The organism is Micromonospora sp. NPDC051006, from assembly GCF_044456245.1.
In the GTDB taxonomy this organism is placed as follows: Bacteria; Actinomycetota; Actinomycetes; order Mycobacteriales; family Micromonosporaceae; genus Micromonospora.
On sequence record NZ_JBITFP010000009.1, the window covers coordinates 172985 to 213369 of the forward strand.

The 40385-nt window shown below is 72.4% G+C and carries 39 protein-coding genes and 1 tRNA gene (1 of these 40 cut by a window edge); 18 read left to right on the forward strand and 22 right to left on the reverse strand.

The features are described from left to right. The 6 genes from ACIBBA_RS17100 to ACIBBA_RS17125 all read right to left on the reverse strand — a co-directional run. A protein-coding gene (locus ACIBBA_RS17100; protein WP_396698266.1) for an RNA polymerase sigma factor crosses the window boundary here: on the reverse strand, positions 1-1058 show its 5' portion. The gene continues 214 nt to the left of window position 1, outside the view; only the first 1058 of its 1272 coding nucleotides appear in the window; it begins with the start codon at positions 1056-1058; its stop codon lies off the left edge, out of view. A 3-nt stretch (positions 1059-1061) separates the two neighbouring features. Further along, the gene (locus ACIBBA_RS17105; protein ID WP_396698268.1) at positions 1062-1454 is read right to left on the reverse strand and encodes a YciI family protein; all 393 of its coding nucleotides are present in this window, start codon (positions 1452-1454) and stop codon (positions 1062-1064) included. A gap of 114 nt (positions 1455-1568) precedes the next feature. Then, complete coding sequence (locus tag ACIBBA_RS17110; RefSeq protein ID WP_396698189.1) at positions 1569-3725, reverse strand: alpha-galactosidase; 2157 nt, start codon at positions 3723-3725, stop codon at positions 1569-1571. Then, on the reverse strand, positions 3722-4633 hold the full coding sequence (locus tag ACIBBA_RS17115; RefSeq protein ID WP_396698191.1) for a carbohydrate ABC transporter permease: 912 nt from the start codon (positions 4631-4633) through the stop codon (positions 3722-3724). The genes ACIBBA_RS17110 and ACIBBA_RS17115 overlap by 4 nt, the downstream gene beginning before the upstream one ends. Then, a complete protein-coding gene (locus ACIBBA_RS17120) occupies positions 4630-5580 on the reverse strand; it encodes a carbohydrate ABC transporter permease (protein ID WP_396698193.1) in 951 nt (316 codons plus the stop codon). Before ACIBBA_RS17120 ends, ACIBBA_RS17115 begins: the two co-directional genes overlap by 4 nt. A gap of 21 nt (positions 5581-5601) precedes the next feature. Beyond that, complete coding sequence (locus tag ACIBBA_RS17125; RefSeq protein WP_396698195.1) at positions 5602-6927, reverse strand: ABC transporter substrate-binding protein; 1326 nt, start codon at positions 6925-6927, stop codon at positions 5602-5604. A gap of 279 nt (positions 6928-7206) precedes the next feature. On the opposite strand from ACIBBA_RS17125, the gene ACIBBA_RS17130 reads away from it, so the two are divergent. Together ACIBBA_RS17130 and ACIBBA_RS17135 are read left to right on the forward strand one after the other, a co-directional pair. Further along, on the forward strand, positions 7207-9219 hold the full coding sequence (locus ACIBBA_RS17130; RefSeq protein WP_396698197.1) for a beta-galactosidase: 2013 nt from the start codon (positions 7207-7209) through the stop codon (positions 9217-9219). Positions 9220-9246: 27 nt separating this feature from the next. Further along, positions 9247-10023 (forward strand): DeoR/GlpR family DNA-binding transcription regulator, encoded by a 777-nt coding sequence (locus ACIBBA_RS17135; RefSeq protein ID WP_396698199.1) that lies wholly within the window; start codon positions 9247-9249, stop codon positions 10021-10023. Positions 10024-10045: 22 nt separating this feature from the next. Here the strand turns inward: ACIBBA_RS17135 and ACIBBA_RS17140 are convergent, their stop codons facing one another. Together ACIBBA_RS17140 and ACIBBA_RS17145 are read right to left on the reverse strand one after the other, a co-directional pair. Next, positions 10046-10264 carry a hypothetical protein gene (locus ACIBBA_RS17140; RefSeq protein WP_350875367.1) on the reverse strand — a complete coding sequence of 73 codons (219 nt, stop codon included), beginning with the start codon at positions 10262-10264 and terminating at the stop codon, positions 10046-10048. A gap of 167 nt (positions 10265-10431) precedes the next feature. Next, positions 10432-11052, reverse strand: a complete 621-nt coding sequence (locus ACIBBA_RS17145) for a TetR/AcrR family transcriptional regulator (RefSeq protein WP_396698201.1) — start codon at positions 11050-11052, stop codon at positions 10432-10434. Between the two features lie 41 nt (positions 11053-11093). Between ACIBBA_RS17145 and ACIBBA_RS17150 the strand changes: the two genes are divergently transcribed. From ACIBBA_RS17150 to ACIBBA_RS17160, 3 genes are all read left to right on the forward strand, one after another. After that, the gene (locus tag ACIBBA_RS17150; protein ID WP_396698203.1) at positions 11094-12251 is read left to right on the forward strand and encodes a glycosyltransferase; all 1158 of its coding nucleotides are present in this window, start codon (positions 11094-11096) and stop codon (positions 12249-12251) included. Between the two features lie 324 nt (positions 12252-12575). Further along, a complete protein-coding gene (locus ACIBBA_RS17155; RefSeq protein WP_396698205.1) occupies positions 12576-13484 on the forward strand; it encodes an aldo/keto reductase in 909 nt (302 codons plus the stop codon). A gap of 179 nt (positions 13485-13663) precedes the next feature. Beyond that, on the forward strand, positions 13664-14620 hold the full coding sequence (locus ACIBBA_RS17160) for a sporulation protein (protein WP_396698207.1): 957 nt from the start codon (positions 13664-13666) through the stop codon (positions 14618-14620). A 51-nt stretch (positions 14621-14671) separates the two neighbouring features. Here ACIBBA_RS17160 and ACIBBA_RS17165 read toward each other — a convergent pair whose 3' ends face one another. Further along, on the reverse strand, positions 14672-15052 hold the full coding sequence (locus ACIBBA_RS17165) for a hypothetical protein (protein ID WP_357053611.1): 381 nt from the start codon (positions 15050-15052) through the stop codon (positions 14672-14674). Between the two features lie 207 nt (positions 15053-15259). Continuing rightward, entirely contained in the window at positions 15260-17302 is a 2043-nt protein-coding gene (locus ACIBBA_RS17170) for a glycerophosphodiester phosphodiesterase family protein (protein WP_396698209.1), read from the reverse strand. 199 nt (positions 17303-17501) lie between these two features. Between ACIBBA_RS17170 and ACIBBA_RS17175 the strand changes: the two genes are divergently transcribed. Continuing rightward, entirely contained in the window at positions 17502-17909 is a 408-nt protein-coding gene (locus ACIBBA_RS17175; protein ID WP_396698211.1) for a hypothetical protein, read from the forward strand. A gap of 121 nt (positions 17910-18030) precedes the next feature. On the opposite strand, the gene ACIBBA_RS17180 is transcribed toward ACIBBA_RS17175, so the two are convergent. Beyond that, positions 18031-20250: a HelD family protein gene (locus ACIBBA_RS17180; protein ID WP_396698270.1), complete on the reverse strand. Its 2220-nt coding sequence runs from the start codon at positions 20248-20250 to the stop codon at positions 18031-18033. A gap of 222 nt (positions 20251-20472) precedes the next feature. On the opposite strand from ACIBBA_RS17180, the gene ACIBBA_RS17185 reads away from it, so the two are divergent. After that, positions 20473-21156, forward strand: a complete 684-nt coding sequence (locus ACIBBA_RS17185; protein WP_396698213.1) for an SGNH/GDSL hydrolase family protein — start codon at positions 20473-20475, stop codon at positions 21154-21156. Between the two features lie 73 nt (positions 21157-21229). On the opposite strand, the gene ACIBBA_RS17190 is transcribed toward ACIBBA_RS17185, so the two are convergent. Beyond that, positions 21230-22111, reverse strand: coding sequence for an EamA family transporter (locus ACIBBA_RS17190; RefSeq protein WP_396698215.1), 882 nt, complete (start codon positions 22109-22111; stop codon positions 21230-21232). Positions 22112-22195: 84 nt separating this feature from the next. Between ACIBBA_RS17190 and ACIBBA_RS17195 the strand changes: the two genes are divergently transcribed. Beyond that, the gene (locus tag ACIBBA_RS17195; RefSeq protein ID WP_396698217.1) at positions 22196-23089 is read left to right on the forward strand and encodes a LysR family transcriptional regulator; all 894 of its coding nucleotides are present in this window, start codon (positions 22196-22198) and stop codon (positions 23087-23089) included. Between the two features lie 99 nt (positions 23090-23188). Here the strand turns inward: ACIBBA_RS17195 and ACIBBA_RS17200 are convergent, their stop codons facing one another. Further along, complete coding sequence (locus ACIBBA_RS17200) at positions 23189-24313, reverse strand: outer membrane lipoprotein carrier protein LolA (protein ID WP_396698219.1); 1125 nt, start codon at positions 24311-24313, stop codon at positions 23189-23191. A 94-nt stretch (positions 24314-24407) separates the two neighbouring features. On the opposite strand from ACIBBA_RS17200, the gene ACIBBA_RS17205 reads away from it, so the two are divergent. Together ACIBBA_RS17205 and ACIBBA_RS17210 are read left to right on the forward strand one after the other, a co-directional pair. After that, positions 24408-25064, forward strand: a complete 657-nt coding sequence (locus tag ACIBBA_RS17205) for a response regulator transcription factor (RefSeq protein ID WP_350875392.1) — start codon at positions 24408-24410, stop codon at positions 25062-25064. A 50-nt stretch (positions 25065-25114) separates the two neighbouring features. Further along, positions 25115-26464, forward strand: coding sequence for a sensor histidine kinase (locus tag ACIBBA_RS17210; protein ID WP_396698272.1), 1350 nt, complete (start codon positions 25115-25117; stop codon positions 26462-26464). A gap of 5 nt (positions 26465-26469) precedes the next feature. Here the strand turns inward: ACIBBA_RS17210 and ACIBBA_RS17215 are convergent, their stop codons facing one another. Together ACIBBA_RS17215 and ACIBBA_RS17220 are read right to left on the reverse strand one after the other, a co-directional pair. After that, entirely contained in the window at positions 26470-28017 is a 1548-nt protein-coding gene (locus ACIBBA_RS17215; RefSeq protein ID WP_396698221.1) for a tetratricopeptide repeat protein, read from the reverse strand. Between the two features lie 57 nt (positions 28018-28074). Next, complete coding sequence (locus ACIBBA_RS17220) at positions 28075-28536, reverse strand: MarR family winged helix-turn-helix transcriptional regulator (RefSeq protein WP_396698223.1); 462 nt, start codon at positions 28534-28536, stop codon at positions 28075-28077. 50 nt (positions 28537-28586) lie between these two features. On the opposite strand from ACIBBA_RS17220, the gene ACIBBA_RS17225 reads away from it, so the two are divergent. Next, entirely contained in the window at positions 28587-29108 is a 522-nt protein-coding gene (locus ACIBBA_RS17225; RefSeq protein ID WP_350875398.1) for a VOC family protein, read from the forward strand. Between the two features lie 24 nt (positions 29109-29132). After that, positions 29133-30065: a hypothetical protein gene (locus ACIBBA_RS17230; protein ID WP_396698225.1), complete on the forward strand. Its 933-nt coding sequence runs from the start codon at positions 29133-29135 to the stop codon at positions 30063-30065. A 57-nt stretch (positions 30066-30122) separates the two neighbouring features. On the opposite strand, the gene ACIBBA_RS17235 is transcribed toward ACIBBA_RS17230, so the two are convergent. Further along, the gene (locus ACIBBA_RS17235; RefSeq protein WP_281575888.1) at positions 30123-30302 is read right to left on the reverse strand and encodes a DUF4236 domain-containing protein; all 180 of its coding nucleotides are present in this window, start codon (positions 30300-30302) and stop codon (positions 30123-30125) included. A gap of 306 nt (positions 30303-30608) precedes the next feature. Here ACIBBA_RS17235 and ACIBBA_RS17240 point away from each other — a divergent pair, with 306 nt between their 5' ends. Next, entirely contained in the window at positions 30609-31199 is a 591-nt protein-coding gene (locus tag ACIBBA_RS17240) for a flavin reductase family protein (protein ID WP_396698227.1), read from the forward strand. Between the two features lie 67 nt (positions 31200-31266). On the opposite strand, the gene ACIBBA_RS17245 is transcribed toward ACIBBA_RS17240, so the two are convergent. Then, positions 31267-31722: an Rrf2 family transcriptional regulator gene (locus ACIBBA_RS17245; RefSeq protein ID WP_350875404.1), complete on the reverse strand. Its 456-nt coding sequence runs from the start codon at positions 31720-31722 to the stop codon at positions 31267-31269. A 45-nt stretch (positions 31723-31767) separates the two neighbouring features. Then, on the reverse strand, positions 31768-32673 hold the full coding sequence (locus ACIBBA_RS17250; protein WP_396698229.1) for a helix-turn-helix transcriptional regulator: 906 nt from the start codon (positions 32671-32673) through the stop codon (positions 31768-31770). Positions 32674-32915: 242 nt separating this feature from the next. On the opposite strand from ACIBBA_RS17250, the gene ACIBBA_RS17255 reads away from it, so the two are divergent. Next, positions 32916-33692, forward strand: coding sequence for a glucose 1-dehydrogenase (locus tag ACIBBA_RS17255; protein ID WP_396698231.1), 777 nt, complete (start codon positions 32916-32918; stop codon positions 33690-33692). Between the two features lie 131 nt (positions 33693-33823). Here the strand turns inward: ACIBBA_RS17255 and ACIBBA_RS17260 are convergent, their stop codons facing one another. Continuing rightward, on the reverse strand, positions 33824-34255 hold the full coding sequence (locus ACIBBA_RS17260) for an SsgA family sporulation/cell division regulator (RefSeq protein ID WP_007457244.1): 432 nt from the start codon (positions 34253-34255) through the stop codon (positions 33824-33826). A 294-nt stretch (positions 34256-34549) separates the two neighbouring features. On the opposite strand from ACIBBA_RS17260, the gene ACIBBA_RS17265 reads away from it, so the two are divergent. Both ACIBBA_RS17265 and ACIBBA_RS17270 read left to right on the forward strand, forming a co-directional pair. Then, on the forward strand, positions 34550-35113 hold the full coding sequence (locus tag ACIBBA_RS17265; RefSeq protein ID WP_396698233.1) for a TIGR02611 family protein: 564 nt from the start codon (positions 34550-34552) through the stop codon (positions 35111-35113). A gap of 50 nt (positions 35114-35163) precedes the next feature. After that, positions 35164-35235: transfer RNA gene (locus ACIBBA_RS17270), tRNA-Val, on the forward strand. A gap of 77 nt (positions 35236-35312) precedes the next feature. Here ACIBBA_RS17270 and ACIBBA_RS17275 read toward each other — a convergent pair. Genes ACIBBA_RS17275 through ACIBBA_RS17285 form a run of 3 tightly spaced genes read right to left on the reverse strand, consistent with a single transcriptional unit; the run spans position 35313 to position 38298 of the window. Continuing rightward, positions 35313-36533, reverse strand: coding sequence for a tyrosine-type recombinase/integrase (locus ACIBBA_RS17275; protein ID WP_396698235.1), 1221 nt, complete (start codon positions 36531-36533; stop codon positions 35313-35315). Then, positions 36533-36730, reverse strand: a complete 198-nt coding sequence (locus tag ACIBBA_RS17280) for an excisionase family DNA-binding protein (protein WP_396698237.1) — start codon at positions 36728-36730, stop codon at positions 36533-36535. The genes ACIBBA_RS17275 and ACIBBA_RS17280 overlap by 1 nt, the downstream gene beginning before the upstream one ends. After that, complete coding sequence (locus ACIBBA_RS17285) at positions 36727-38298, reverse strand: replication initiator (protein ID WP_396698239.1); 1572 nt, start codon at positions 38296-38298, stop codon at positions 36727-36729. The genes ACIBBA_RS17280 and ACIBBA_RS17285 overlap by 4 nt, the downstream gene beginning before the upstream one ends. Before the next feature lie 540 nt (positions 38299-38838). On the opposite strand from ACIBBA_RS17285, the gene ACIBBA_RS17290 reads away from it, so the two are divergent. After that, positions 38839-39237 (forward strand): cyclic-phosphate processing receiver domain-containing protein, encoded by a 399-nt coding sequence (locus ACIBBA_RS17290; protein ID WP_396698241.1) that lies wholly within the window; start codon positions 38839-38841, stop codon positions 39235-39237. Between the two features lie 146 nt (positions 39238-39383). After that, the gene (locus tag ACIBBA_RS17295; RefSeq protein ID WP_396698243.1) at positions 39384-40190 is read left to right on the forward strand and encodes a hypothetical protein; all 807 of its coding nucleotides are present in this window, start codon (positions 39384-39386) and stop codon (positions 40188-40190) included. Positions 40191-40385: the final 195 nt, after the last annotated feature.

Here is a 40385-nt window from a genome sequence, read left to right on the forward strand (position 1 = left end):
GCGGCCAGGCCGGCCGCCGGGCCCTGCACCATGGCGGTGGCCACCGCCCGGTTCAGCGCGACCACCGGGCTGCCCGACAGCCCCTCCAGGACCTCGTAGAGGGCGAGGATCTGCGGCCAGTCGGTCTGCTCGGCCGTCGGCGCCTCGTCGTGCAGCGCGGCGATGGCGGCCTGCACCTGGTATGGGCCGACCGGCCCGCGCGGCAGCGCGTGGGTGACCAGGGCGATGCCCTCGGCGATCTCCGCCGCGTCCCACCGGCCGCGGTCCTGGTCGGCCAGGGAGATCAGCTCCCCCGCCGGGCCGGTCCGCGCCGGACTGCGCGCCTCGGTGAGCAGCATCAGCGCCAGCAGCCCGGTCGTCTCGCTGTCGTCGGGCAGCAGCGTGTGCAGCGCGCGGGTCAGCCGGATCGCCTCCGCCGACAGGTCGACCCGGTGCAGCTGGGGACCGGCGCTGCTGGTGTGCCCCTCGGTGAAGATCAGGTAGAGCACCTGCCGGACGGCGGTCAGCCGGCTCGCCCTCTCCGGCTGGTCGGGCATCCGGAACGGCTCCCCGGAGGCGCGGATCCGCTGCTTGGCCCGGCTGATCCGCTGGGCCATCGTGGCCTCCGGCACCAGGAACGCGTGGGCGATCTCGGCCGTGCTCAGACCGCCGACCGCGCGCAGCGTCAGCGCGACGGCCGACGCGGAGGAGAGCGCCGGGTGGCAGCAGAGGAAGAGCAGCACCAACGTGTCGTCCCGCTCCGCGGTCAGCTGCTCGTCCGCCGCGGGGGCGGCCTGCCGATGCTCCGGCTCGCGTCGCGCCGCGAGGTCCTCCCGCCGCCGGCGCGCGGCCTCGGCGCGGACCAGTTCGATCATCCGCCGGTAGCCGACCTGGATCAGCCAGCCGCGCGGGTTCGCCGGCACACCCTCCGCCGGCCACTGCGTGACGGCGGCCAGCAGCGCCTCCTGGACGGCGTCCTCGGCGATGGCGAAGTCACCGAAGCGTCGAGCGAGCACGCCGAGGACCTGCGGCGCCAGCTCGCGCAGCAGGTCCTCGGTGCGTCGGTCGGTGGTGTCCAGGCGTCACAGCTCCTGCGGTGGTGCGGACATCACCGGGTGCACCTCGATCGGCATGTTCAGCGGCCGGCCGCCCGGGCCGGGCGCGGTGGAGATGTGCGCGGCGATCTGCACGGCCCGCTCCGGAGTCTCGCAGTCCACGATCCACCAGCCGGCGAGGAACTCCTTGGTCTCGGCGAACGGCCCCTCGGTCACCACCGGGGCGCCGCCCTCGCCGGCCCGGACGATCCTGGCCTGCTGCGGCCCGCCCAAGCCCTCGCCCTGGACCCACTCCCCGTCGGCGGTGAGCTTCGCGTTGACCTCACCCATGAACCCGATGTGCGCCCGGATCTCCTCCGGGGTCCACGTCTCGATCGACGGGAAGTCGGCCCCGGCGGCGCTGAACTGCATCAGCAACATGTACTTCACGGTTGGCTCCTCACGCCTGCGCACCTCATTCTCGGTGCCCTCACCCTGAGGTAGAAGCAGGCCCCGCTCTTCTCGACAGGTCCGGCCAAAAAATCTTGCCGAATCTCAGTCGACCGCGGTGACCTCGAACAACACCGCCTGCTCGGGGTGCAGCGCCGGCACCTGCAGGCCCACCGTGGCCAGTGCCGCCCCGGTCAGCGTCGCGCCGGACGGCAGCCAGGCCGGCTCGGTCCGTTGCAGGGTCGCCGGCGCCGGTACGCCCTCGGCCGGGCGGACCGCGTACCGGCGATGCCGGTCCAGGCCGGGCAGCCGGACCGCCCCCGGGACCTGGGTCACCGAGGTGGCCAGCCGGCTGACCGCGTACACCGCCGCGGAGCCGTCGTGGGCGACCACGCCGTGCGCCCAAACGGCCGGGTCGGGGTGGTCCACCCGCACCGTCCGGCCGGTGTGCAGCAACGGCCGGAGCCGCTTGTGCAGCGCCACCCAGGAGGCCAGCTCGACCCGCTCCGCCGGGCTGATCGAGGCGATGTCCCACTCGATGCCGTAGTGGCCGAAGAGCGCGGTGGTGGCCCGGAAGCCGAGATCGTGCACCCGGTGGGTGGTGTGCGAGCGCTCCGGGCCGATGTGGCTGCCGACCAGCTCGGGCGGGAGCAGCAACCCGGTCCAGCGCTGGATGGCCAGCCGCTCCAGGGCGTCGTTGCAGTCGCTGGCCCAGACCCGGTCGGTGCGGGCCAGGATGGCCAGGTCGACCCGGGCGCCCCCGGAGGCGCAGCTCTCGATCTCCACGCCCGGGTGCCGGCGGCGCAGCTCGTCCAGGAGCCGGTAGATCGCCTCGGTCTGCGCGTGCACCCCGGGCCGGCCGTGGTGGCCGGCCTCGGTGAGGTCCCGGTTGTGGTCCCACTTCAGGTAGCCGATTCCGGGATGCTCGGTGAGCAGCGCGTCCAGCCGGCCGAGCAGGTGCTCGTACGCCTCGGGGCGGGCCAGGTCGAGCACCTGCTGGTTGCGCCAGGGTGGCGGCAGCCGCCCCGGGGTGGCGAGCACCCACTCCGGGTGGGCGCGGAACAGGTCCGAGTCCGGGTTGACCATCTCCGGCTCGACCCAGAGCCCGAACTGCAGGCCGCGGCCGGTGACGTGGTCGATGAGCGGGTGCAGGCCGTCCGGCCAGACCTCGTCGTCGACGTACCAGTCGCCGAGCCCCGCGGTGTCCGCCCGCCGGCCCCGGAACCAGCCGTCGTCCAGCACGAACCGCTCGACCCCGACCTCGACCGCGTGGTCGGCGAGCGCCCGCAGCCGTTCCAGGTCGTGGTCGAAGTAGACCGCCTCCCAGACGTTGAGGGTGACCGGCCGGGGTGAGCGCGGATGCTGCGGGCGGGCCCGCAGCTGGGTGTGCAGGGCGTCGCTGAGCCCGTCCAATCCGGCGTCGGACCACACCGCGTAGAGCAGGGGGGTGGCGTACGACTCGCCGGGGGAGAGCACCACCTCGCCGGGGGTGAGCAGTTCGCCGCCGCCGAGGGTGGCCTCGCCGGTGGGGCGCCGCTCGGCGAAGGTGACGTGGTCGCCGCTCCAGGCGGTGTGCACCGCCCAGACCTCGCCGTGCCGGAAGCCGAACCCGGCGGTGCCGGCGACCAGCAGCAGGGTCGCGTCGTGACCGGTACGCCCGTGCCGGCCCTCGCGCACCCAGGCGCCCATCGGCCAGGGGTGCCGCTGCGGGCTGCGTTCCCGGCACCACCGGCCGGTGAGGTCGAGCAGTTCGGTGGCGACCGCCGGCACCGGCAGCACCGGGGTGAGCTCGCCCAGCTCGTACGGGGTGTCCCCGTCGTTGCGCAGCCGGTGCCGCAGCAGCAGCACGCCGGTCGGATCGAGGGTGAGTTCGACGGTGAGCGACAGCCCGGCGTCCGGGTCGACGGCCCGGACGGTGAGCCGCGCCGCGCCCGGGTCGGTCGGGTCGGCGATGGTCGCCGAATCGTCGACGTCGAGCGCGTCGAGCCGGAACGCGGTGGACCAGTCCGCCCGTCCGCGGTGCCCGGCCAGCGCTGGCCGGCCACTCCAGCCGGCGCTCGCCTCGGGCAGCAGGGAGAGCGCCGTTGGTGTGTCGAAGCTGCTCGGCACCACCGGCGGGACGGTCGCGTCGGTGAGCTGGCGCAGGCCGTCGTCGTCGAGGTCGCCGACGTCGCCGCCCCAGTGCGCGACCCGGGGCAGCCCCGGGCCGCGCGCGTCGAGCACCAGGCTGGTCCGCGCGCGGCGCAGGTGCAGGATCGTCATCCTTTGGAGGCTCCCAAGGTCAGGCCCCGAACGAAATGCCGCTGGAGCATAAAGAAGATCACCAGGGTGGGGATCGCGACGAGCACGCTGCCCGCCGAGACCAGGTTGTTGTCGGTGAAGAACTCGCCGCGCAGGTTGTTCAGCGAGCTGGTGACGGGAAACTTGTCCCCGGTGCGCATGAGCACGGTGGCCCAGAAGAACTCGTTGTAGATCCAGGTGACCTCGAGCGTGGCCAGCGCGGCCAGGGCCGGCCGGCACAGCGGCATGGTCACCTGCCAGTACTGCCGCCAGATGCTCGCCCCGTCGACCATGGCCGCCTCGTACAGGTCGCGCGGCAGCGCCTTCATGTAGTTGCTGAGCACGAAGACGCAGAAGCCGCACTGGAACGCGACGTTGACCAGGATGAGTCCCCAGTAGCTGTCGTAGAGCAGCTCCGAGTCGCTCATGAACTCCGGCAGCGGCACCTGGGTGAAGAGCCGGAACAGCGGGATGAGCAGGGCCTGTTGGGGCAGCAGGTTGGCCGCGGTGAAGAGGCCGAGCAGCACCAGGTTGAGCTTCCAGCTGAACCGGGCGATGACGAACGCCACGCAGGAGGCCAGGAAGAGGGTCAGCAGCACCGCCGGGACGGTGATGTAGACCGAGTTGAGGAAATGCTTGCCGAACTCGGCGGTCTGCCACGCGGTGACGTAGTTGTCGAGGGTCCAGCCGCCGAGCGAGACGTAGCCGTTGGTGGCGGTGTACTCGTAGGAGCGCAGCGAGGTGAGCACCGCCCAGAGGATCGGGAAGAGCCAACCGATCGCGACTGCGGCGAGGAAGACGTGCAGCAGCACCCGCTGCGGAGTTAGGCGGCGCCGGGGCGGCGGCGCCTCGTCGGCGACCGGCGGCCGGGTCAGGGTCGCGGTGCTCATCGGTCCTCCCGCATCACGGTGGCCAGGTAGATGGTGATGAAGACCAGCGACACGACGAGCATGATGGTCGCCAGCGCCGAGCCGAAACCGATCCGGCTCGCCTCGCCCACCACGTTCTGGGTGACCAGCGCGGAGAGCAGTTCCAGGCCGTTGCGCCCCTTGTTCACCACCCAGACCAGGTCGAAGGCGCGCAGTGACTCGATCACCGTCACCACCAGCACGATGATGTTGATCGGACGCATCACCGGGAAGACCACCCGGAAGAAGCTCTTCACCTCCGAGGCGCCGTCGACGGCGGCGGCCTCGCGCAGCGACGGGTCGACGCCCTTCAGCCCGGCCAGGTAGAGCAGCATGATGTAGCCGACGTGCCGCCAGCCCGAGGCGACCATGACCGCCCAGATGTTGACGCCCGGGTCGCCGTACCAGTCGACGTTGGTGCCGAGCACCGCGTTGACCAGGCCCTGGTCGCGCGAGTAGAGCAGCTGCCAGACGAAGCCGATCAGCGCCAGCGAGAGCACCACCGGCAGGTAGAGAGCGGTCTGGTAGAAGCGGCTGCCGCGTAGCTCCTTGTCCAGCAGCACGGCCAGGAACATGCCGAACGGGGTGGCCACCAGGAAGAGCACCGTGAGCCAGAGCAGGTTGTGCTGCACCGCGGGCACGAACGGCGGGTAGATGTTCACCACGTCGCTGTAGTTGCGGCCGCCGACGAAGTCGATGTCGGACAGTGGTCCGATGCCGTCCCAGTCGGTGGTGGAGAGCACCACGGTGGCCAGCGCCGGCAGCCACACCAGCGCGGTGACGAGCAGCAGCGGTACGAGCACCATCAGCGTGATCACCACGCGGTCGGTGCGGGACAGGAGCCGTAGCCGACGGCGGCGACCACCCGTGGTGGTCGCGGCCGGCGGCGGTACGGCGCGATCCGCTTGGATCAGGGGCAGGTCGGACACGGTGTCCTCCCCCTCTCGCCGTCAGCTGGTGAAGATCGACTTTTTCTGGTTCTCGATGCTGTTGGTGAGACCGTCGATGTCCTTCGGGTCCTTGATGAACTGCTGCAGCGCCGGGATGATCACCGTCGAGGCGAAGTCCGGGCGGGTGTCCCGGTCGAGGAACTGGGCGATCTCGGTGGCCGAGCCGACCAGTTCGGCCGCCTTCTTCTGCAGCGCGCTGTAGCCGCTGGTGTCCGCGCCGGTGTTGGCGACCAGGGTGCCGGGATCGGTCTTCACCGCGATGTTCCCCGCGTCGACGCCGCCGATGTACTCCAGCAGCTTCTTGGCGTTGTCCTCGGACTTCGGCTTGCGGGCCATCATGTAACCGTCGATCGGCGCGTCCAGGGCCTTGGCCCCGATCGACGGGTCGATCTCGGGGAACGTGAAGAAGTCGATGTCGTCCTGCTCGTCCGCGTTGAACTGTTGGGCGACGAAGAGGCCGAGCAGGTACATGCCGCTCTTCTTCTGCTGCAACGACTGGGCGGCCTCCTGCCAGGTCCGGCCGAGGCTGTCCGGCTGGTGCAGCGGCAGCAGCCCGGCCCAGGTGTCGAAGACCTTCTTCACCTTGTCGGAGGTCCACGCCTCCTTGCCGGCCATCAGGTCGACGTGGAACTGGTAGCCGTTGATCCGCAGGTTGAGGATGTCGAAGGTGCCCATCGCCGGCCAGCCGTCCTTGTCGGCGAAGGCGATCGGGTTGAGGCCGTCCTTCTTCATCTGGGCGCCGAGGGTGTTGAACTGGTCGAGGGTCGTCGGTACCTGGTAGCCATGCTGCTGCCAGACCGACTTGCGGTAGAAGACGGCCCACGGGTAGTAGGAGAACGGCACGAAGTACTGCTTGCCGTCGTCCCCGGTGGAGGCCTTCTTGAACGCGTCGGAGAAGCCGGTGAGCTTGCCCCAGACGTCGCTGACGTCACCCGCCAGGCCGCGTTCGGCGAAGAAACGCATCCGGTAGCCGGCGAACCAGGTGAAGACGTCGTCCGGCTTGCCCTGCAGGTAGTTGTTGATGTTCTCCTGGAACGTGTTGTGGTCGACGGTGTTGATCGCGACCTCGAGGCCCGAGGAGGTCTTGAAGGCCCCCGTCAGCTTGGCGAGGACGTCCTTCGGCGTCGGGTCGGACGCGTTCGAGCCCACCGACACCGTCTTCCCTCCGGACCCGGAGTCGGAGTCGCCGCAGCCGGCGAGCAGCCCCGTGCCGAGCAGGGCGCCCGTGCCGGCCGCGGCGGTGAGCAGCGTGCGTCGGTTGATGCCGGCGACGGAGGGCGGTACGAGTCTGGCCAGGTACTCGGCTTGGGTACGGGGACGGGACATGATTCCTCCTGCGGATGAAGAGGTGCGCTGCGCCCAAGGGCCAATCAGGGGTGGCGGTCCGGCTCTCGTGATCGCACATCGGGATCCACCGTGAATCCACATTGACAAACACGAACTGCCAGTGGCGCCTCAAGCTACTCGTCCGGGCGGCGCTGTCAAGAGGGTGGAGAAGCGCCGATAACCCAGTCGTGACGGGGCTGTTATGAGGTAAACGTTGTAAAGCAGATCGATGTTGGAAACTGTTGACTTGACCGATGGATCGGGGCACGCTCTGCTGCCATGCGGCGATGGCAGGGCGACCGGATCTACTTCGGCGGCGACTACAACCCCGAGCAGTGGCCGGAGCAGACCTGGGTCGAGGACGTCGAACTGATGCGCCGAGCCGGGGTCAACCTGGTGTCGGTCGGGATCTTCTCCTGGGCCCTGCTCGAACCCACTCCCGGCCGGTACGAGTTCGACTGGCTGGACCGGGTGCTGGACCTGCTGCACGACGGGGGCATCGCGGTCGACCTGGCCACCGCGACCGCCAGCCCGCCGCCGTGGCTGGCCCGGGCGCACCCGGAGACGCTGCCCCGCCGGGCCGACGGCACGGTGCTCTGGCCGGGCGGCCGGCAGGCGTACTGCCCCAGCTCGCCGGTCTTCCGGGAGCGGTCACTCGCGCTGGTCGAGGCGATCGCCGCTCGGTACGCCGAGCACCCGGCGGTGGTGATGTGGCACGTCTCGAACGAGCTCGGCTGCCACAACGTGCACTGCTACTGCGACGTCAGCGCCGAAGCGTTCCGGGGTTGGCTGCGTGAGCGCTACGGCGACCTGGACGGGTTGAACGACGCCTGGGGCACCGCCTTCTGGAGCCAGCGGTACGGCGACTGGGCCGAGATCAACCCGCCCCGCGCCGCGCCGACCTTCGCCAACCCCACCCAGCAGCTCGACTTCCTGCGCTTCTCCTCGGACGAACAGCGCGCCCAGCTGCGCGCCGAGCGCGACGTGCTGCGGGGGCTGGTCCGCCAGCCGGTCACCACGAACTTCATGATCGGCACGGGCATCAAGTACCTGGACTACCACTCCTGGGCCGCCGATGTGGACCTGGTCGCCAACGACCACTACCTGACCGCGGCCGACCCCCGGGCGCACGTCGGGCTGGCGCTCTCGGCCGACCACACCCGCGGCGTCGCCGGGGGCGAGCCCTGGCTGCTGATGGAGCACTCCACCAGCGCGGTCAACTGGCAGCCGCGCAACGTCGCCAAGACCCCCGGGCAGCTGCGCCGCAACAGCCTGGCGCACGTTGCCCGGGGCGCCGACGGGGTGCTCTTCTTCCAGTGGCGGGCCTCCCGCGCGGGAGCGGAGAAGTTCCACTCGGCGCTGGTGCCGCACGCCGGGCCGGAGACGAAGGTGTTCCGCGAGGTGTGCCGGCTCGGCGCCGACCTGGCCGCGTTGGCCGAGGTCCGGGGCAGCCGAGTGGACGCCGAGGTGGCCATCCTCTTCGACTACGAGGCGTGGTGGGGCGTCGAGCTGGACTCGCACCCCAGCACCGACGTCACCTACACCGACCGGCTGCGGGCGCTCTACGAATCGCTCTGGCGGGCCGGCATCACCGCCGACATCGTGCACCCCTCGACCGACCTCACCGGTTACCGGCTCGTCCTGGTGCCCACCCTCTACCTGGTCCGCGACGCCGACGCCGCGGCGCTGGGCCGGTTCGTCGAGGCCGGCGGCACCGCGTTGGTCAGCTACTTCAGCGGCATCGTCGACGAGCACGACCACATCCGGCTCGGCGGCTACCCGGGGGCGTTCCGCGAGCTGCTCGGCCTGCGCACCGAGGAGTTCTTCCCGCTGCGGGAAGGGGAGCAGGTCCGGCTCGACGACGGCGCCAGCGCCGACGTGTGGACCGAGTGGCTGTACCCGGAGGGCGCCGAGGTGCTCGCCGCGTACGCCGACGGGCCGCTGCCCGGGGTGGCAGCGGTGACCCGGCATCCGGTCGGCGCCGGCGCGGCCTGGTACGTCGGCACCCGGCTGGACCAGCCGGCGACCGACCGCCTGGTGGCCCGCCTGGTGGCCGAGGCCGGGGTCGAACCGGCCGCGGTGGCCCCGCCCGGCGTGGAGGTGGTCCGCCGCCGCGCCGGCGAGCGCGGCTGGCTGTTCGTCATCAACCACACGAGCGACGAGGCGCGGCTGCCCGCCGCCGGCACGGAGCTGCTCACCGGCGCGCGGTGCGACGGTGAGCTGGTGGTGCCGGCCGGCGAGGTGGCGGTGGTCCACGAGGACGCGCCGCCGCGCCGCCCCGGGCGCCGATGACCCGGCGGGTCTAAGGAGGTCGACCAGATGCTCGCCCAGCAGCGGCAGAGCGCCATCCTCGATCTGATCCGGCAGCGCGGTGGCGTGCGGGTGAGCCACCTGGTGAGCCGGTTCGGCGTGTCGGACATGACCATCCGGCGTGACCTGGAGGTGCTGGCCGAACGCGGCCTGGTGGACAAGGTCCACGGTGGCGCGACGCTGGCCGGCCCCGGTTCGGCCGAGGAGCCCGGGTTCGCGGCGAAGTCGATCCGCCAGCAGGCGGAGAAGCGGTCCATCGCCGAGCGGGCGGCGGCCATGGTCGAGCCGGGGATGGCCATCGCGCTCTCCGCCGGAACCACCACCGCCGCGCTGGCCACGCTGCTCTCCGACGTACGGGGGCTGACCGTGGTGACCAACTCGATCCCGGTGGCCGACGCGCTCTACCAGAACCCGCGCGCCGACCAGACCGTGGTGCTCACCGGCGGCATCCGGACCCCGTCGGACGCGCTCACCGGGCCGGTGGCCGAGGCGGCGATCAGCTCGCTCAACGTCGACCTGCTCTTCCTCGGCGTGCACGGGCTCAGCCCCCGGACCGGCTTCACCACGCCCAACCTGTTGGAGGCCGGGGTCAACCGGTGCCTGATCGGCGCCGCCCGCCGGCTGGTGGTGCTGGCCGACCACACCAAGTGGGAGACCATCGGGATCGCCACCATCGCCCCGCTGGAGGCGGCCGACGTGCTGATCACCGACGTCGGGCTGCCGGCGGAGGCGCGCACGGCGATCGGCGAGCAGGTCGGCGAGCTGGTGGTCGTCGAGGCCGGCTGACGGCCTGACCGCGAACGCAGCCTCAGTGCGGCCGCCCGGCTCCCCGCCGTTTGGCGGCGTACGGCAGCGCGAACAGGTACAGGCCGGTGAAGAGGAGCAGGGCAAGGGGGAGCAGCGGCACGTAGGACATCCAGACGATCGGCTCGTCCTGTGCCAGGGCGACGAAGGTGACGATGACGGTCACCGTGAAGGCGATGGCCAGCCAGCGGTGAATCTGCCGGACCCACTTGTTCGAGCTCACGGGGAACCTCCTCCTGGGACGAGCGTCCCCGGACCCCGGCGGCCTGCCGGCGGGACGTCGATGGCGGCCACGCTAGCTGCGGCTCGGCGACCGCGGCTTCTCGATTCCTGACCGGTCCGGTCACCTGACCGCCGGTCGTTCGGCGCGTCCGGTCAGCGGCGGGACGGTCAGCCCGGGGGCAGCAGTGCCTCGGTGGCCCGGTCGACCAGCCACCGCTCCGCCTCGTCGTAGGACCAGCCGCCCTCGTCCACGAGTTGCGGCCAGGAGTGCAGTCCGAAGTAGAACCAGAGCACCTGGGTGGCCTGCTCCACGGTGAGGCCCGGCCGCAGGGCGGACAGCTCGTCCAGCCGTGCCGCGCCCACCCGCAGCGCCTGCCGGTAGGCCGCCGCCCCGTCGCGGGCCGCCGCCGCCGCGCTCGCCGTCATGCCGGGCGCGGCCCGCATCAGCTGGATCGTGTGCGGACGGCTCTGGTGGCCGTACCGGGTGCCGGCGCCGATCAGACGCAGGACCTCGCGGGGCTCGGCGGCGACCGCGATCGCCGCCACGTTCCGGGCGGTCTCCGGGTCGTGCACCCCCGCGTCGATCAGCGCCCGCAGCACAGTCGGCTTGCCGCCGACGCTGGTGTACACGGTCGCCACGGCCACCCGGGCGCGGGCGGCGATGTCGTTGACCGTCGTGGTCGCGTACCCCTGGGTGATGAAGAGGTCCTGAGCCGCTTCCAAGATCAACCGTCGGGTCTGCTCGGCGCTCTCCTGGCGCCGGCTGGCGCGGGGCTGAGCGGCTGCCACCAGGGCACTATACGGCCGCGTCTCATCAGAAGGATATTCTGATGACCATGCGAGTCCTCTTCTCAACCACGCCCGCCTTCGGGCACCTCCTCCCGCTGCTGCCCCTGGCCCGGGCGTTCCGGCGCCAGGGCCACGACGTGGCCGTCGTCACCGCCGTGGGAATGACCCCGCTCATCGCGCCCGAAGGCTTCGAACTGCTGCCGGCCGGACCCATGCCGGACGTGCTCTTCGCCGAGGTGGGGCGCAAGCTGGGCACCAACCCCGCGACCTCACCCACGCCGGAGGCGGTCGCCGAGTTCTTCGCCGGCGTCCGGGTCGACCTCACCGCCGACGAGGCGACGGCGGCGGCGAGGCGCTGGCAGCCGGACCTGGTGGTCAACGAGATGGTCGACTTCGTGGGCCCGCTGGTCGCCGCCGTTCTCGGCGTGCCGCTGGCCACCCTCGCCTTCGGGCCGTCGGTGCCGGCCGAGTTCACCGACGCGCTGACCGCGGTGGTGCGCCCCCGCTACGAGCAGCGGGGACTGCCGGCGCCGGAGCGCACCCCGTCCGGCCGGTGGCTGCTGGACACCTGCCCGCCCGGATTCCAGTTCGAGGACTTCGCCGTCCCGCCGGCCGTGCAGCGGATCGCGCTGCGCCCGGAACCACACCAGGCGCCCGGTGCCCCGGCCGGCGCCGACACCGCCTCGACCGGCGGGCGTCCCCGGGTGCTGGTGAGCTTCGGTACGGTCTTCGCCGATCCGGCGGTGGTCGGCCCGCTGCTGGGCGCCCTGACCGCCCTCGACGTCGACGTGGTGGCCACGCTCGGCCTGGACGGCAAGCCGGAGGACTACCAGCTCGACTCGGACCGGGTGGAGTTCAGCCCGTTCGTGCCGCTGGCGCAGCTGCTCGGGAACGTCGCCGCGGTCATCACGCACGGCGGCGCCGGTACCACCCTCGGCACGCTGGCCCGCGGCATCCCACTGGTGGTCGTGCCGCAGGGCGCCGACCAGTTCATCCAGGCGGACCGGGTGGCCGCCTCCGGGGTGGGCCTCGCGCTGGCACCGGGACAGGCCGAGCCGGCGGCGATCGCGGCGGCCCTGCGCCGGCTGCTCGACAAGCCGGAGTTCACCGCCGCGGCGCGCCGGATCGCCGCCGAGGTCTCCGCGATGCCGTCTCCTGACGCGGTGGCCGAACAGCTCCGCGCCGAGGTGGCCGGATAACCGCCACCTACCCCACGTCCCCTGGTGGATCCCTTCGCTCTGCCGCACCGAGGCGGTGTTCACGCGCGCCGCGCCAGAGCGAAGGGCGCCAGGGGTACGGGCGACCCCGCGCTCGGCGCGGTCTGGCGTCGACGGCGAGGCTTCTGGCGCGATCACCCGCCTGGTCGGTTGGCCGTCTGATCCACTGGGACGGAGCGGGCATCGTCGGGATGGGGGCGCAGTCATGGGGACTCTGGCCTGGTCAACCTACGTCGCCGGGCCGAAGCAACACGCTTCAGCGGGCGGCGAGCCCTTTCTCGCTCCGAGCCCCGAATCGAGATGACCATGACACGCGAGTCCACGCCCTCCCTGCCCACGATCACCATCGGCGGTGATCTTCAAGTCGGCCGGGTCGGCTTCGGCGCGATGCAGCTCACCGGCGAGCAGGTGTGGGGTCCGTACCCGGACCACGACGGCGGCGTCGCGCTGCTGCGCGCCCTACTTGACGAGGGGGTGAACTTCATCGACACCGCCGACGTCTACGGGCCCCACACGAACGAACTCCTCATCCGCGAGGCGCTGCACCCGTACCCGCAGGGGCTGGCCATCGCGAGCAAGGGCGGCTTCGTCCGCGGCGGATACGACTACTCCACCCTCGGCTGGGTGGGCAACCCGAAGTACCTGCGGCAGTCAGCCATGCTGAGCCTGCGGCGCCTCGGCCTGGAGCGGTTCGACCTCTACTACCTGCACAGTGGCTACGCCACCGACGCGCCCTTCGAGGACCAGGTCGGCGAGTTGAAGAAGATGCAGGGTGAGGGGTACATCCGCCACATCGGCCTCTCCAACGTCACCGCCGCTCAGTACGAGGTCGCCCGGTCGATCGCCGACATCGCCGTGGTGACCGCGCTCTACAACATCGGCAACCGCACCGGCGCGGACCTGCTCGCCGCCGCCGGACAGTCCGGCGCGATCTTCTCCCCCTGGCACCCGGTCAGCCTCCGTGACGGCGGCGAGAACGCCGACGAGGTCGCCCGTACCCTGGCACCGCTCGCGGCCCGTTACGAGGCCACACCCCAGCAGATCGCGCTGGCCTGGCTGCTGCACCGGTCCCCGGCGATGCTGCCGATCCCGGGCACGACGAGCCTCGCCCACCTGCGGGAGAACATGGCCTCCGCGCGCATCCGGCTGACCGACGCCGAGGTCACCGAGCTGACCGCCCTGGCCCCCGAGCCCGCCGCGCGGACCGCCCACTGACGTGGTAGCGGTGTGCGGGGAGGCCCTGACATCCGCGAAATGGAGCGGATGACGCCCGACGGGCCCGACAGACGCGCCGAGGCGGCTTCACAGCGACCTCACAGGGCCAGCCGATAGTGTGCGGTCGAGTCAACCTCCGGCTCCATGGTGGAGCCCTCGGCGGTCGCACGGGAGTTCCGATGGTCTTCAAGAAGATGATGAGCGCGTTCGGTGTGGGTGGGCCCAGCGTCGACACGGTGCTCACCAACCCGAACACCCGACCCGGCCTCGCCCTCGACGGGCAGGTCAACCTGCTCGGCGGTGATGCACCGGCGAACATCGAGCAGGTGGTGCTCAGCCTCGTCACCCGGGTCGAGATCGAGGGGCACGACACCGAGTACGCCGGCATCATGGAGTTCCACCGGATGGTGGCCAGCGGCCCGTTGCAGCTGGCGCCGAAGCAGCAGCTCGCCATCCCGTTCCAGCTGCCGGTGCCGTGGGAGACCCCGATCACCGACGTCTACGGTCAGCGGCTGCGCGGCATGACGATGGGCCTGCGTACCGAGCTGGCGATCGCCCGGGCGGTGGACAAGAGCGACCTGGACCAGGTCGCGGTGCACCCGTTGCCGGTGCACGAGCGGATCCTGGACGCGTTCCAGCGCCTCGGTTTCCGGTTCAAGCACGCCGACCTGGAGCGTGGCCGGATCCACGGCGTGCAGCAGACGCTGCCGTTCTACCAGGAGATCGAGTTCTACGCCGCGCCGCAGTACGCGCAGGCCGTCCGTGAGGTCGAGCTGACCTTCGTGACCAGCCAGCGCGGGGTGGACGTGGTGCTGGAGTGCGACAAGCGCGGCGGCTTCCTCAGCTCCGGCCACGACGCCTTCGGCCGCTACCACGTGTCGCATGCCGACGCCGATCGCGTCGACTGGATGCAGGTGGTCGACGGCTGGCTGCGCGAGACGACCTCCCACTACGGTGGCCTGCGCGCCGCGGGCTTCGGCCAGGGCCACGGTCACGGGCGCGGTCGCGGCGCCGGCATGGGCGGCATGGTCGCCGGTGCGGCGCTCGGCGTGGCCGGCGGCATGATCGCCGGGGAAATGATCGAGGACGCCTTCGAGGGCGACTTCGGCGGGGACTTCGGCGGCTTCGAGGAGTGACGTGTCGGTGGCCTCCGGGGCGAGTCCCGGAGGCCACCGACCGTGGGCGCGTTAGCGCCGGCCCTGGCGCCGCTCGCTCAGCGAACGCTTCGGCGACCCGGCCTTCGACAGTCCTCGACTGACCAGGTAACCGGCGGTCAGAGCGGCGATGATCCACCACGACTGAACCGGGTTGTTGATGTTCAGCCCGTTGCCGGCCGGACCGCGCCAGAAGGCGGCGATCACCACGGCTGCGACCGCGACGGCGTAGACCCAGAACTCGGTCGTCAGGAACGCCTGCTTGGTCTCCGTACCGGTCTGCGGCATCGGCTCCCGGTGCCCGTCCTGCATCACCGGCATCTGACGGGTCGGGGTCTCCTGCATCGCCGCGCGATTCTGCATGTCGGCGGCGGGCCGGTTCATCGGCCTGGTGGATGCAGCCTGCGTGCTCATCTGGTCCTCCTCAGGATGCGATGAGTCGTACCTGCATTCCCTCGCCCCGCTACCGCGTTTCGGCCACGGCACGGTTCGCGTTCACGGCGGGGACGCCCACCGACTACCCGAGGCCGATGAGGAGGTAACACCGGCCGGCGGCCGGAAATCCGCCGCGCGGGGCCGCCGGTGACGCCCCGTGCGGGGGCGCCACCGGCGGGGTACGCGTCAGCGCAGGCCGTTGCGGACCGCGACGCCGACCAGCAGCTCCGGGTCGTCGGTGATCATGCCGTCCACCCCGAGGTCGATCACCCGCTGCATCACCGCGGCGTCGTCGACGGTGTACGGGATCACCTTCAGCCCGTCGCGCCCCTGCAGGGTCCGGACGTCCGGTCCGTGGAAGTACGCCGGGTTCTCCCGCAGGTACCAGTCGGCGGAGGCGACCGTGCCCTGCGCCGGGTCGTGCACCTGCCAGTTCGCCGACACCGTGCCGGCGCCCGCAGCCCGCGTCAGCTTGCCCAGGTCCCGGTACTTCCACCAGTCCAGCCCACCGGTCCACGGGCTCTTGACCGACCGGTCGCCGTAGACCGCCTGGAGCGAGCACTCGTCGGCGAGGCTGGCGCACTCGGCCGGGCCGTACTGCCAGACCAGCGCGACCGTGCCGATCCGCTTGTCGAGCTGGTGGGCGTAGGTGATGGTCCGCCAGTCGAAGGACTGGATGGTGGCCCGGCTGGTGAAGCCTGCCCGCTCGATCGCCGTGACCAGCTTGCGGGTGAAGCTGCGGTACGGCTCGGTGTCGTTCACCAGCGGGCTGAGCTTCGTCTCGATGTTCATCCGGACGTCGTCCCGGCCGCTGCCGCGCACCAGGGCGAAGACCTCGTCCAGGGTGGGGATCCGGGCGCCCGGGGCCGGCACCTGCGCCGGCAGCTCGGGCAGCGTCTTCGTCCCGCAGTCGATGGTCTTGATCTGCTTGAGGGTCAGCTCGTGCACCAGCTTGCCCACGTACGGGAACTCCGGGTCACCGGGGCGGGCCGGGGCGGTGTCGATGCAGTGCGAGCCGTTGATGGCCCGGTCGTGCAGGACGACCAGCTTGCCGTCCTCGGTGACGCCGGTGTCCAGCTCCAGGGTGGAGATCGCCGGGTTCGCCAGCGCGTTCGCGAAGGCGGGCAGGGTGTTCTCCGGCCGGGTCGCCCGACCACCGCGGTGCGCCTGGATGTCGAACGGCGAGGCGTACCCCTTGGGCAGCCGGTAGCCGCGCTGCTCGAGCAGGCCGCGCAGCCGGTCCGGGTAGTCGGTGATCATCCCGTCCACGCCGTCGTCGATCAGCTTGGCCATGGTCGGCACGTCGTCGACCGTCCACGGGATCACCTTGATGCCGTAGCGGTGCGCGTGCGTCACCATCTCCCGCGTCACGTACGGCTTGTAGCCCGGGTCGGTGACGGCGCCGTTCTGCGGGTTGCCGTGCACGGGGGAGAAGGCGGTGGCGCCGAACGTGCGGATGGCCCGGATCGGGTCGCCACCGAAGTCGTCGATGTCCAGCCCACCCAGCCACGGCGACGCGCCGGCCTGCCCGGTCTGCAGGAAGTCGTAGTTGGTCAGGGCGACCAGCGGCAGCCGGGGCTCGACCTGGCGCATCCGCATCAGCGCGCCCCAGTCGAAGCTCTGGATGCTGACCTGCTTCAGCATGCCGGCGGCCCGGATCTCGGCCGCGGTCACCTGCACGAACTGCTCGCGGGGCGCGGTCTCGGTCGGCGCGCCGGCCTCCACCTTGGTCTCCACGTTGAGCTTCACGTCGTCCGCCCGGTAGCGCTTGACCAGCGCGAAGACCTCGCGCAGCAGCGGCATCCGGGCACCCGGCACGGCGAGCTGGCCGGGCTTGTCCGACAGCGTCTTCGATCCGCAGTCGAGGGTGCGCACCTGGGCCAGGGTGAGCGTGTTGACGTACTTGCCGACGTACGGGAACTCCGGGTCGCCGGCGGTCACCGGGGCGGTGTCGACGCACTTCGAGCCGGTGATCTTCCGGTCGTGGGTCACCACGGCCTGCCCGTCCTCGGTGATCTGCACATCCAGTTCGAGGGTGCTCACCCCGAGCTGGAGGGCGTTGCCGAACGAGGCGAGGGTGTTCTCCACCCGCAGGCCGAGACCACCGCGGTGGGCCTGAAGGTCGAATGTCCGGTCCGGTCGTGGCTTCGCCTGGGCGGGCGCGGCGAGCCCGGTCGTCACGGTAGCGACGGCCAGGGCCGCGACCGCGATACGGCGTACTGTGCGCACGCTGTCACTCCTCCTCCGGCGGGCCTCTCCCGCCAGTCCGCCGCACAGCATGGGCAGCGGGAACGGCGCGAAGGAGGCCAACGGGAGACGTACGGGTGAACCGGCGCGGACGGTGTCTGCCCGGCCGCTGGTCGGCGGGTGTTTGGCCGGTCCGGTGGCGGGCACGCAGTCAGACCGACGTATCTGCGAGGTGGTTGACGTGCGTGAGGACGACATGCGACAGGACGCCGCCCGGCGGGCCGAGGACCGGATCGCCGGCGGTGTCTACGGCAAGGGCGCGCTGGACGAGGTGACGTTGCCTCCCACCGACATTGAGCGGGTGCTCCAGGACGAGGACCCGGACGACCCGGCGCACGTGCGGGTCGACCCGAACGTGCTGCGCGACGGCGGCCCCACCGGTGGCCAGGGGGCGGTCACCACCACCGGCGGCACCGCCGGGCCGGCCAGCGTGCGCCGGGTGGCCCGGCAGCCGGAGCGGCATCGGGGCAAGGTCGCCCCGACCACCACCGGGGACGCCACCACGGGCGGCATGAGCACCCCGGCCGGCGGCTCCACCAGCGACCAGTCCACCACCGCCACCGGCCCCGCCAAGTCCATCAACGACTGACCCCGCCCCACCCGCCCCCGAGCCCGGGGAACCGGCGCCCGGGGGGCTCCGCGTCGATCATGAAGTTGTTGCCCCGACACGCCGTGTCGGTGGACAACAACTTCATGATCGACGCTTTTGGTCAGGGGGTGGGCCGGAGGATGCCCAGGCGTTGGGTGGCGCGGGTGAGGGCGACGTAGAGGTCGCTGCGTCCGCGCGGGGACTCGGCCACGATCCGGTCCGGGTCGATCACCAGCACCGAGTCGAACTCCAGCCCCTTGGCCTGGGCCACGGTGAGCACCACCACCCGGCTCTCCAGCTCCGGGTGCTCACCGACGGCCGCCTCGGGCAGCGCCGCGGTGAGCGCCGCGCCGAGGTCGTCCACCAGTCCGGCCGGGACGATCACCCCGAGGCGGCCGTCGTCGAGCCCGGCGGCCTCCCGGCTCGCGACGTCGACCAGCTCCGCCGCCAGCCGGCCCGCGTCCACCGCGCGGTCCCACGGCGGTACGCCGCTCTCCCGCACCGCACGCGGCGGGCGCAGCGTCGGGTCGATCTCGGTGAGCAGGTCGGCGGCGACCGCCATGATCTCGGCCGGCGTGCGGTAGCTGACCGTCAGCTCGGTCAGCCGCCACCGGTCCGCCACGTACGGCGCCAGCGCCTCCCGCCAGGACGGCGTGCCCGCCAGCGCGCCGGTCTGCGCCACGTCCCCGACGATGGTCATCGACCGGCTCGGGCAGCGGCGCATCAGCAGCCGCCAGGCCATCGGCGACAGCTCCTGCGCCTCGTCCACGATGACGTGCCCGAAGGCCCACGTCCGGTCGGCCGCCGCCCGCTGGGCGGTGGTCAGCCGGTCCGCCTCCTCCTGCCGCTCCAGCAGCCGGTCGGCGTCGATCAGGTCGGTCACGCCGAGGATCTCGCCGCCGTCGGCCTCGTCCTCCACGTCGATCGACCGGGAACCCCGGGCGATCTCCAGCACGCCCTCGGCGTACTCGCGTTGCAGGGACCGGATCCGTTCCCGGCGGGCGGCGGCGGCGCGCTCGTCCTCGCCGAGCAGTTCGGCGGCCTCGTCCAGCAGCGGCACGTCGGCGGGCGTCCAGCCGCCCGGTTCGCGGTGCAGCAGCGCCCGCTCGTGCGCGCTCAGCGTGGCCGCGGCGACGGCGATCCGGTCGGGGTCGGCGTAGAGGTCGGCGAGCAGGCGCTGCGGGGTGAGCACCGGCCAGAGCTGATCCAGGGCGGCCCGTACCGCCGGCTCCTCGCGCAGCTCGCGGCGGATCTCGGCGCGGTCGGCCTCGTCGAGCAGGTTCTCCCCGCCGAGCGGGTCCGCGCCGATCCGATCGGCCACCTGCTCGGCCAGCGCGTGCACCACCTCGACGTCGAAGAGCGCCCGCGCCAGGTTGTGCGGCCGGCCGGTGCGCCGGGCCTGGTCCCGGGCCACCCGGACGGTCTCCGGGTCGAGGATCAGCACCTCGCGCTCCACCTCGATCTCCAGCGGCGCGTCGGGGACCCGCTGCCGGTCCCGGACCGCGGCGGCCAGCACGTCGACCATCGCCGTGCGGCCCTTGAGCGCGGCGGCCTCAGCGGACTCGACCCGCCGGGCCTGCACCCCGGGGAAGAGGTCGGCCTGGGTACGCAGCAGCACGCCGGTCTCGGCCAGTGCGGGGAGCACCTGGCCGATGTAGCGCAGGAACGTCGCGTTCGGCCCGACCAGCAGCACGCCGCGGCTGCCCAGCTCGCGCCGGTGGGTGTAGAGCAGGTACGCGGCCCGGTGCAGGGCGACCGCCGTCTTGCCGGTGCCCGGGCCACCCTGGACGACCAGCGTGCCGGGCAGGTCGGCGCGGATGATCTGGTCCTGCTCGGCCTGGATGGTCTCGACGATGTCGCGCATCCGGCCGGTCCGCCCGGCGTTGAGCGCGGCGAGCAGCGACGCCTCGCCGGTCAGCTCCTCGTGGGCGGTGGGCGACGCGGTCGCCAGGTCGAGCACCTCGTCGTTGAGGCCGGTCACCTTGCGCTGCCGGGTCCGCAGGTGCCGGCGGCGCCGTACGCCCTGCGGGTTGGCGGCGGTGGCGAGGTAGAAGGCGCGGGCCGCCGGCGCGCGCCAGTCCATCAGCAGCGGGTCGTAGTCACCGCTGGTGTCGAAGATGCCGATCCGGCCGATGTAGTGGCGCGCGCCGTCCTCGTCGTCCAGCCGACCGAAGCAAAGCCCGTTCTCCACCGCGGAGAACTGCTCGACCTGCTCGGCGTACATCCGGACGGAACTGTCGCGCTGGGAGCGGGCCTGCAGGGTGCCGCCGGTCGCCCGCAGCTCGTTGGTGAGACGCTGGGCGGCCTGCTCACGCAGCCCGTCGAGCCGCTCGTAGAGCATCGAGACGTACTCCTGCTCGCGGCCGATCTCGTCGTCGTGCGGCAATTCGCCGGTACCGCCGGAGTGCCTTGACAACCCGTCTCCCTAAAGATTAGAATCTGTTGCAGGAACGGCTTTTAGAGCCGTTCTTTTTTGTGCCTGAACAGTGAAAGATAGCGCGTCGACGCGGGCCCGACCAAGCCTGCCGAGCGATTCGCACGGGCTGCGGCGAGGTGCCACACGATGATCCTCCGTACCGGCCAGCGGATCGTGTTCATCGGCGACAGCATCACCGACTGCGGCCGGCGGGTCGCGGCCACGCCCTACGGCGACGGCTACGTGAGCCTGGTCCGCGCCTTCGTCAGCGCCCGCCACCCTGAGCTGGACCTGCACTGGGTCAACCGGGGCGTGAGCGGCGACACCGTCCGCGACCTGGCCACCCGCTGGGAACGCGACGCGGTGGGGGAGCGCCCCGACTGGCTCTGCGTCATGATCGGCATCAATGACATCTGGCGCCGCTACCGGGGACGCGCTGCCGACGCGGTGCCGATCGACGAGTATGAGCGGACCCTGCGCGCGCTGCTCGGCCGCGCGGTCGACGCGACCGGCTGCCGGCTGGTCCTCGCCGACCCGTACCTCATCGAGCCGGATCGGGCCGAGCCGCAGCGCGCCGACACCGACCGTTACGCGGCGGTGGTCGCCGCGCTCGCCGCGGAGTTCGGCGCGGTGCACGTGCCGACCCAGGCGGCCTTCGACCGGGCGCTCGCGGTCAGCCGGCCGGAGCGCTGGGCCGACGACCGGGTGCACCCGAACCAGCCGGGGCACGCCCTGCTCGCCGACGCCTTCCTCACGGCCCTCGGCGCCGGCCCGGCCGCGCCGCTGCCCGCCAGCAGGGCCGGCGAGCGAGGTCTCACCGCGCCCCGCTGAACGGCGCCGCCACGCCGGCGCCGGCGGCGTCGCTCCCGGCAGGGCCGGTGCCCGTCGCGGGGCCGGCTGGTCCTCAGGTCGTTCCGGCCGGCGCCGGCTCCGCCCGCGCCGGCACGGGCGGTTCCTCCCGCCCGCCGGTGCGCTCCGCCCCGATGCCGGCGGCCACCACGAACGCGACGCCCAGCAAGGGGGCGACGCCCGGCAGTTGGCCCAGTGCGACCAGGCCCACGAGGAGGGCGATCGCCGGTTCCAGGCTCATCAGCGTGCCGAAGGCGGCGGTGGTGAGCCGGCGCAGGGCGAGTAGTTCCAGGGCGAACGGGATCACCGGCAGCAGCACCGCCAGGCCCAGACCGGCGAGCAGGATGCCCCAGGTCAGGTCGGCGAAGACCGACGGACCGACGGTCACGGTGGCGACCAGGGCGGCCACCGGCATCGAGATGGCCAGCCCGCGCAGGCCGGAGACCTCGTCGCCGACCCGCTGGGTGAGCAGGATGTACGCCGCCCAGCAGGCGCCTGCAGCCAGCGCGTATCCGACGCCCACGAGGTCGGCTCCGCCCCGCCAGGGCTCGGTGAGCAGGAGCACCCCGACACCGGCGAGCAGTGGCCACAGCTTCGTGCCGCCCCGGCCGCGTGCCACCGCGACCCCCAGCGGGCCGAGGAACTCCAGGGCGCTGGCGGTACCCAGCGGCAGTCGGGCCACCGCGGCCATGAACAGGATGGTGACCCCGGCCGTCACCACGCCCAGTGCGACGCAGGTGGCCAGCGCGGAGCGGGTGAGCGTGGACGGGCGTGGGCGGACCAGCACCGCCAGCAGGACCCCGGCCCAGGCCAGGCGGAGCCAGGCGGCGCCCTCCGGGCCGATGCGGTCGAAGAGGCCGACCGAGGCGGCCAGCCCGAGCTGGACGAGCATCATCGAGGCGAGGGCCATCGCCGAACCGGCGCGGGTGGGCGTCATGCCTCCAGTAGATCGGCTTCCCACTGTTCGTGTCCACGTGTCATTGCTGGACAGACTGTTCGCTGATGCTGAACAATCGCCGGCGTGGACCTGCGACGGCTGCGGTTGCTGCGCGAGCTGGCCCGGCTGGGCTCGATGCGGGAGGTCGCCGACGAGCTCGGGGTGACGACCTCGACGGTCTCCCAACAGCTCGCCGTGCTGGCCCGCGAGGTCGGTGCCGACCTGATCGAGCCCGCCGGGCGGCGGGTCCGGCTCACCCCCGCCGGCCGGCGGTTGGCCGGGCACGCGGTGACGATCCTCGCCGCCGTCGAGGCGGCCCGGCTGGACCTCGACCCGCAGGCCCAGCCGGCCGGCACCGTCCGGGTCGCCGGCTTCGCCACCGCCGTACGCCGCTCACTGCTGCCGGTCGCCGCCGACCTCGCGGTCCGCCACCCGGCGGTCCGGCTCCGCATCCACGAGCACGAGCCGACCGAGGCGTACGCGCTGCTGGCGGCCGACGGGATCGACCTGGCACTGACCTACGACTACCACCTCGCCCCGGCACCCGTCGATCACACCGTCGAGGCCATTGCGCTCTGGTCCACGACCTGGAGCCTCGGTGTGCCGGCCGACGCCCCGCCGGCCCCCGGCGGCTCGCCCGAGGTCTTCCGCGGGTTCGCGGGCCACGACTGGATCGTCAACTCCCGCAACACCGCCGACGAGGTGGTGGTGCGCGCCCTCGCGTCGATGGCGGACTTCGAGCCCCGGGTCGAGCACCGGGCGGACAGTCTGGAACTCGTCCAGGACATGATCGTCGCCGGGCTGGGCGTCGGACTGCTGCCCGCTGACCAGCCGACCCTGCCCGGCGTACGCCTGCTCCCGCTCGTCGGCCCCGAGGTGCGGATGCGCTCGTACGCGGTCACCCGCCGGGGCCGGACCGGCTGGCCGCCGCTGGCCCTCGTGCTGGGCCTGCTCACCGCCGACGCCGCCACCGCCTAGGACCGCGCCGGCCGCCGGCGCGGGTCCAACGGCGAGCGGCGCCGCCGGCGAGGTACGCCGGCAGCGCCGCATGCTCCCGTCCGGTCGGGACGCCCCGGGTCAGCCCCGGGCGACCTGGTAGAGCCGCTCCGGGGTCACCGCGCCGGCGAGCACCCGACCGTCGTCGGTGAGCAGCACGCTGAAGAGCTTCCCGGTCAGCAGCCGGCCGCTGCCCCAGTCGCCGCTGACCGCCGGCAGCGAGTTCAGCACGCCGCCGAGCTGGGCACCGGCCGGGCCGGCCGGCTTACCGGCAGCCGGCGCACCGGATTCCGCCTTGCCGGCGGCGTCGATCTTGGCAACCAGCACCGTCGTCCAGCCGGTGCCCACCGCGCGCACCTGCGGCTGCTCGGCCGCCGCCGGCTTGCGGGTCGGCCCGTCCGGCCGGTCAGCCGACTCCTCGCTGACCCGCACCCCCGGCGGCGGGTTGAAGACGAACTGGTCGGCGTCCGGGCGCTGGTAGTCGACCTGGGTGAAGGCCATCTCGAAGGCCGGCTGGTCACTGCCCGTGGCGAAGACCTCGAACCGGAGCGGCACGTGCTCGCGGGCGTCGATGGCGATCCGGAACTGGTGCACCAGGGAGGCGTCGTCGCGCGGCTCCAGCACCAGCTCGTACGCGTCCCGCCCGGCCACCGTGGCCGACCGGCCCACGCTGACCGCGGTGCTCGGGTCGATGGCGGCGAGCGCCTGGTCGGCGGCCTCCTGGGGGGTGCCGGGCAACGCCGGCGCGTGCTCGTCGACCGCCGGCTCGCCGGGGACGTCGGTGCCGCCCAGGGTGCGGTGGGTGGCCGCGTTGGCGCGGCTGTCCCAGGTCCACACGTCGCGGCCGTTGCGGATCACATCGCGCTCGCCGAGGGTGTCGAGCAGCGCCAACCGCTGCTTGTCCGGCCCGGAGTACCAGACCCGCAGGGTGTGCGTACCGGTCAGCAGGGTGGTCAGCTCGTTGCCGCCGACCAGGCCGGCGACCGGCGGGAGCCCCAGGTCGGCGCGCTGCACGACGGTGCCGGAGAGCCCTTCGAGCCGGGAGGTCTGCAGGTCGACCAGGAGCTGGGCGGCGGTGCGGGGCGGCAGGCTCGGCTCCGCCTCGGCGGCGAACGTGCCGATCGCGGCACCACCGCCGATCACGGTGGCGACGGCGGCCACCGGGACCAACCAGCGCAGGACGGGACGGCTCTTCAACACGGACATGACGGCACCTCCTGGGAACATCCTGCCTTGTGCCTGCTGTGAGGGCGCTGAGGATGCAGATGTCGGGGTGTACCGGGGTGGCACCCTTGACCCCGTGCGGCTGCTGGTGGTGGAGGACGAGGCGCGGTTGGCCGCCGCGCTGCAACGGGGCCTGCAGGCCGAGGGTTTCGTGGTGGACGTGGCGTCGACCGGCCCGGCCGGGCTGGACGCCGCGCGGCACGGCGGCTACGACGCGATGATCCTCGACGTGATGCTGCCCGGCCTCTCCGGCTACGAGCTGGTGCGCCGGCTGCGCGCCGAGGAGCACTGGCTCCCGGTGCTGATGCTCTCCGCCAAGGACGGCGAGTACGACCAGGCCGACGGGCTGGACTGCGGCGCCGACGACTACCTCACCAAGCCCTTCTCGTACGTGGTGCTGCTGGCCCGGCTGCGCGCGCTGCTGCGCCGGGGAGCGCCGGAGCGCCCGGCGGTGCTGGCGGTGGGTGACCTGCGGCTCGACCCGGCGCGGCGGCGGGTGACCCGGGCCGAGAACGAGATCGCGCTGACCGCCCGCGAGTTCGCGCTGCTGAACTACCTGATGCGCCGCCCAGGCGAGGTGGTTTCCAAGACCGAGCTGCTGGACCACGTCTGGGAAGCCAGCGTGGAGACCGCGCCGAACGCCGTCGAGGTGTACGTCGGCTACCTGCGTCGCAAGATCGGTCGGGAGCGCCTGGAGACGGTCCGCGGCGCCGGCTACCGGCTCGCCACGTGAGGGCGCTGCCGCTACCGCGCCCGCCCACGCTCGGGTTGCGGGGCCGGCTGATGGCGATCGGCGTGCTCGGCCTCTCGGTCGGGCTGGCCCTCGGTGGGCTGATGCTGCTCGGTGTCCTCGGCTACGTGTTGCAGCGCAGCGTCGACAGCGAGGCGTTCCGCACCGCGGACGCGGTCGCGCTGCTCGCCGCCGAGGACGCCCTGCCCGACCCGCTGCCGGTGGCCGGCGGCCAGCTCCGGGTCCAGGTGGTCGACGCCCAGGGCCGGGTGCGGGCCGCCTCGATCGACGCCGACCGGCTGGTGCCGATGGTCCGTCCGGAAAGCCTCGACCCGGACCTGCGGCAGCGGCTGCTGGTGTCGGGGGAGCGGGTCGGCCTGGCCGGTCCGGTCCGGGTGGTGACGGTGCCCGCCGGCAGCGCCGCCGACCCGCTCACCGTGCTGGTCGGCAAGTCGATGACGGACGTCCAGCACAGCACGCACGTGGTCCGGACCATCCTGTTGATCAGCTTCCCGTTGCTGGTGGCGGGGCTCGCCGGCGTCGCCTGGCGGGTGGTCGGCGCGACCCTGCGGCCGGTGGAGGCGCTGCGCCGGGGCGCCGAGGAGATCACCGGGCGGGCCGGCCCGGGCCGGCTCCCGGTGCCCGCGTCCGGGGACGAGGTGCACCGGCTGGCGGTCACCCTGAACGGGATGCTGGACCGGCTGGAGTCCGCCCGGGACCGGCAGCGGGCCTTCGTCGCCGACGCCGCGCACGAGCTGCGCAGCCCGGTCACCAACATCCGTACCGAGCTGGAGGTGGCCCGGCGGCTCGGTGACCGGACCGACTGGACGGCGGTGACCTCGAACCTGCTCGCCGACACCGAGCGGCTGAGCCGGCTCGTGGACGACCTGCTGCTGCTGGCCCGGCTGGAGGAGTCCGAGGCCGGCTCCGGAGGTGGTCCGGGCCGGGGCGGGATCGGCCCGGTCGAGCTGGGCGAACTGCTCACCGCCGTCGCCGCCCGCTACCCGGCGCCGCCGGTGCGGGTCGCCCTGCCGCACCAGCCGCTGTGGACCGTCGCGCAGCCGGACGAGCTGCGCCGGATCCTGACCAACCTGGTCGACAACGCGGTCCGGCACGCCCGCGACGAGGTGGTGCTCGCCGCCGCGTCCGAGGGCGCGTACCACCTGGTGACGGTGACCGACGACGGGCCGGGCATCCCGGCCGCGGACCGGGACCGGGTCTTCGACCGGTTCACCCGGCTGGACGACGCCCGGGCCCGCGACGCCGGTGGCGCCGGCCTGGGCCTGGCGATCGTGCGGGAACTGGTCCGCCGCGCCGGCGGCGCCGTCACCCTCGCCGACGCCGACGGTGGAGGGCTCCGGGTGTCGCTGCGCCTACCGGTGCTGCCCACGAGCGAGGGCTGACGGCGTCAGCCGCGGCGGGTGCAGACCTCGTCGGCGGTGGCGACGGTGTCGGTGGACCAGACCACCGCCACCGTGAAGCAGTAGTCGATGCTGCGGTTGAGCCCGTAGATGACGAAGCTGGTGGTGCCGGCGGGCAGGTCGGTGAGGGCGCTCTTGCCCTGGCCGGCCCGGCCGCCGGAGATGACCACCGGTCCCTCCCCGCCGGTCGGGTACGTCCAACGCAGCGTGACGTTGTCCCGGTTGTCGCGCAGGCTGACCGCGCCGGGCGGGGTGCCGGGCGTGGCGGGGGCCGCCGGGCTCGTGGTGGCGGCGGGAGTGGTCGCGGCGGCGGGACTCGTCGGGGCGGCGGGGCCGCTGCTAGCCGGCGGCGCGGGCGGGTCGTCGTCGCCGTCGACCCGGGCCACGCCGGCGATCACCGCCGCCGCGCCGAGCAGCACCACGACCACCCCGCCGACCACCAGCGGGACCAGCCGGCTGCGCGCGGGCGGCGGCGCCCGGTGCACCGGCACCGGCAGCAGTCGGGACGGCTGGTAGGGCTCGTCCGGCTCGATGCCGCGGTGGACCCGGTGCACCCCGTCGGCCTCCTCGCCGGGGCCGGCCAGCGCGACCACCGCCGGCGGCACCGCGCCGCCGGGCGGTGGCGTGCCGCCGGTCGGCGGTTCGGCGGTACGGTCCGGCGGCCACCACGCCTGGCCGGCCTCGGTCGGGTCGTCGGCCGGTTGCCGCGGGTTGGGCACCGCCGGTCCGTCCGGCTCCGGCTCCGGGGGCTGGTACGGCTGGTAGGTCGACCCGTCGTCGTGCGGCGGAGTACGGGCGGCCGGCACCACGGGGGCGTCCCGGGCGGCCGGTGGGTTCTCCGCGCAGACGTGGTCCGGGTTCGCGGCGGCCCGGGCCAGCGCCGCCACCTGGGCGGCCAGCGGGTCGTCGGCGGCCAGGTGCTGCCGGCACAACTCCCTCGCCAGGGCCAGGTTGTCGTGCGCCTCGGCGAACTGCCCGCAGTCGCGCTGCATCGCACCGAGCCGGGCCAGCATCTTGATGCCGCTGGGGTGCCCGTCGCCGTAGACCTCGCGGTGCAGCTCCCAGGCGTCCTGGAGGCGGTCCCGGGCGACCTGGCACTGGCCGCGGGCGTACTCGACGGTGGCCAGGTCTGCGTGGGCGGCGAGCACCCGTAGCGACTCCGGCCCGTCCTGCGCGGTCAGCTCGATGATCACGTCCTGGTAGAGCCGGGCGGCCCGGGAGTGGCTGCCCACCCGGTGCAGCACCGCGGCCAGCGTGGCAGCGGCGGCGACGCTGCGCGGATCCGAGCGGCCGTGCAGCCGGGTGCTTGCCGCGTACGCGAACGCGGCCCAGCCCCGGGCGGAGTGCGGCTCACCGAGCGCGACCAGCACCCGCGCCTGCAGGCTCGCCGCCTCGGCCAACTCGGCGGTGGCGTTGGCCGGGCGCGGGTCGGCGTCGGTCAGCGCGTCGGAGAGCAGCCGTTGCGCGCCGGCGAGGTCGCCGGTGGACACCAGGTGGTGCGCCTGATCAGTCAGTTCGCCGAAGCCGGGAGGCACGCCCCATCGTGCTCATCCGACGACGGTAAGTACAAGACCCGCGCCGGTGCGGATTGGTCAAGAACCGGTCAGGTGCTCGACCAGGCTCTCGCTGATCCGGCGCAGCTGGTCGACCTGGGCCGGTGTCAGCGCGTCGAACAGGTGCCGGCGTACCCCCTCGACGTGGCCGGGCGCCGCGGCGGCGAGCGTCGCGAACCCGGCGTCGGTGAGGCGGGCGACCTGGCCGCGCCGGTCGGTCGGGCACTCCTCGCGGCGGACCCAGCCGGCGGACTCCAGCCGGGCCACCGCGTGCGAGAGCCGGCTGCGGGAGGAACCGGTCGCGTCGGCCAGCTCGCTCATCCGCAGCGCTCGCTCGGGCGCCTCGGAGAGCCGGGCCAGGATCTCGTAGTAGGCGTGCGGCATTCCCGCGTCGCGTTGCAGCTCGCGGTCGAGGGCGTCCATCAGCCCCCGGGAGGCGGCCAGGAACGCCCGCCAGGTGCGCTGCTCGTCCTGGTCCAGCCACCGTGTCATGACAGCCATCATAGTCGAGTTGGTTGAGAGTTCAACTAAACCGGGCTACCGTTGGCCGCATGGGAATCCACCGGCTCAACCACGCGGTCCTCTACGTCAGTGACCTCGCCCGCAGCGTCGCCTTCTACCGCGACGTGCTGGGCTTCCGTCCGGTCGAGATGACCCCGGACGGCTTCCGCGGCGCGGCCTTCCTCCAGGCGCCCGACTCCACCAACGACCACGACCTCGGCCTGTTCGAGATCGGCGCCGGCGCCGGGCGGTCGACCGCCGGCCGGGCCACCGTCGGGCTCTACCACCTGGCCTGGGAGGTGGACACCCTCGACGAGCTGGCCGCCACCGCCGAGCGGCTGGCCGCGGCCGGCGCGCTGGTCGGCAGCTCCGACCACGGCACCACCAAGAGCCTCTACGGGCAGGACCCGGACGGCCTGGAGTTCGAGGTGGTCTGGCTGATCCCCGCCGACCTGCTCGACGACGCCGCGCTGGCGGCCCGCAAGCAGATCGGCCGGCTCGACCTCGACCGCGAGCGGCAGCGCTACGGCGGGCAGACCCGCGGCGGGGTGGGCATCTCCGTACCGGCCTGACCGGCCGTGCGGTAGAACCACAGGATGCCGAGCCACCCGACCGACGCCGTCACCCGCGAACTGCTCGTCCGCCAACTGGAGACCTGGCTGCCGGGGGCGCTGAACCGCTCCCGGCGGGCCACCGTCGCCCTGGCGTACGCCGGTGGCGACGCCGACTCCGCCGACGAGGCCCTGCGGGTGGTCGCCGAGTACGCCGACCGGCTGCGCGGTCGCCGGCTTACCGTGCTGGTGCTCGCCACGGCCGCGGATCTGCCGGCCCGGCTCGGCCCGATCGAGGCCGACCTGCCGGCCGAGGTCGCCCTGCACGTGGTGCCGGGGGAGGCGGACCGGCTGCCGGTCGGGGTCAAGGCGGCCGGCGCTGCCGGCGCACCGGTCTTCTCCTTCGTGGACGCCGCCGGTGCCGATCCGGCACTTCCCGGCGCGGGCGTCGACCCGGCGGTGCTGGCCGCCGCGGCGGTCGGCCGCCCGGCCGAGGTGCTGCTGCGCCTGGGCGCCGGCGGCAGCGCGCGGGCGGCGCTGGGGGAGGCGGGCTTCCCACTGGTGACCGAGGTGGAGCTGGTGCCGGTCGACGGAGGGCCGGCCGCCACGGTCGCCTTCGGCACCGGCTCGGACCGCAGCCTGGAGGCGTTCAAGGAGGCGCTCTGGGCGGTCGACGAGTTCGCCGGCGCACGCTACCGCGACCCGGCCGACCCGGCCGGCAGGCCGCTGGACATCGCGCTCGACCCGGAGCCCGGCCCGCTGCGCCGGGAACTGCTGGCCGAGCTGACCCGCTCCGGCCCCCGTACGGTCACCGAGCTGCGCCGATACGCCCTCACCTCGACCGTCTACCGCTCGTCGGACGCGGTCCGGGCGCTGACCGGGCTGCTCGAAACGGGGTCGGTCACCCGCGAGCCGGCGGACGGCCGGCTCGGCGGCGACGTGGTGATCACCGCCGCGAGCCCTCAACCACCTGCCTGACCAGCACGAAAGCGGGGCGCCGGTCGTCGTCACCGGCACCCCGCTCGCGTCGAGAGGTCAGCTCCGGGACTTGTCCTGCTTCCAGGACAGCGGGCCCGGCAGGTCGACCCGGTGCGCCCGGGCCCGAGAGTTCCACGACCATCGGCCGATCTTGATGCTCCACGACGAGAAGCCGTTCTCGGTGAAGTTGAGGATCAGCGGGCCAATCTTCTTGCGCTTGCGGAACATCAGGCCCATCGCGGGGCTCCCTTCATCACCATTCCCTGCCGTGTCGAGTTCGAACATTCCCGAAACGCCGATTCGCGAAACGCCGTCCCGTTCCAGCGTGGACGGCGCGGTCCGTCACCGGCCGAGGCCCGGCGGCAGCGGTCGCAAACGCCTATCAAACCGGTAGGTGTTGCGGCGAGGTAAACCCCGGTAGGCGAAGGTGCCTCAGGTGGCCTGACAGGTAAATCTCATCTTCTGGAAGGCCGTTGACCGCCTCCGCCGCCCTCGGCAGCATGGGGGCATGTCGCAGCGGGACGAAACAGCGCCGGGGTCGGGATGACCACCGTGGAGGGTTTCCCGGCGGCGGTCGATGAGCCCGCCCCGACCGACGGGGAGCTGCGCCCGGTCGACCGGAACCTGTTCCGTGCCCTGCTGCGCCGGCAGGCGACCACGGTCACCGTGGTCACCACCGCCGCCCGGGGCACCGACCCGGCCTGCCTCGGCGGCATCGGCGCGCCGATCCGGGCCGGCTTCACCGCCACCTCGTTCACCTCGGTCTCGCTGGACCCGCCGCTGGTCTCGTTCTGCCTCGACGTCGCATCGTCCAGCTGGCCGGTGCTCGACCGGGCCGAACACGTCGCGGTGCACCTGCTCGGCGCCGGGCAACGGCAGGCCGCGCGGATCTTCGCCACCCGCGGCATCGACCGGTTCGCCAGCTACCCGCACTGGGTCACCGGCCCGTTCGGAGTTCCGCTGCTGGAGGGCGTGCTGGCCCGGCTCTTCTGCCGGGTGGTGCACCGGGTGCCGGCCGGCGACCACACCGTGGTGATCGCCGAGCCGCTCGCGCTCGGCGACGGCGGCGAGGGCGACCCGCTCGTCTACCACCAGGGCGGCTACACCACTACCGAGCCGGTCGCCCCCCGCTGAGAGCGGGCGTGCCCACCCTCGACCGGACGGCGTGCAGCCAGCCGGGATGATCCGTGCCGCGTGCGGCTCAGCGCGGCTCCCAAGCGTCCGGCAGCGCGGTGAGCTTGCGGACGTGGGCGGGGAGGCGACCGCTGACGAGCTCGGCAAGGCTCACCTCGTCCACCACCCGGCGGAGCGCGGCCCGCACGGCCACCCAGAGCCCGGGCAGATTTTCCGCCGCCCCCTCGTACCGGGTCTCCTCGGGCCGTAGGCCACGGACCCCGGCCAGCGGGCCGTCGACCGCGCGCAGCACCGCGCCGACGCTCACCTCGCGGGGCGGCCGGGCCAGCGTGTAACCGCCCTCGGCGCCGCGTTGCGCTCGGACGATCCCGGCGCGGCGCAGGTCGGCCAGGACCGCCTCGAGGAACTTGCGGGGCATGTCCTGCTCGGCGGCGATGGCCTGGGTGGAGAGCAGCGAGGGGTACACGGTGGCGAGACTCAGTGCCGCCCGGACCGCGTAGTCGCCGCGCGCGGAGATCTGCACCCTGCCATCATGCCCGGCCGGGGCGGACGACCGGCGCCGTGGGCGTCAGGCGGGCGAGTGGTGGGCGGTGCGGGTCGACTGAGCCGGTTGGCGGGGTCGGACCACGCGGCCGGGCAGCGGCTCCTCGCGGCTGGCGCGGAACGCCCCCGGACTCATCCCCACCTCCCGGGTGAAGAACCGGCCGAAGTTGGTCGGCTCCGAGAAGCCGAGCCGCCGGCCGATCCGGGCGATCGGGTCGTCGGTGGCGGCGAGCAACCGGCTGGCCTGCAACGCCACCCGCTCGTCGATCACCTGTTTGGCGCTGCGGCCGGTGACGGCCAGGCAGGCCCGGGTCAGCGTCCGTACCGAGCAGCCGAGCCGGGCGGCGTAGTCCTCGACCCGGCGGGTGCGCTGGTAGCCCCGCTCGACCTCGCGGCAGAGCCGGTGGAACGTCGCCTCCTCCGGCCGGTGCGCCGGGTGGGCCTCGTCGGCGAGGGTCAGCCGGAGCAGCAGCACGGCGAGCTGATGACGGAGCAGGGCGTCCGCGGCCGGCACCCCGCGGTGCCGGACACAGTCCACCGTCAGCTGGGTCACCTCGTTGATGACCGCGTCCTCGTCCTCGCCGGCGAGCTGCCGCCAGGTCGGCACGGCCTCGGGGTCGACGTCCAGGCCGCGCAGCGCATCGGCTGCCCAGCGCACCACCGTCGCGTCCAACTGGGGGCAGGGGCAGCGCAGCACCTGCCCGGCCCGCACCCGCAGCAGCGTGCCGGGACGGCAGGGCAGCGGTTGGAAGTCCACTTCGGCGTCGCCGTGCCCGCCGGTGGTCAGCACCAGCAGGTCCCGCTCCGCGAGCACCGGGCGACGCCAGGCCGGGTCGCCGGCCAGGTCGGCCAGCGGGAGCGTGTCTATCTCGACGGGGAAGGGCGGCGCCGTGTTGACCGTTGCCGGGGGGAGCTGACCGGAAGAGACCATCGCAGCTGACGTTAGCCCGCGCCGCAGGTCACCGCATCCCGACCGGTCCCGCCCACCCGTTCGCCGCCGTCGCCGCCCGCGCTTCCGCCCGCGTCGCCCGACCGTGGCCCGGTCTTGTCCCGATCCGGGCCGCCGGGCTACGTTACCCGGCGGTAGGGCCGTCCTGTCCGGCGCGACCGGCGCTGCGTCGGCCGGGTCGACCGGCGGCGGCCGGTGCACCGCCGACGCGCGATGGGATGGGCATGACGGATCTGTTCTCGGTCGAAGGCAAGACTGTCCTGGTCACCGGCGGTTCTCGGGGGATCGGCCTGATGATCGCCCAGGGCTTCGTCCGGGCCGGCGCACACGTGATCATCTCGTCCCGGAAGGCGGAGGTGTGCGCGGCGGTGGCCGAGAAGCTGTCGGCCGAGGGGCGCTGCGAGGCGATCCCGGCCGACCTGGGCGACGACGCCGGCGCCGAGGGGCTCGCCGCCGCGGTCCGGGAGCGCTTCGACCGGCTGGACGTGCTGGTCAACAACGCGGGTGCGACCTGGGGTGCGCCGCTGGAGGCGTACCCGGAGAGCGCGTTCGACAAGCTCTGGGCGGTCAACGTGAAGGCGGTGTTCCGGCTCACCACCGCGCTGCTGCCGGCGCTGCGCACCGCCGCCAGCGCCGACGACCCGGCCCGCGTGATCAACATCGGCTCGATCGACGGCATCCGGGTGCCGTGGATGGAGGTGTACGCCTACTCGGCGACCAAGGCCGCGGTGCACATGCTCACCCGCAGCCTGGCCCACCAGCTGGCTGGCGAGCGGATCACCGTCAACGCGATCGCCCCCGGCCCGTTCGAGAGCAAGATGATGGCGTTCGCGCTGGACGACCCGGAGTCCCGGTCGGCCATCGAGGGTCAGGTGCCGCTGGGTCGGATCGGCCGGCCGGAGGACATGGCCGGCACCGCGATCTACCTCTCCTCGCGGGCCGGGGCGTACCTCACCGGCGCCGTCATCCCGGTCGACGGCGGCATCACCACGCACGGCTGAGCGCCCGACCGCCCCAGGCGGCCGGGCGCGCGTACGCCCGGTGTGCGGGAGCCGCGCGGACTCGGCAGATCCGCGCGGCCCCGTGTGGCCGGATGGCCGGTATTACCCGGTCTGACGGTTGGTGACGGTGTTCAGCGGCCGGCGAGCAGCCGGTTCACCGCGGTGTCGACGTCCAGGTGCTCGGCCTCGCGGCCGCGCGGGACGACGACGTAGGTCCGCCGCAGGAAGCGCACGAGCACGCTCCGCGGCACCTCGAAGAGAGCGTTGCCGTCGGGTGACGACAGCGCGAGCGCGACGAAGTCGCCGCGCGGAGTGGCCCAGGGCCACACCCGAACGTCGCCGATGCCGGCCGGTTCGTCGAGGCCGGTGACCAGCAGTTCGCGGGCGAAGGACCAGCTAACTGCCTCGCCCCCGGCCGATTCGGCATGGAACAGGACATGGACCGCATACGGGTCAGCAGGGTCGTAACGCAGGCTGGCACGCACCGGCAAGGCGGTGGCGTCAGGCGCGACGAGCCTTAGCGACGTCTCGACCTCTACGGTCGTCGGTCGGATGACACTCATGGACGTTCTCCCCCCGGCACCGCTGCGGAACGCGCGTGTCCCGCTTTTCCCATACTCAGGTGCTACTCCTGGCTACGCTCCGCCATACGCTGACTTCACCCAGTGGTGGGAAGGGGGGCGGAAAAGCCACATGAATGTGAAACTTCATCTAGAATTTCCGGTTCTGCCCAGTGCGTTGTCCCGCCCGGTATCGGGTGGCTCAGTCGTCGACTTACTCCGGTAACGTCCAGTCGTCGGAAGGGGTGACGGTCCCGAGCGACACTGGGGGGTGAAATGGTCACGAAACGATCCTCAGTGGATCCGATGGTGGCGCCCGGAACGCCGAACGTCGCGGGCCGAGCAACCGAAAAGCGGGGGTACGCAGTGCCGATGGATCAGCACGACCGGCCGGGCCGGCCGGCGGCCGACCGGGGGCCCGACAGTGGCGCCGGCGGCGTCGCCGTGGCCGACCGGCAGCAGCGGCGACGGTGGCGCCGACGCGTCTCCGACACCCTCGACCTGATCCGGGCCAACCCCACCGGCCGGATCACCCTCAAGATCTTCATTGCCATCGCCGGTGCGATCGTCGTCACTGTCGGTGTCGCCCTGATCCCGCTGCCCGGCCCCGGCTGGCTACTGGTCATCGCCGGCCTGGGCATCTGGGCGGTCGAGTTCCACTGGGCCCGCCGGCTGCTCACCTTCACCCGCCGACACGTGCACAACTGGACCGAGTGGGCGAAAAGTCGATCACTCCCGGTACGCCTCGTCCTCGGCTCGGTCGGCCTGGTCTTCGTCGCCGTGGTGGTCTGGCTCTCGCTCAAGTACAGCCTCGGCATCGACGTCGTCGCCCGGGTCATGCACTACCTCGCGACGCACTGACCCCGGATTCGCGGTCGGGGGAGCGGATCAGGTACAGTCATGCGCGCTGAGGGCGATTAGCTCAGCGGGAGAGCGCTTCGTTCACACCGAAGAGGTCACTGGTTCGATCCCAGTATCGCCCACGCAGGTCAAAGGCCACTTCCCGGCTCTGGGAGGTGGCCTTTTTGCTTCGGTACAGCAGTTAAGTACAGCAGTTCCGTCAGTTGCCGAGTGAGTCGCCGAGGCGTTTGAGGGCGTCTCTCGTCGCCTTGGTCGATACCTGTGTGTAGATCTCCATCGTCACGGAGAAGCGGGCGTGCCTCAGCACCTGCATGGCGACTCTGGGGTGGACGTCGAGGTCGGCCAGGAGCGTGGCGCAGGTTCTTCGTGCGTCGTGAACGGTGATCGGCTTGATGCCTGCCTTCTCGCACCTCGTCTGCCAGGAGCGCTGGAAGTTGCGCGGCTCGATGGGCGTGCCATAGCGGGTGGTGAATACGAGGTCGGTTTCCTGCCAGGCGTTGCCCGCGGTTGCTCGGGCCTCGTCGCGTTGTCCCTGTCTGAGCTTGAGGGCGGTCAGGCAGATGTCGGGCAGGGGGAGAGTGGCGTCCGACGCCTGGGTCTTGGTGTCGCGGTGCAGGAGTTGGCCACGTACGCGTTGGAGTTGGCGGCCGATGGTCAGCTCTCCCGCGTCGAGGTCTACGTCCTCCCATGTCAGTCCGAGGGCCTCGCCCTTACGGAGGCCGGTGACGAGGACCAGGGCGTAGGCGGCGTAGAGCGGGTCGTCGTCTGCTTTGGCGGACTCCAGGAACTTCCGAGCCTCGTCGCTCGACCAGGATTTTCCTCGCCGCCTACGGACGGTGGCGAGGGTGACCGCGACGGCGGGGTTCTTGGTGATGAGGTCTTCGGCCTGGGCGTGGGTGAGGGCAGCTCGTAGGGCGGCCCGGATGTCGCTGACCGTGCGCGTCGACGGGACGGCCTGGCAGCAGCGGCCGACCGCGCAGCAGCGCCGCTTGTCCTTCGGCCGGCCGGCGTCCTTGTCTTGGGCGCAGCACTGGCAGGTGCGGGCTACCTGGTTGATCCAGGTCTGCACGTCCCGGGACTGGAGCCGGTCGAGCCGCTTGGGCCCGAGGCCGGGGGAGATGTAGCGGCGGACGAACGTCTCGTAGGTGGCATAGGTCAGTGGTGCCCGGTTCGGCTGGATGATCTCGGCCAGCCAGTAGGTGAGGAAGCTGCCGACAGTTGGGACGCTGGTCGCCACCGGCCCCTGCTTCGCCTGCTGGTGCAACTTGATCCACTTGTCGTGGACGGCCTCTCGGGTCTTGCCGTAGACGTACTTCCGGTCACGCCGGCCGTCGGGCTTGGTGACCCAGACGTACGCGGCGAAGCCGTTGCGGTAGGGGAAGATGGAGCCTTCGCCGTTGGCTCGTGTGCGTGCGGGCATCAGGCGGCCTCCTGGCGTTCGACCTGTTCGCGGATGTAGTCGTCGACCCATTCGGGGAGGATGCGGCGGCACTTGCCGTCCTTGATGGAGCGCAGTTCGCCGGTGGCGATCTTCATCTTGACCTTGGAGATGCCGAAGCCGAGCAGGACGGCGACTTCTGCCGGCGAGTACCAGCGGGGGGAGAGGTGTTGGTTCATGCGGCGGCTCCGGTGAGCCAGGCTTCGTGGGCGAGTTCTTCGCGGCCGATGCGTCTGCTTTCGCGTCGCTGTCTTGCGGCGGTGTTGGCGAGCAGGGCGTCGCCTTCGGTGAGCCAGCCGGAGCCGATGTAGGTGAGGGTGCCGATGGTCAGGGTGTCAGCGGGTTCGTCGTCCTCTTCGCGGCGGTAGGTGGCTCGGGTGTCGCGGAGCAGGCGGAAGGTGACCGAGTAGCGGCGGGCTTTGGTGAGGAAGTGACCGCCGAAGCCGAGCATGTGCGCCCAGCGGCGTAGCCCGGCGTAGATGTTGGGTTTGGCGTCAAGGCCGCCTTGACGGTCGTCGGCGGGTGCGGCGCCGCTGGCCATGTCAGTGTGGGTGGCGCGGCCGAGATGCCAGCAGGCGTCGATGAGGCGGGCGACGTGGTCGCCTTCGGGATCGGCGTAGTCGTCAATCGTGGCCGGGTTGAGCCGGGCGGACGAGTGGCCGGTGGCTTCGGTGGCCTTGGTGGCGTACTTCGCCAGGTAGGCGGCAACCTTGCCGTCAGTCAGCTCACCGCCAGCGGCGTTGATGCGCCGCACGTCGATCTGCTCGCCCCAGGCGACCAGCCAGCCCTGCGGCCGGTCGGGGTGCGCGGGCGTCGTGACGGTGATCCGCGAGGCGGCGTCGCGGACCGCGTCTTCCAGGTCGTCGGCGGTGATGCCGGCCGGCGGCGGCACGAGGGCGTCCGGGTCCTCGGGGTCGACGCCGTCGAGGCGCAGTAGGACGTGGAAGTGCACGGCGGCGCGGCGTTGCATCTCGGCGACCTTGCCGTGAGACACCCGCACGGGCGGCACCCAGCGGACCTTGCCGGAGGCGGTGACGATGCCGACCTTGGGGATGCCACGTCGACGGCACGTTGCGGCGAGGTGGCGATCGGCGGCCTGCTTGGTGCGCCGCCACAGCTCGCCGGAGAAGTAGTTCCAGACGACCTGGTGGGCGTGGTCGTAGCAGCCCAGGCACAACGGCTGTCCGAGCCGCGGGTCGTCGGCGTCGTGGCGGGCGAAGCACGCTGCGGGCTGCCCGTGCGGGCAGGTGCCGGCGTTGCTGCGGGCGCGGCAGGGGGCGGGGCGGCAGTCGCAGCGTTGCCGGTTGCGGCAGGTGTGGCGGGGGACGTGGCGGTGGTGGACCGGGCCGAAGGAGGGGGCGGTGAAGGTGGCGAAGACGACCGGGTGGCGGCCGACCGAGGTGGGGACGCCCTTGCCGCCGGTCAGGCCGCGACAGACGACTTGGTAGGCGTCGCCCTGGTAGACCCAGGCGCAGTCCGGGCACACCGATTCGCGGCGGTTGCCGCACGCCTTGTAGAGCATGCGGTCGGGCAGCTCGTCGGTGTGCAGTTGGCCGGTGATGCGGCCGGTGTTCCGGTCGACGGCGGCGATGGTGCCGGTGAGGCGGATCGGGCGAGCACAGCCGCCGGCGGGGCGGGTGTGCTCCAGCCAGTCGGAGAACTTCGCCGAGGCTGCGCGGTGCAGGACCTGGGCGTCGCGGCCGACGGCGAGGTCAGGGCGGTACGGGATGAGCGGGGCGGTGGACACGACTGTCTCCTCTTCAGGGGGTGGCAGGGACGGGAGACGAAGCACCACCAGCCGTGGACGTCTGTCCGCTGGTGGTGTTCGTCGTGTCTCCTGGCACCGCCGAGAGGGCGGCTGACGCCGGAGGGCGGAAGCGTGGTCGTGCCACTTCCCGCCGATGGGTCATGTCCTTTCACGCTCGTAGACCTGGTGAATGTGAGCCGGCACGGGTGGGGAGCCTGGGATATCGGCATCCGGCGGGTTGCCGCAGACTGCCCCCACCCGTGGAGGTGTGAGAATCCGGGCCATCGTGGACGGCAGGAAGGCCGCGGTGAGCAACTCAGCGGATTCGGCGATCAGGCATCGTGGCCGGTGCGATCGAGAGCCGGCGGGACGTGTCCCGCATCAGCGGCAGGCAGGCCGCTCGGCATCTCCGAAGTCGAGTTCAGCGATCCGGCAGGAAGGCCGCGCTGGCGTGCTCGACGAGCGTCAGGGTAGCACCGGGTACCGACACGTCAACCCGTCGTAGCCTGGTGCCAAGTGCAGGCCTTTATAGCGGTGGCGATGGCGGCGTGCTGGTCCAAGGATGGTGCCGTGGTTACCGAGAAGCTGCCGGGCGTCGTGCTGGTTGACGACCTGCGCTCGTTCGTTGATGGCCGGGTGGCACAAGTTGCGCGCACCAGCAGGGCCGGCATCGAGGCGCTGGAGCGACGCCGCGGACAGCGATTGGACGAGCTGTGGCTGGATCACGACCTCGGCGAGGACGACACGATCTGGCCGGTCATCGAGGTGTTGGAGCGGGCTGCGTTCGAGGAGCGCCCGTTCGATGTCGGTGTGGTGTACGTCCACTCGGCGAACCCGGCCGGCGCTGAGAAGATCATGCAGGCGTTGCGGCGCTGGGGGTACGACGTCCGCTCGGCGGCTGGATCACCGCAGGTCGGCTACCTGTCCGAGACCGATTAGCGGCCGGCCACCCCGACACCGCAGCGTCGACGGCCGATGAAGCGGACCACCGGCCGCCACCGGCACACCGCCGGTTCGCCGCGCACCGTCGCTACCGTGCGAATGGGGGCTGGCGACAGGCCATCACACCCGAAAGGAGCTGACTGGTGACCGACTGGCGCTCTCTGTGGGATGCGGTTGTCGCCAGCGATGTGAGCGCCCGAGACGGCCTTGGCTGGGAGTTCACCAGCCGGACCGGTGAACCGGCCTGGGCCGTCTTCCGCGAGGACGGTGGCCCGTTTCCGGTCTTCTCCGCAGCGCGCGGGCACATCATGCCTTCGGCGGACGACCTGGCCGCCATGACGCGCGAGGCTGTGGCGGACCTCTTGGCTGCCGCTGGACTGGCTGACCGACACGGCTGGATCACTGAGAACATCTCGGCCGCACTTCTGCTGGCCTCCATGAGTGTCGAGTCGTGGGAGGGAGTGGAATGGGCCCTTGGGTCTGGTCCTAACGATGTCGCGATTGCGTGGGCCGAACCCGACGCCGCGCGAACGCCCTACGCCTGGCTGCGCGCCATCGGCGCCGACGCATCGCCAGAGGTCACCGTCTACCAGGATGACGCGCTCTTCGGCCTCTGCTTCATTCCGACCGTGGAACTCCGACTGCCGGAGTTCGACTCGGGCTCACTGCGGTCCCGCCGAGGGATTTCACTCGTACGCGGCCCAATCAACCAGGTGGAAGTCGTCTACAACACCGTTGTCGAGGGCCGTCGCGATGCTGGGCTCGTGAGCGAGGTCTTGCTGCACGGCGACCACGCGTCGACGTTGCTCATCGCCGCCGAAGCGTATTCCCGGCACGAGTGGCAGCTCTTTGACGAGTCCGTAGTCGCTCTGACGGAGCCGACCACTGCCGACGCCCTAGCCTGGATCCCCGAGCGGCACCGTTGGCGGCCGACCGAAGGTGGCCGCTGACACTCATTCATGCAGTGATCCGCGCCGTCGAACTGTCGCAGATCACTTGGCGGACGAGTGTCGCACATCAGTCGACGGAGGACACACCGGCTGCCAGCCGTGTGCGACCGACGGTGATCGTTTACGCCTGGGTCGTGGTCTTCTGCTTGAGGCGTTCGTAGGGGGTCTGCCCGCCGAGGCCGCCGTGCGGGCGAT

Excerpts from the sequence above, each read along its gene's own strand:
- ACIBBA_RS17210 (WP_396698272.1), top strand. The coding sequence starts at position 25,115 with ATGGCGATCGGCGTGCTCGGCCTCTCGGTCGGGCTGGCCCTCGGTGGG.
- ACIBBA_RS17105 (WP_396698268.1), bottom strand. The coding sequence starts at position 1,454 with ATGTTGCTGATGCAGTTCAGCGCCGCCGGGGCCGACTTCCCGTCGATC.
- ACIBBA_RS17235 (WP_281575888.1), bottom strand. The coding sequence starts at position 30,302 with ATGGGCCTGATGTTCCGCAAGCGCAAGAAGATTGGCCCGCTGATCCTC.
- ACIBBA_RS17255 (WP_396698231.1), top strand. The coding sequence starts at position 32,916 with ATGACGGATCTGTTCTCGGTCGAAGGCAAGACTGTCCTGGTCACCGGC.
- ACIBBA_RS17275 (WP_396698235.1), bottom strand. The coding sequence starts at position 36,533 with ATGCCCGCACGCACACGAGCCAACGGCGAAGGCTCCATCTTCCCCTAC.
- ACIBBA_RS17190 (WP_396698215.1), bottom strand. The coding sequence starts at position 22,111 with ATGACGCCCACCCGCGCCGGTTCGGCGATGGCCCTCGCCTCGATGATG.
- ACIBBA_RS17260 (WP_007457244.1), bottom strand. The coding sequence starts at position 34,255 with ATGAGTGTCATCCGACCGACGACCGTAGAGGTCGAGACGTCGCTAAGG.
- ACIBBA_RS17150 (WP_396698203.1), top strand. The coding sequence starts at position 11,094 with ATGACCATGCGAGTCCTCTTCTCAACCACGCCCGCCTTCGGGCACCTC.
- ACIBBA_RS17160 (WP_396698207.1), top strand. The coding sequence starts at position 13,664 with ATGGTCTTCAAGAAGATGATGAGCGCGTTCGGTGTGGGTGGGCCCAGC.
- ACIBBA_RS17185 (WP_396698213.1), top strand. The coding sequence starts at position 20,473 with ATGATCCTCCGTACCGGCCAGCGGATCGTGTTCATCGGCGACAGCATC.
- ACIBBA_RS17250 (WP_396698229.1), bottom strand. The coding sequence starts at position 32,673 with ATGGTCTCTTCCGGTCAGCTCCCCCCGGCAACGGTCAACACGGCGCCG.
- ACIBBA_RS17200 (WP_396698219.1), bottom strand. The coding sequence starts at position 24,313 with ATGTCCGTGTTGAAGAGCCGTCCCGTCCTGCGCTGGTTGGTCCCGGTG.
- ACIBBA_RS17165 (WP_357053611.1), bottom strand. The coding sequence starts at position 15,052 with ATGAGCACGCAGGCTGCATCCACCAGGCCGATGAACCGGCCCGCCGCC.
- ACIBBA_RS17110 (WP_396698189.1), bottom strand. The coding sequence starts at position 3,725 with ATGACGATCCTGCACCTGCGCCGCGCGCGGACCAGCCTGGTGCTCGAC.
- ACIBBA_RS17135 (WP_396698199.1), top strand. The coding sequence starts at position 9,247 with ATGCTCGCCCAGCAGCGGCAGAGCGCCATCCTCGATCTGATCCGGCAG.
- ACIBBA_RS17230 (WP_396698225.1), top strand. The coding sequence starts at position 29,133 with ATGCCGAGCCACCCGACCGACGCCGTCACCCGCGAACTGCTCGTCCGC.
- ACIBBA_RS17220 (WP_396698223.1), bottom strand. The coding sequence starts at position 28,536 with ATGGCTGTCATGACACGGTGGCTGGACCAGGACGAGCAGCGCACCTGG.
- ACIBBA_RS17130 (WP_396698197.1), top strand. The coding sequence starts at position 7,207 with ATGCGGCGATGGCAGGGCGACCGGATCTACTTCGGCGGCGACTACAAC.
- ACIBBA_RS17180 (WP_396698270.1), bottom strand. The coding sequence starts at position 20,250 with ATGCTCTACGAGCGGCTCGACGGGCTGCGTGAGCAGGCCGCCCAGCGT.
- ACIBBA_RS17125 (WP_396698195.1), bottom strand. The coding sequence starts at position 6,927 with ATGTCCCGTCCCCGTACCCAAGCCGAGTACCTGGCCAGACTCGTACCG.
- ACIBBA_RS17225 (WP_350875398.1), top strand. The coding sequence starts at position 28,587 with ATGGGAATCCACCGGCTCAACCACGCGGTCCTCTACGTCAGTGACCTC.
- ACIBBA_RS17155 (WP_396698205.1), top strand. The coding sequence starts at position 12,576 with ATGACACGCGAGTCCACGCCCTCCCTGCCCACGATCACCATCGGCGGT.
- ACIBBA_RS17280 (WP_396698237.1), bottom strand. The coding sequence starts at position 36,730 with ATGAACCAACACCTCTCCCCCCGCTGGTACTCGCCGGCAGAAGTCGCC.
- ACIBBA_RS17290 (WP_396698241.1), top strand. The coding sequence starts at position 38,839 with ATGGCGGCGTGCTGGTCCAAGGATGGTGCCGTGGTTACCGAGAAGCTG.
- ACIBBA_RS17240 (WP_396698227.1), top strand. The coding sequence starts at position 30,609 with ATGACCACCGTGGAGGGTTTCCCGGCGGCGGTCGATGAGCCCGCCCCG.
- ACIBBA_RS17115 (WP_396698191.1), bottom strand. The coding sequence starts at position 4,633 with ATGAGCACCGCGACCCTGACCCGGCCGCCGGTCGCCGACGAGGCGCCG.